The sequence below is a fragment of the Pseudomonas halotolerans genome, from assembly GCF_039581215.1.
Taxonomy (GTDB): Bacteria; Pseudomonadota; Gammaproteobacteria; order Pseudomonadales; family Pseudomonadaceae; genus Aquipseudomonas; species Aquipseudomonas tehranensis.
Genome location: NZ_JBCNTJ010000001.1, coordinates 340,954 through 398,624 on the forward strand (window position 1 = coordinate 340,954; position 57,671 = coordinate 398,624).

Sequence of the window (57,671 nt, forward strand, 5' to 3'; positions counted from 1 at the left end):
TATCCCGGGGATGAATTTGCTGAACCTGGGTTCTCGCGCCCAGGAAGCCGAGGACATCAAGATGGGACTGACCCCCGTCAAAATCAACAAGATCGACACCCTGCTGGCGGAGTGGAAAAGCGCGGTAGAGAGTCGCTGGAGCGCCACGGAAGCGGCCTTCAAAAGCCTGGGGAAATCTGTCGTATACCCTGGCGACGTGCTGCCGAACGTCAACCCTCTGACGACACCGGAAACGTTGGCCCCCATCCACTATTCAGTCCTGCAGCGCAAAACCCTGGTCACGCTGGACTACATTGATCGGGCGCAAAAAGGCATGGCCTGGTACAGAGAAATGAGCACCACGGACAATCAATTCTTGCTCAAGCAAGCCAAGGGCAGGATGGCAAAAAAGTAATGCGGCGGTCGCAATCGCCCGCCCGCGTCGGCACCTTCGCTGTCAGGCCTGACAGGTTTCCCGCGGTTTCTTCATTGCTATATTGCGTTGCAAGCGCTCCCCTCAGGCCAGGCTCGAAACGACGAATTCCCTGGAGGCCGTCGACCGATGAGTACCGTCCATCACCGTACTCCCAACGTCATCGCCGTCGATGGCCGTGGTCTGCCCACGCGGCAAGTGGCGTACTTGCGCAGCCAGGCCTCGACACCCGTCGTCGCCCTGATCGCTCGCCAACGCCATAACGCTAACGGACACCTCGTCGAGCAATGGGACCCTCGTCTTTTCGGCCATGCCCCCAAACCCAATCAGGCCACCCTCTACACCCTCGCAGGTCATGCGCTGCGTAGCGACAGCGTCGATGCCGGATGGCGTCTGGTATTGCCGGGCCTGACAGGGGAAGTCCGGCAGCGCTGGGATCAACGCGGCAATCATTGGCGCATTGCCTATGACCCTCAACTGCGCCCGATAGCCCTGGAGGAAAACGGCCAAGCCGAGGTCGACACCTTCACCTACGCCGACGCCACAGCCGATGCCGATTACAATCTGCGCGGGCAGTTGCTTGAGCAGAATGATCCCTCGGGCACTGTGCATCTGGACAGTTACGGGCTGTCGGGCGAACCGTTGCGCCAGGTGCGCCGTTTTACCGACGCTGTCCCCCACATTTATGAGCAAACCCTCGACGCCCACGGCACACCCGTGAGCCAGACTGACGCTGCTGGCCACCGCCGTTACCTGCGGCAGGACCTCGGCGGGCAGCTCAAACAGGTGGACTTGCAACTCAAGGACCAGGATACGCCACAACCGATTCTCCTGGACGCCCGCTACAACGCCGCCGGCCAGATCGAGCGGCAAGAGACGGCCAACGGCGTGATCAGTCGCTGGACCTATGACCCGACCAACGATCAACTGAGCACCCTCAAGGCTGGAAAATCCGGGCAAGCCCTGCTCCAGAACCTGGTGTACTTCCATGACCCCATGGGCAATGTGCTGCGTATCGAAGACCTGACCATCGCCACCCTGTACTTTGCCAACCAGCGCATGGACGGTCATCGCGACTTCACCTACGACTCGCTCTACCGTTTGATCAGCGCCACCGGTCTGGAGAGCGAAACACCGCACCTGCATCCGGGGTTACCCGAGCCGGTCGTACCCATCGACACCGGGCACCGCTTCAATTACACCCAGCTGTATGACTACGACACCGGCAACAACCTGACCCGCCTGCGGCATGTTCGCGAAGGCAACAACCACACGCAGGCACTGCGCATCGACCCTCACAGCAACCGCGGCGTGCGCTGGGCCGAAGGCGACCCTGAACCGGATTTCGACGCGCTGTTCGATGCCCATGGCAACCAGCTGTACCTGCAACGCGGTGCGCAGTCGCTGGTGTGGGACGCCCGGGACCAGCTCGGTAAGGTCACGTTGCTCAAACGCGACAACGGTGTGTCGGACGATGACGAAACCTATCTGTACAGCCAGGGCGAGCGGGTCAGCAAGACCCACACCACCACCAGCACGCGACGCCAGACACGATATTTGCCGGGCCTTGAGATCCGCACAAGCAACCACGGCGAGCAACTGCATGTGGTCACCTGTGCCCTGGCCCATGGCAGTGTCCGCTGCCTGCATTGGGAAGCTGGCCAACCGAGCGGCATCGAAGCTGATCAACTGCGCTACAGCCTCGACGATCACTTGGGCTCCAGCACCTTGGAGCTGGACCGCCACGGTACCTTGCTCAGCCTTGAGCACTACTACCCCTTCGGCGGCACCGCCTGGCACGCCGCCCGCTCCAGCCTTGAAGTCGACTACAAGACCCTCCGCTATTCAGGCAAGGAAATGGACGCCAGCGGGGTGTATTACTACGGCGCGCGTTACTACGCACCGTGGTTGCAGCGCTGGGTCAGCGCAGACCCGGCGGGGGATGTGGACGGGTTGAATCTGTATGGGTTTGTCGCTAATAACCCGATGACGTTTACCGACGACCAAGGGTTGATCGTCGAGACAGCGGCCCAGAGAGAGGCCAGGAAGGCCCAGACCGCTGCCTACTGGGAGCAGTGGAAAAACCGCAACCGACTGAACAAGGAAATCAGGAAGTTCACCGACATCATGACGCTGACTTCGCGCCGGGCCAGCGAGGCGCAAACGCAACTGGCCAGCCATCGCTCGGCATCGGCGCACACCCAGGCCGCCGCCGTGCGTGTCGCCGCTCATGTGGGTGCACAGGCGATCAGTTACGGAACGGGGGTTGCGGTTGGCATCGCAACCGCTGCAATAGGCAGCGTCGCAGGCCCCCCCGGCATGGCGCTGGGAGCCGCGTTGGGATTCGCGACCAGCAAAGCCGTGAGCATTGGTCTGGATTATGCGCTGGAGCGGTTGAGTCTCAGCGCAGCGGTCAACTTCAAGAGCCGCAAACTGGACCCTGAAAAAATCGTCAGGAAAGGCGAATACAAAAATCTTGACCTCTTCCACTATGCCAAGGCAAAAGCCCGGGACCTGACCCACGCCGTGAGCGCGCCGACACAGAAAAACGTCTTGAAAGCGGGAAAGGAGGTGACCAGCACGGGCAGCAAAATAGCGCTCAAAGCCACAGGCACCCTTGGCGCCAGCGAAATAGGCGCCGTGATCGCCACGGTGTTGGGAACCATTGAGATCATTCATGAAATGGGTGCTGCAAGCCATGAACTGACCGAGGAAAAAATCGCCCAGGCGGATGCGCACATCACCGGCATGATCAACGTGTTGAACGCCCAGATGGACTACATTGATACGCTGTTTACCGAGGCACAACTTGGCGCCGTCAATACCTACCGACCGCTCAGCAAAATAGTCGGCCTGTCCGAGGGTGACACACCTCAAAACCTGAGAAGAGAAATGGAGGCAACAATCGGTCGGTTGAGGAAGACGCAGGGCATGCTCAGATAAGCCCGGCGCCGGGGCCCATCACCGCATACGGCGTGCTATCGTGCCCCTCTCTCTCCAGCCCTTGAAACAGTCACATGCCGGCAATATCCCGTCCCTTGCGTCTGTCGTTGTACACCTTACTGATTCTCGCCGGCGCCATCATTGCCGCCACCCTGGCCGTGCGTCACGCCGAACGCCAGGCCCTGGAGGAGGATGCCAGCCGTGCGAATCAGCAATTGGCGTTGTACGCCAATTCCCTGCACACCTTGATCGAACGCTACCGCGCCCTGCCCGCCGTGCTGGCACTGGACCCCGAGTTACGCTCGGCCCTCAAGGGGCCGGTCAGCCCCCCGCAGCAGGACGCGCTGAATCGCAAACTGGAACAGATCAACGGCGCCGCGAAATCTTCCACATTGGAGTTGCTCGACCATACCGGCCTGGCCGTCGCGGCCAGCAACTGGCGCTTGCCCAGCAGTTATGTCGGGCACAACTATGGCTTTCGGCCGTACTTCCTCCAGACCCGAACCCAGGGCACCGGCCGGTTTTATGCGGTGGGCGTGACCAGTGGCATTCCGGGCTACTTCCTGTCCAGCGCAGTGACCGGCGACAACGGTGAGTTCCTCGGTGCGATGGTCGTTAAGCTGGAGTTTCCTGAGCTGGAACGCGAATGGCATCAGGGCAGCGACACCCTGCTGGTCAGCGATGCACGGGGCATCATTTTCATCGCCAACCGCGAGGGCTGGCGTTATCGCCATTTGCAGCCGTTGACCGACAGCGATCACGCCGAGCTCAAGGCCACTCGCCAATACGACAAGCAACCGCTGCAACCCTTGGCCGTTGAGCCGCTGCGGCGCTTTGACGACAACAGTCATCTGGCCCGGGTCGAGGCCCCCGATGGTGCCGTGGATTACCTGTGGGAGTCCCTGCCATTGACCACCGAAGGCTGGACCTTGCACTTGCTACGCCGGCCGCAGATCGCCTTCGAAGACCGTCGCAACGCCGGGCTCGCCGCCGCCGGGTTGTGGTTGGCCCTGGTGTTTCTGCTGCTGTTTCTCAACCAGCGCTGGCGCCTGGCGAAGCTGCGCCAGCGCAGCCGTGAAGAACTCGAACGGCTGGTGGAAGAACGCACCCGGGATTTGCGCACCGCTCAGGACGGGCTGGTGCAATCGGCCAAACTCGCGGCCCTGGGGCAAATGTCGGCGGCCCTGGCCCATGAAATTAACCAGCCGCTGACGGCCCAGCGCATGCAACTGGCAACCCTGCGCCTGCTGTTGGATCACGGCCGGGTCGATGATGCCTACAAAGCCATCAAACCCCTGGACGACATGCTGACCCGCATGGCCGCCCTCACCGGCCACCTGAAGACCTTCGCCCGCAAAAGCCCCAGCGGTCTGCGCGAGCGCCTCGACCTGGCGGTGGTGGTGGATCAGGCCCTGCAACTGCTGGACACACGCCTGCGCGACGAACAGGTCAGTACGGTGCTGCACCTGACCCGCCCGGCGTGGGTGCGCGGCGATGCAATCCGTCTCGAACAGGTACTGATCAACCTGTTGCGCAACGCCCTCGACGCCATGGCCGGCCAGCCGCTCAAACGCCTGGAAGTACGCCTTGAAGCCGATGAACAACTGTGGCGTCTGACCGTCAGTGACAGTGGCGCCGGGATCGCCGAGGAACACCTGAGCCAGGTGTTCGACCCGTTCTTCACCACCAAGGCGGTGGGCGATGGCCTGGGCTTGGGCCTGGCGGTTTCGTTTGCAATCATTCATGAATCGGGTGGACGACTGACAGCCGACAACCATGAAAGCGGCGCGCAGTTCTGCGTAACCTTGCCGATCGATCAGGAGGCCCAGTTGCATGCTTAACCCTTGCACCCTGAAAAAGGTCATTGTCGTCGACGACGAGGCCAGCATCCGCAGCGCCGTGGAGCAATGGCTGAGCCTGTCGGGTTTCGACGTGCAGCTGTTCAGTCACGCCGAAGAGTGCCTGGCGCAATTGCCGGGGCATTTCCCGGGGGTGATCGTCAGCGATGTGCGCATGCCTGGGCTCAGCGGCCTGGAGCTGCTGGCCGAAGTGCGGCGACGCGACCCGGATCTGCCGGTGATCCTGTTGACCGGCCACGGCGACGTGCCGATGGCCGTGGAAGCCATGCGCGACGGCGCCTACGACTTCCTGGAAAAACCTTTCAGCCCCGAAACGCTGCTCGGCAGCCTGCGCCGCGCGTTGGACAAGCGCACGCTGGTGCTGGAGAACCGTCGCCTGCACGAGCGGGCCGACGTCAAGGACAAGCTCGACGGGACACTGCTTGGGGTGTCACGGGCGCTGCAAAACCTGCGTCGCCAGGTGTTGGACCTGGCGACACTGCCGGTCAACGTGTTGATCCGCGGCGAAACTGGCAGCGGCAAGGAGTTGGTCGCCCGTTGCCTGCACGACTTCGGTCCCCGGGCGGACAAACCCTTCGTGGCATTGAACTGCGCGGCCATTCCCGAACCGCTGTTCGAGGCCGAACTGTTCGGCCATGAAAGCGGCGCCTTCACTGGCGCCCAGGGCAAACGCATCGGCAAGCTCGAATACGCCGACGGCGGCACGCTGTTTCTCGATGAAATCGAGAGCATGCCCCTGGCCCAACAGGTCAAGTTGCTGCGGGTGTTGCAGGAACAGAAACTCGAACGCCTGGGGTCCAACCAGAGCATCCATGTGGACCTACGCATCATCGCCGCCACCAAGCCCGACCTGCTCGACGAGGCCCGCGCCGGACGTTTTCGCGAGGACCTGGCCTATCGCCTGAACATCGCCGAGCTGCGCTTGCCACCTCTGCGTGAACGGCGCGAGGACATTCCCTTGTTGTTCGAACACTTCACCCACCACGCCGCCGAGCGCCTGGGCCGCCCCGCCGTGCCCTTGAGCGGTCCGCAGTTGAGCTATTTACTCGGCCACGACTGGCCGGGCAATGTACGTGAGCTGGCCAACGTCGCCGAGCGTCAATTGCTGGGGTTGGATCAACCCCGCGTCCTGGATACGGAGCCTGGCCAATCCCTGGCCGCCCGGCAGGAAGCCTTCGAAGCCCAATGCCTGCGCGCCGCCCTGACGCGGCACAAGGGCGATGTGAAAGCGGTACTCGAAGAATTGCAGCTGCCGCGTCGTACCTTCAATGAAAAGATGCAGCGGCATGGGTTGAGTCGGGAGATGTTTTTGCAGGACCGCTGAATGGTTCGCGGCTGTTCCGGCCTCATCGCGAGCAAGCTCGGCTCCCACGGGGGGTTATGTGTACGCAGGTCAACATGTGGGAGCCGAGCTTGCTCGCGATGAGGCCAGTACCAACAGCACATATCCCCCTGAATAAGCGGATTCCCGCTCACCCCCATTCCAAAGCAAGCGAATTTCCGCTCATCCAGCGCAGTCAACCCCTCTAGTCCGGCCCTCTCCCATCTGGCACAGCTCCTGCTATAGCCCTGTCAGGCTGCGTTCACACGCGCTCCACAAAAACAATTAAACGAAGGATCCTTCAATGGATAACTCCAATACCCTTCCTCTCGGGTCGGCTGCCGCGCCCGCCCGTGAAAGAACCACCGCCAGCCGGATCAAGTCGATTTTCAGCGGTTCGATCGGCAACATGGTTGAGTGGTATGACTGGTACGTCTACGCCGCTTTCTCGCTGTACTTCGCCAAAGCCTTTTTCCCCAAGGGCGACACCACTGCCCAATTGCTCAACACCGCCGCGATTTTCGCCGTGGGCTTTCTGATGCGCCCCATCGGTGGCTGGCTGATGGGCCTGTACGCTGACCGCGCCGGGCGCAAGGCGGCGCTGATGGCCTCGGTGTACCTGATGTGCTTCGGCTCGTTGATCATCGCCCTGAGCCCCGGCTATGAAACCATCGGCGTCGGTGCGCCGATCCTGCTGGTCGTGGCCCGTTTGCTTCAGGGTCTGTCGGTGGGCGGTGAATACGGCACCTCGGCCACCTATCTGAGCGAGATGGCCACCAAGGAACGTCGCGGCTTCTTCTCCAGCTTCCAGTACGTGACCCTGATCTCCGGCCAGCTCATCGCCCTGGGCGTGCTGATCGTATTGCAACGCTTCCTGACCACCGAAGAGCTGTATGCCTGGGGCTGGCGCATTCCGTTCGCCATCGGCGCGCTGTGCGCGATCGTGGCGTTGTACCTGCGTCGCGGCATGGAAGAAACCGAGTCGTTCACCAAAAAGGAAAAAGCCAAGGAAAGCGCCATGCGCACCTTGATGCGCCATCCAAAAGAATTGCTGACGGTGGTCGGCCTGACCATGGGCGGCACCCTGGCGTTCTACACCTACACCACCTACATGCAGAAATACCTGGTGAACACCGTCGGCATGAGCATCTCCGACTCCACCACCATTTCCGCCGCGACACTGTTCCTGTTCATGTGCCTGCAACCGGTGATCGGCGGCTTGTCGGACAAAGTCGGGCGGCGGCCGATCCTGATTGCCTTCGGCATCCTGGGGACGCTGTTCACCGTACCGATCCTGACCACCCTGCACACCGTCCAGACCTGGTGGGGCGCGTTCTTCCTGATCATGGCCGCGCTGATCATCGTCAGTGGCTACACCTCGATCAACGCCGTGGTGAAAGCCGAGCTGTTCCCCACCGAAATCCGTGCCCTGGGCGTCGGCCTGCCATACGCCTTGACCGTATCGATCTTCGGCGGCACCGCTGAATACATCGCTTTGTGGTTCAAGAGCATCGGCATGGAAACCGGCTACTACTGGTACGTGACGGCGTGTATCGCGGTGTCGCTGCTGGTCTACATCACCATGAAAGACACTCGCAAGCATTCGCGGATCCTGACCGACTGACCGACGGACACGCACACATGAAAGGGGCGAACCTGAACGGGTTCGCCCCTTTTTTCGTGCAACGTGTCTGAAGATTTATCCGGCATTAATCTCTGGTTAATGCCTGCCCTGCATGCTCATCCTCAACAAGACGCTGTTGCCGTACGCCAGTGATGAGGTTTATCGCCGGTCAATAACACCTTTAGATAGATCGATAAATACGATTGGTTTAAGCGTTTTTTTGCGCTTTTTAATCAGATTAACGAGCGTAATATGAATTCCACACCCAAGGCGATCAACGCCAACCACTTTGGAGAACGACCATGAAAACCAAACTGATCCTCGCCCTGACCCTGTCTGTACTGGCCGCCAACACCTTTGCCGCCGATGGCTTCGACCGCACCCAGTCAGCCATTGCCGCTGATGGCTACGACCGTACCGGCGCCGCCACTGTTGCTGCTGACGGCTTTGACCGTACCGGCTCGAACACTGTCGCTGAAGACGGCTTTGACCGCACCGGCTCGAACACTGTCGCTGAAGACGGCTTTGACCGCACCGGCTCGAACACTGTCGCTGAAGACGGCTTCGACCGCACCGGCTCGAACACTGTCGCTGAAGACGGCTTTGACCGCACCGGCTCGAACGCTATCGCTGAAGACGGCTTTGACCGCACTAACACCGCCTCCCTCAGCTAATCCCAACGAGGCTCTCTCACAGCCCGGCTTAGGCCGGGCTTAGTTGTTTTTGGGGTACAGGAAAACGGTCAGCCTCAAGCCCAACACCAAAGTGGTCTCACTGAAAAAAAAATGTGGGAGCGGGCTTGCTCGCGAATGCGGTGTGCCAGCCAACATTTATATCAACTGACATACCGCCTTCGCGAGCAAGCCCGCTCCCACAAAGTTCTGCGGTGCTGACAAAAACAGTTGGCCCCGGCACTATCCTCGAAATCTCAAAATCCATCCCAGGACCTCAACCGCCATGCCCGACGACATCCACTACTACGAACCCGCCCAGGGCCACGGCCTGCCCCACGACCCGTTCAACGCCATCGTCGGTCCCCGCCCCATCGGCTGGATTTCCTCCCAGGACGCCGAAGGGCACCTGAACCTGGCGCCCTACAGTTTTTTCAACGCCTTTAACTACATCCCGCCGATCATCGGGTTCTGCAGCGTCGGGCGCAAAGACAGCCTGAACAATATCGAGCAGACCGGCGAATTCGCCTGGAACCTGGCGACACGCCCGTTGGCCGAACAGATGAACCAGAGCTGCGCCATGGTCGCGCCAAAGGTCAATGAATTCGAACTGGCCGGTTTGACGCCAGCGCCATCACGGGTGATTCAGGTGCCACGCGTCGCGCAAAGCCCGGTGTCCTTCGAATGCAAGGTCACCCAGATCATCCAGTTGCAGCGTGCGGACCAGGCGTTGGTGCCCAGTTGGCTGATCCTCGGCGAAGTGGTCGCCGTGCATATCGCCAAATGGTTGTTGAAGGATGGGGTATACGACACCGCCGCCGCCGAGCCGATTTTGCGCGGCGGCGGGCCGGCGGACTATTTCCAGCTGGGTCCCGAGGCGCTATTCAAGATGCATCGTCCTCAATAGAAGATGCACACCGAACCCTGTGACACAGCGTTTTTCTGTGGGAGCAAGGCTTGCCCGCAATGAAGACAACGCGGTCTGTCTTTAGAGCCAAGGTGAGAGCATCGCGGGCAAGCCTTGCTCCCACAACGTTAATCTCGCAGGTTCCAAATCAGCTCGCCCTCATCGCCCACACCCTTGAGATGGGTCAACTCAATGGCCGCAGCCGAGTCGGCATCAGTGGCCGTCTTGAAGCTCTGCTCTTCAAGCACCTTGTTGAAACGCGGCGCACCGGAACCGCCAATGGCTTTGGTGGCAATCGCGGCGTAGTAGCCGCCGCCCTCTTTGGGGACGACCGCGGAAACAGCTTCGAAGGTTTCAAAGGCTTTACGTGCCATGTTGCGCATCCTGGCGATGGAAATGACGCTCATTAAACCTTCAACCCGCCAGTTTGTGTACCTTCGCCAGGCACCCTTCGGTCGCCTGGGCGGCGGACACTTCACGGAAGGTGTGAAAATCCAGGCTGCTCACCACCAGGTCCTGTACCAGCTCGGCGAAGATCGCCATGGCCGGGGAGTTGAAATACGCATCCATCGCCTGTTGATTGACCCAGAGCCCGGACACCAGCCACAGATCGGCGTCGCATTGCGATTGCTGCAAGGCAAAATGCAGGCATCCGGGGGCTTGGCGCGAGGGTGCGATCAGCGTACTCAGGCGGGCACCCAATGGCTTGGAGCAACCGGAACGGGCCCGCACAAAGGCCATGTGACTGACGGGGATCTGTGTAGACATGTTCAACCCTCCCAGGTAATCCGTTGTGCAGCCCGGGACAGGCTGCGACAGGATCAAAGGTTAAGCGCCACGACGCCAGCTGGGTTAGTCGATTTCTGCCGACCCATTGCACAATCCTGCGCGGGAGCCGGCCCCAATGGCCGCACCCTCTGCGAGGTTTCGGGAAAGTTGAAACAAAAGGTTTCAAGCAAGTTTCGGTCACATTATGCCGCTGCGATTCGATACGCTGTGCAGGATCAGGCAAGCTTTCGACAGGATGTGGCTACCACGGCGACTTGCACAAACATAAGCTCTGTTCATCGCTCCCCCTTTCCTGAGGATTCCGGCATGTCGCCGCTTGACCACGCCCACGTCCCGCTGGACACGTATCTGGAACAACAGCGCGCCGAACTGGCGTCGATCATCGGCCGCAATACCTGTGAAGATGGCAGCTACGCCACGGCCATCGACTCGCTGCATCTGTCGCGCCACAGCCAACCCCATCAATTCGCACCGGTGCTGGCGCGACCAGCGCTGTGCATCATGGCCCAAGGCAGCAAACAGGTGCGCCTGGCGGACGAATTGTTCAACTACGACCCGCTCCATTATCTGGTGGTCTCGGTCTCGATGCCCTTGAGTGGTTGCGTCGCCAGCGTTTCGCCCGATCAGCCGATCCTGGCCCTGCGCCTGGACATCGATCCGGCGGAAATCACCGCGCTGATCGCCGACGCGGGCCCGCTGGGCGTACCGACGCGCCCCACCGGTCGCGGCCTGTATGTAGAACGGCTGGACACGCCGATGCTCGACGCTGTGTTGCGCCTGACGCGGTTGCTGGACAGCCCGAAAGACATCGCCATGCTTGCGCCCTTGGTGCGCCGGGAAATTCTGTACCGTCTGCTGCGCAGCCCCCAGGGCTATCGACTCTACGAAATCGCCATCACCAACAGTCAGAGCCATCGCATCAGCCAGGCGATCAAATGGCTCAACGGCCATTTCGAAAAACCGTTGCGCATCGATGACCTGGCCCGGGAAGTGAACCTCAGCGTCTCGACCCTGCATCACCGTTTCAAGGCCATGACGGCCATGAGCCCGCTGCAATACCAGAAGCAACTGCGCCTTCAGGAGGCCCGGCGACTGATGCTGGCCGAAGGGCTGGAGGCCTCGGCGGCGGGGTATCGGGTGGGGTATGAAAGCCCTTCGCAGTTCAGCCGCGAGTACAGCCGCCTGTTCGGCGCGCCGCCGCTGCGGGATCTGGCGCGGTTGCGGATGACGGTTTGACCGGCGCCTGGTATTGGCTGGGCCGGCCCCTTCGCGAGCAAGCCCGCTCCCACATTTTGAGCTGCGTATGCAGGACCCTGTGGGAGCGAGCTTGCTCGCGATGGGGCCAGTACAGACACCCACCTCTAGTGTTCAAACCGCCCGCACCACATGCTTGATCTCCTGAAACGCCGCCAGCCCCCAAGGCCCCAACTCGCGGCCCATGCTGCTCTGCTTGTAACCACCCCACGCCGCCTGGGGAAAGATCACTTGAGGGGCGTTGATCCACACCAGCCCTGCCTGCAAAGCATTGGCCACCTGTTCGGCAACTTCGGTATCGCGACTGACGACACTGGCCACCAGGCCGAAACGACTGTCGTTGGCCAGGGCGATCGCTTGCTCCAGGGTGCTGAAACGACGCACACACAGCACCGGTCCGAAGATTTCTTCGCACCACAACTCGCTGTCCACAGGCACGTCGGTGAAAACGGTCGGCTGTAGAAAATAGCCGCGCGGCAAATGCGCGGGTCGCTGCCCGCCGCACACCAGCGTCGCCCCGGCGCTCAGGCCCCGGTCGATGTGCCCGAGCACCCGCTGATATTGCGCCTGGTTGACCAGCGCGCCCATCTCCACGTCAGGGTCAAACGGGTCAGCCACGCGAATCGCTTCGGCGCGAGTCTTGAGTCGTTGCAGGAATTCATCGGCCAGCTCATCGGCGACCAGCACGCGACTGGTGGCCGAGCACATTTGCCCGGCGTTGAAGAAACCGCCACCACAGGCCAGTTCCACCGCCAGCTCCAGGTCGGCGTCGACCAACACCAACAACGACGACTTGCCTCCCAGTTCCAGGCTCACGCCCTTCACCGTTTCCGCCGCCCGTTGCATCACCTGCACGCCCACCGCATTGCTGCCGGTAAAGGAAATCTTCGCCACGCGCGAATCGCTCGCCAGTGGCGCCCCCACGGCCAGGCCCGTACCACAGATCAGGTTAAACACACCCGGCGGCAAGCCACAGCCGCCGATGATCGACGCCAGTTCCAGCTCCGGCAACGGTGTGACCTCCGAAGGCTTGAGCACCACACAACAACCGGCGGCCAAGGCCGGGGCGAGCTTCCAGGCGGTGGTGACCATCGGGAAATTCCACGGCACGATCAATCCCACCACACCGCAGGGTTCGCGGCGCAGGCGGGCACTGAAGTCTTCGCTGGGCAATGGCAGCGGGCTGTCCTGCCGGGCGTCCAGCCCTTCGGCCAGTTCGGCGTAATACTTGAAGGTGGCGACCACGTCGTCGACATCGATGGCCGCTTCGAACAGGGGCTTGCCGTTATTGCTCGATTGCAAGTGCATCAACCGCTCACGCGCGGCCTGCACACCCGCGGCGATACGGCGCAGAATCGCCGCGCGCTCGGTGCCGGTGGTGTTCGACCATTGGGCCAACGCCTGGGTCGCCGCGTTCAGGGCCTGATCGACCGCACGCTCATCGCCGCCATTGACCGTGGTCAGCAGCGCCTCGGTGACCGGGTTGATCACCCGCAAATGCTGATCACCCGAGGACCATTGGCCATTGATGTACAGGCCGTCCTGTGTAGTGGGGAAATTCATTGGGCCACCGCCATCATCCAGCGCGCCTGATCGATTTCGATCAGGGTCGGGCCCTGGCGGTCGTGGGCCGCCAGCAACGCGGCGCGCAATGACTCCACACCGTCGATGGCGTGTGCAAAGCAACCCAGGGCCTTGGCGACGCCAATGAAATCCGGGGTGTAGATGTCCACGCCCACCGGTTCAATGGCGCGGTTGACCATGTATTTCTTGATCTCTTCGTAACCCTGGTTATTCCACAACAGCACGATCACTGGCACGCCTGCTTCCACGGCGCTGGCCAGCTCCGGCAAGGTGAACTGCAAGCCGCCATCACCGATCAGGCACACCACCGGCGGACGACCGTGACCGGCGTCGACGCCACCGAGCCAGGCGCCGATGGCCGCCGGCAAGGCATAGCCGAGGGTGCCGTAGCCGGTGGACGCATTGAACCAGCGACGTGGATGTTCCGGGTTGAAGGTCAGGTTGCCGGTGTACACCGGTTGCGTGGAGTCACCGACGAATACCGCGTCGGGCAAGGCCTGCAAAACCGTGTCGATGAACAAGGTCTGCGCGCGGGTCGCGACGTCCCAGTCCCGGTCCAGATCCGCCCGTAACCGCGCGGCACGCACCTGGCCCCAATCGCTGTCGCGCCGGGTCAGGGATTGTTGCTTCAACCCATCGAGCAAGGCCTGGCTGGCGCTGCGGGCATCGGCCACCAGCGCCAGGTGCGGCGGGTAGTTGCGCACGGTCTGGTCCGGGTCGATGTCGATGCGCAGCAATGCACCGGGGATCTCGAAGCCGCCGGCGAAGGTGATGTCGTAGTCGGTCTCGGCCAGCTCCGTGCCGATGGCCAGCACCACGTCGGCCTCGGCCACCAGCGCGCGGGTGGCCACCAGGCTTTGCGTGGAGCCGATCAACAGGGGATGACGGGATGGCAACAAGCCCTTGGCGTTGATGGTCAGTGCCACGGGCGCGCCGAGGCACTCAGCCAGTTCGGTCAGTTCGCGGCCTGCGTCGATGGCACCGCCACCGGCCAAAATCAAGGGCCGCTGCGCCTTCGCCAGCATGGCCGACATCTGCGCCACCGCACTCGGCGCGGCCCCGGCACGGCAGATATTCACTGGCGTGGTGGCGAGCAACGCATCGGCGTCTTCCACCAGAACGTCCAACGGAATTTCGATGTGTACCGGCCGCGGGCGACCGGCCTGGAACAAGGCAAAGGCCCGAGCCAGTACCCCCGGCAACTCGGCGGCGGACATCAGCGTATGGGAAAACGCCGCCACGCCAGCCACCAATGCACTCTGATTCGGCAGCTCATGGAGTTTGCCGCGCCCGCCGCCCAACTGGCTGCGCGACTGCACGCTGGAAATCACCAGCATCGGGATCGAATCGGCGTAGGCCTGGCCCATGGCGGTGGTGATGTTGGTCATGCCGGGGCCGGTGATGATGAAGCACACACCGGGCTTGCCGCTGACCCGGGCATAACCGTCGGCCATGAACCCTGCGCCCTGTTCGTGACGCGGCGTCACATGGCGGATGCTGGAACGAGCCAACCCACGATACAACTCGACGGTGTGCACGCCGGGAATCCCGAACACCTGCTCCACGCCATAACCTTCGAGTAACTTGACCAATACTTCGCCGCACGTCGCCATTGCCACTGCCCTTCTTGTTTTCGGGGGAATGGCGTTATTGGAACGGCCAGGCCATAGCCGCAACAATGGATAAAAAGTCATACTCGCCATGTCCCCACGTCATGGCTCGATTCCAAATGAAACGCCTTCCTCCGCTCCCGGCGCTGCACACGTTTCTGATCACCGCCCAGTGCTGCAACTTCACCCGGGCGGCGGAACAGTTGCACATCACCCAAGGCGCGGTGAGTCGACAGATCGCCGGGCTGGAGGAACATTTGGGTTATGCGCTGTTCCAGCGTCAGGCACGGGGCCTGAGCCTCACGCCGCAGGGGCAGGCGTGGCTGCCACAGGTGCAGCAAGTGTTCGCCCTGATCGCTGAAGCCGTGGAGCAGATCGGCGAAAAACACCAGGGCGTGCAACTCAAGGCGCCAACCTGTGTGCTGCGCTGGCTGATGCCGCGTTTGCTGCAATGGCAAAAGGAACGACCGGACATACCGGTGCAGTTGACGACCACCGTCCGCCACGGCGTGGACTTCCAGCGCGAAACCTTCGACGCGGCGGTGGTCTATGGGCCGCCGCCGGATGCATCGCTGGCGGGCCTGCACCTGTTCGATGAGCAACTGACCCCGGTGTGTTCACGTCCACTGCTTGAAGGTCCCGTGCCGCTGCGCACGCCCGCCGACCTGCAACACCATCTGCTGCTGCATCCCACCGCGGACGAGCGCGACTGGAACGCGTGGCTGGAGGCAGCGGATGTGCAACTGAGCAACGTCAGCAAAGGCCAACATTTCGAAACCCTGGACCTGGCGATGTCCATGGCCTCACAAGGCACCGGCGTGGCGATTGGCGACTGGTCGCTGATCGGCGACGACCTGAGCGCCGGACGACTGGTGATGCCGTTCGAACTGAAGGTCAAGACCGGGTTGGCCTATCACTTGGTGTACCCGCGCAAATCCCAGGTTTCGGAGCAATTGCAGGCACTGATGGGCTGGTTGGTGGAACAGGCGCAGACACGCTAGCTGTTTCACCGCAAGCCCCCTGTGGCGAGGGGATTTATCCCCGCTGGACTGCGCAGCAGGCCCCAAGCAATCGAACATGATCAGCCTGACATACCGAGGCGCCAGTTTTGGGGTCGCTTCGCAACCCAGCGGGGATAAATCCCCTCGCCACAGATCAGTCCCCTTATCACGGGAAAAGCTACAGCAGATTGGGCACCTGTACCGGCTCGATCTGCGCCCAATGCGTAGTGTCTTCGCGATGCTGCTGCAAGTAGGGCAACACCGCCCCCAGCAACGGTTCCTTGAACGCTTCTTGAAACCGGTGGGCCAGGCCCGGTATCAGCTTCAGGCGGCTGCCGCGGATGTGCGCCGCGAGGTGCACACCATGCATCACCGGCAACAACGGGTCGGCGGTGCCATGGACCACCAGGGTCGGCACGCGCAGTTGATTGAGCAGCGCCACCCGGCTCGGCTCGGCCATGATCGCCATGATCTGGCGCTGCACGCCTTCGGGGTTGAAGGCCCGGTCATAGGCCTGGGCGGCCTGATGCAACAGTGCCTGACGATCATCCACCACCATCGGGCTGCCCAGGGCGGCCAACAGATCGGCCTGTTGTTCCAGGGCCACTTCACGATTCGGCGCACTGCGCCGGGACAACAGCTTCACCAGCGTTTCACTGGGTGCCGGCAGGCCTTCGGCGCCGGAGCTGGTCATGATCAGGGTCAGGCTCTCTACCCGCTGCGGCGCCATGGCCGCCATGTGCTGGGCGATCATGCCACCCATGCTCACCCCCAGTACGTGAAAGCGCTGCACCTGCAACGCGTCCATCAACCCCAGCCCGTCGTCGGCCATGTCGGTCAAGGTGTAGGGAGCGGCCACGGGCAAACCCAGCTTGTAACGCAAGGCCTCAAAGGCCAGGTTGGCGCTGCCGGGCGCCTGGCGCCAGGCGGACAGACCCACGTCGCGGTTGTCGTAGCGGATCACCCGAAAGCCCTGCTCGCACAGGGCCGCCACCACTTCGTCCGGCCAGTGGATCAACTGCCCGCCCAAGCCCATCACCAGCAACAACGCCGGGTCGGAGGCACGGCCGATGCTCTGGTACGCCAGGCTGACCTGATCCAGATCGACCCGTTGGGTCGCAACATTGACATCACAGCGAGAAGCCGCCATCGACGGCAGGCCGAATAACAACGCGGCCAGGAAGATAAATACACGCATGAAGAAACACCAAAACGCAGAACCCCAGTAGAGCGCGAGTCTGATGAAGTTTGTTCAAGCGCGCTGCCACAGTTGCGTGACAGTTTGATGAAGATTGCCAAATGGTCGCTCCACCCGGTCAAATGAAGCAAAGCAGAGCACTTCCCCTGTGGCGAGGGGATTTATCCCCGCTGGACTGCGCAGCAGGCCCAACCCAGCAACTCAATAAACCTGATAGATCTGGGGGGCTGCTTCGCAGCCCAGCGGGGATAAATCCCCTCGCCACAGGTCAGGTGCATGCCTGTAAGAGTATTCGGGCTTCAGGCCAACTGACTCCGCAACTGCCGCGCCGCCGCCACCATGTTCACCAACGCGGCTTCGGTCTCCGGCCACGCCCGGGTCTTCAAGCCGCAATCGGGGTTGACCCACAGTCGGTCCGCCGCAATCCGCTTCACCGCCTTGCTCATCAACGCGACCATCTCCGCCGTGTCCGGCACCCGTGGCGAGTGGATGTCATACACACCTGGGCCGATGTCGTTGGGGTACTCGAACGCTTCGAACGCGTCCAGCAACTCCATGTCCGAACGCGAGGTTTCAATAGTGATAACGTCGGCGTCCATGGCGGCGATGGCCTTGATCACGTCATTGAACTCGCTGTAGCACATGTGGGTGTGGATCTGGGTTTCGTCGCCCACGCCCGAGGCGCTCAAGCGGAACGCTTGCACCGCCCAATCCAGATACGCCTGCCATTGCCCACGGCGCAGGGGCAAACCTTCGCGGAACGCGGCCTCGTCGATCTGCACGATTTTGATCCCGGCTTTTTCCAGGTCCAGCACTTCGTCACGCAGGGCCAGGGCCAGTTGTTGCGCCTGGACCTGACGCGACACGTCCTCGCGCGGGAACGACCACATCAGCATGGTCACGGGGCCGGTGAGCATGCCCTTCATCACCTTGTTGGTCAGGCTTTGTGCGTAGCGGATCCAGTCGACGGTCATGGCTTTCGGCCGGCTGATGTCGCCATAGATGACCGCCGGTTTCACACAACGCGAACCGTAGCTCTGGACCCAGCCGAAACGGGTGAAAGCATAGCCGTCCAGTTGCTCGGCGAAATATTCCACCATGTCGTTGCGCTCGGCTTCGCCATGTACCAGCACGTCCAAGCCCAGGCGTTCCTGGATCTGCACGGCGTGGCGGATCTCGGTGTGCATGGCGTCCTGATAATCGTTGGCCGACAGCTTGCCTTGCTTGTAGGCCTGGCGCGCCAGACGAATCGCTGGCGTCTGCGGGAAGGAGCCGATGGTAGTGGTAGGAAAAGCGGGCAGTTTCAGCTGAACGCGCTGCTGTTCGATGCGCTGGGCAAACGGCGAGCGCCGCTGACTGTCCTGGGGTCCTATCGCGGCGAGGCGCGCCTGGACCTCGGCTTTGTGAATGCGTGTCGAGTCGGCCCGACGAGCCTGCACGTCACGGCTGTCGGCCAGGGCCTGCCGCACACCGGGAGCTTGTGGATCGTTGAGTGCATCGCGCAATACCGCCACTTCCCCGCACTTTTGCACAGCAAAAGCCAGCCAGCTCTTGAGTTCGGGATCGAGCCGGTCTTCACGTTCCAGGTCCACGGGGCTGTGCAACAGTGAGCAAGAGGTGCTGACCCAGAGGTTGTCGCCAAAACGCTCCTGCGCCGGCTGCAATTGCGCCAGCGCCTGTTCCAGCTCACAGCGCCAGACATTGCGGCCATTGACCAGCCCCACCGACAGGATCTTGTAGGTGGGCAGGCGGTCGAGTACCTGGCCCAGTTGGTCCGGCGCCCGCACCGCGTCGATGTGCAAACCGTCCACCGGCAGGCTCACCGCCAGACCGAGGTTGTCTTCCAGGCCACTGAAATAGGTCGCCACCAGTTTTTTCAGCGGCGAATACTGAAGGATGTGATAGGCCCGCTCGAACGCACTTTTCCAGGCCAGGGGCAGGTCGAGGGTGAGGATCGGCTCGTCGATCTGCACCCACTCAACGCCCTGGGCCTTGAGGCGATTGAGGATTTCACCGTAGACCGGCAGCAGGCGCTCCAGCAGGTCGAGTTTGTCGAAGTCCTCGCCCTTGGCCTTGCCCAGCCACAGATAGGTCAAAGGACCGATGATCACCGGTTTGACCCGATGGCCCAAGGCATGGGCCTCATCCACTTCGTCGAACAGTTGCTCCCAACTCAGGGCGAAGCGCTGGTCGGCGGTAAACTCCGGGACCAGATAGTGGTAGTTGGTGTCGAACCACTTGGTCAGTTCCTGAGCGTATTGCGCTTGCCCGTGATCGGCAGCGCAGCAAGCCGCGCTGGCGCCTCGGGCCATGGCGAACAGCGTGTCGAGGGTCGGCTTGGCCTGGGCATCGAGGGTGTTGTGGAATCGCGGCGGGACGGCACCCAGGGTCAACGTGTGGCTGAGCACCTGGTCGTACCAGGCGAAATCACCGACCGGCAGCAGGTCGATGCCGGCATCTTTCTGCAGTTGCCAGTGCCGAGCCCGCAGTTCACGGCCCACCGCTTGCAGTGCGGCCGCTGTCAGGTCGCCCTTCCAGTAGGCTTCGAGGGCTTTTTTCAGTTCGCGGTCGGCGCCGATGCGGGGAAAACCTAAGGTGTGGGCCAGGGCCATGGTGTGTGTCCTCCTGTAAAAGATGGCGCCATTGTCGACAGCCAGCCCCACATGAGACAAACTCAACCTTTTCGTGTTGATCACGAGTTTTACTCATGGAGCCCACGGTGCTTGAAATCCGCCACCTCAAGACCCTGCATGCCCTGCGCGAAGCCGACAGTCTGGTCGAAGCCGCCGAACGCCTGCATTTGACCCAGTCCGCGCTCTCCCACCAATTCAAGGAACTGGAAGAACGCTTGGGCATGCAGTTGTTCGTGCGCAAGACCAAACCGGTGCGCTTCACCAGCGCCGGCCTGCGCTTACTGCAACTGGCCGACGCGACCTTGCCGTTGTTGCGCAGCGCCGAGCGGGACATCGGCCGGCTGGCCGGTGGCACCGCCGGACGTTTGCACATGGCCATTGAGTGCCACAGTTGCTTTCAGTGGCTGATGCCCACCATCGACCAGTTCCGCGACGCCTGGCCGGAAGTCGAACTGGACCTGGCCTCGGGCTTCGCCTTCGCGCCGCTGCCGGCCCTGGCCCGGGGCGACCTGGACCTGGTGGTGACCTCCGACCCGCTGGAACTGGCGGGCATCACCTACGTGCCGCTGTTCACCTACGAAGCGATGCTCGCCGTGGCCAACCAGCACCGGCTGGCGGGCAAACCCTACATCGTGCCCGAAGACCTGGTCAGCGAAACCCTGATCACCTACCCGGTAGAGCGCGATCGCCTGGACATCTTCACCCGTTTCCTGGAACCGGCCGACATCGAGCCGGCCCAGGTGCGCACGTCTGAACTGACGGTGATGATGATGCAACTGGTGGCCAGCGGTCGTGGCGTCTGCGGCATGCCCCACTGGGCCCTGCATGAATACAGTTCACGCGGTTATGTGAAAGCCAAGCGGCTGGGGGAAAAAGGCTTGTTCGCCACGCTGTATGCGGCGGTGCGCACCGACATGCTCGATGCGCCGTACATGCGCGACTTTCTACTGACGGCCAAGGACACCTCGTTTTCGACCCTCGACGGTGTCAGCGCCGTGCGCTGACGGGCATTCTTCATGTGGCGAGGGGATTTATCCCCGTTGGGCTGCGAAGCGGCCCCCAAACCAGGCAACTCGGTGTGTCAGGAAAATTGAGCTCGCTGTTTTAGGGCCGCTTCGCAGCCCAACGGGGATAAATCCCCTCGCCACAAAAGCTCAATCGTCATGCTAGGTTTTACAGTTCGCGCCACATATGGATCTTGTCGAGGTAGTCCTCGCCCACTCGTATCGCCTGCGGCTCGAGGCCATATTGCACAAAGCCGCAACGCTGATAGAGCTTCAGGGCCGGGGCGTTGCCGGCGGTGACGGTCAGTTGCACCAGGCGCAAAAAGCTGTGGCGGCGGGCTTCGTCGAGGGCCGCTTGCAGCAATTGGTAGCCGAGCCCCCGATGGCAATAGGCGGCGGTGACATACATGCCGAACAGCGTGGCCTTGTGCCGGGCTTTTTCCCGCGGCTCCAGGGACAGCCCGACAATGCCAACCAGTTCATGCTCGACAAACGCCCCCAACAACACATCGAGTCGACTGCTCAGACGTGATTCCCACCACCTCATCGGCATCGCCGCCCGCTCGCTGACGCTGGAGGTGAAGGCCTGGGGATGAAGCGCGTAGGCCTGGAGCATCAGGTCGCGATACGCCTGGGCATCACCCGCGGCGAGCCGTCGAATGTTCACGCCGAACGCCGTTGCTCAAGCATCAGGCGCAACGCCAGCGCGCCGAGCACAAAGCCCATGAAGTAGCGCTGCGCCGCCAGCCAGGTGGGGTTATGGACAAACCAGGCGGCAATGCCGGCGGCGAACAGGGCGATCAGCAGGTTGACGCTGAAACTGACGCTGATCTGGGTCAGGCCCAGGATGATGCTCTGGGTGAACAACGAACCGTGTTCCGGGCTGATGAACTGCGGGAATACCGACAGGTAAAACACTGCAATCTTTGGATTCAGGACGCTGGTGAGAAACCCCATGGTGATCAGCTTGCGCGTCGAATCCGCGGGCAATTGCTGGGCCTGGAACGGTGAGCGTGCGCCGGGCCTGACCGCCTGCCAGGCCAGCCATAACAGGTACAGCGCACCGGCCCACTTCAATATTTCATACGCCATGGGCACCGCCAGGAACACCGCCGTCAGCCCCGCCGCCGCGGCAAACATGTGCACGAAGAAGCCCGCCACCACACCCAGCAGGGAGGTGACGCCAGCCTTGCGGCCCTGGCAGATCGAACGGGAAATCAGGTAGATCATGTTCGGGCCGGGTGTGAGCACCATCAGCAACGCGGCGGCGGCGAAAATCAGCAGGTCCGGCAATGGAATCATGGGCGTCAGTCCTTGAATCTGGGTTCAGCACGTCTCGAGAAGGCTGGCTCGATAAAACGGCAGGATCACTTCGCCTGTCAACGGCGCCAGCAGCAGATCGCTGCCGCTGGCCGGGTCGATCCAGCACACCTCTTCAATCTCGGCGGCGGGAGAAACCGGCGCATCGATGCTCAGCAAAAACACTTCAGCCTGCACGACAAAACCCGGTTCGTTGGCCGCCGGAGCACTGAACACGCCCAGGTAACGGGCCTGTGCCGGATCAATCGTCAGCCCAAGCTCTTCGGCCAGCTCACGGACCAGGGCCTGGACCGGCTGCTCATGGGCCTCGATCTTGCCGCCCGGCTGCATGAAGGCCTGGGTGCCGCGCTTGCGCACCAGCAAGGTCCGGCCGTCCAGCCCGATCAACAGGGCGGCGGCGATGCGGATGATGGGAGTGGTCATGATGAATAAAAGCCCCGGGCAGAAAAATGCCCGCAAGAGTACAGAGCGCAGCGACAGGAGCAAAGCCTGGCACCGCCTTCAGCCTCCACACAAAACCACTGTGGGAGCGGGCTTGCTCGCGAAGGCGGTGGCACATTCAGCATCAATGCAAGCTGAACCACCGCCTTCGCGAGCAAGCCCGCTCCCACAGTTGATTTCGTCGTCTGTCCGAGTTGCATCACCCCAACATCGGCTTCGGCACCGAAGGATCTTCTTCTTCGGGAATTTTGACGAACACGCTGTACCGCGCGCCCTCCATCGATTCGAAAGCGATGAGCTTTTCCACCAGCGGCGCGCTCAGCACCTTGCCGGCGTTGAGCAACAGCATGCCGTTGTCGGCGTTGAGGTTGCGGGCCAGGATCATGCCGGCCGTCAGGTCGCGGGTGGTCATGACCTGCACCGTCGGATCCGACAAGGTCACGTCGTCCAGGTATTCACCACACGCCTTGATGAAGTCCTCCACCATGCCCGGGTCGTACAGTTTGCCGGCGTATTTACGGATATAGACCAGCGCCTCGTCGCTGTTCATCTGCCGCTCCAGGATCAACCCGCGCTGCAGTTCGATGAAGTCCACCGCCAGTTTCAACAGCCGCGAACCGAACGGAATGGCCTCGCCCCGCAGATGGTCGGGAAAGCCGCTGCCGTCCCAACGTTCCTGGTGATGGAGGATGATGCGCGCGGCGTCTTTCATCGGGTCCAGGGTCATCAGCAGCGACTCGCTCTGCTTCGGATAGGCCCGGTAGAGATCAAGCTCGGTGTGGTGCAGCAGGTCGGCGGGCGTGACCATCATGTTGTCGGTCCAGCTCAGTTTGCCGATGTTGTAGAGCGCCGCGGCCATGGTCAGGTCGCGGTCGGTGGACTCATCCAGAAAGTGGAGCCTGCTGTAGACCCGGATCAGCTCGATGATCTGCCGGTTGGTCTGCTTGGCCTTGGGCAGGCGCAGGTTGGCGATCAGCGAAAACACTTCGGTGCCCGTCACATAGCTGCGCTTGAGCTCGTCATAGGCCAGGTCGAGCATGTCGGCGGTCTGCTGCAGCTCGGAGGTGCGCGATGCCACACGTTTTTCCAGAGTGGTGTTGAGTATCCGCAGTTGTTCGTTCTGTTCGCGGTTCAGCGCTTCGAGGCGCTGGCGCTCACTTTCGGAGTGCTGGTGCGCCAAGGCCTGACGCAGGGCCTGCACCAGTTCCTCATCGTTCCAGGGTTTGCTGAGGTAGCGATAGAGCTGACCCTCGTTGATGGCCTTGGTCATCATCTCCACATCGGCATAACCGGTGAGCAGGATGCGCAAGGTCGACGGATAAAGCTTGCGAATCTGCGCCAGCAGCGTGGCACCGTCCATGTTGGGCATGCGGGCATCGGTCATGACCAGGTCGACCGGCCGCTCCTTGAGGATTTCCAGGGCCTTGGCGCCGCTGTCGGCCAGCAGGATCTCATATGGCTGGCTGCGCAATAACCGGCGCAGGCTATTGAGAATCGACTCTTCGTCATCGACCAACAGCACCGTCGGCTTCCTGACCGGTACATCCTGCGATTGATCTTCCATTGCACCCCCCTCCTGTTAACGACCTGTTCTACGCTACCCCCGAAATAGAGGCTAGTAGATTGCGTGAATTTAGACACGATTTTGCCTTGACCGGCCGAGCGCATCCCAATCAGACAGCTATGCTGTAGACCATGAAGGGCCAAGTACAGGCCAGAATACTCATGCCAACGGAAGGGATATCAGATGTATCCACGGTTCAACAGTCAGCATCGCGACGGTGCACGGCCATGAGCCTGCCGATGGAAAGGGCCAACCGGCGGATCCTGATCGTCGATGACACTCCGACGATCCACGAGGATTTTCGTAAGATCCTCAGCCCCCATGCTACCCCTGAGGACAGCCTGAGCAGCGCTGAAGCAGCCCTGTTCGGCGCGCCTGTGGCGGTTGCCAGCCAGAGTTTCGTGCTCGATTCGGCCTTCCAGGGCATGGAAGCCCTGAACAAGGTCGAATCTGCCTTGGCCGAGGGCAAACCCTACGCCATGGCGTTCATCGACATGCGCATGCCCCCTGGCTGGGACGGCCTTGAAACCATCGAACGGCTGTGGCGCGTCGACCCCAAGCTGCAAGTGGCGCTGTGCACCGCCTATTCGGATTATTCCTGGGAAGACATTGCCGAGCGCCTCGAACTGGGCGACCGCCTGCTCATCCTGAAAAAGCCCTTCGATGCCATCGAGATCCGCCAGATGGCCAGCACCCTGACCGTCAAATGGCAGATGACCGAAGACGCGGCGCTGAAAATGGACATGCTCGAACGCGCAGTGCAGGAGCGCACCCGGGAGCTGGCCGACGCCAACATCATCGTGCAGAACAGCCCGACCATCCTCTATCGCCTGCGTGGCGAACCGCCGTTTGCGCTGATGTACATTTCCCACAACATCACCAAGTTCGGCCACGCGGCGGCGCAACTGGTCAACTCGCCGGACTGGGCGCAAACCCTGATCCATCCCGACGACCAGGGCAAGATCGACGACGCCATGGTCCGCGTTTTGAACCGCGACACGGCGGGGGCCTCCATCGAGTTCCGCATGCGCACCGGCGACGGCGCGTTCCGCTGGGTGGAGAACCGCTACATTCCGGTGCGCAACGAACAGGGCCTGCTGCTGGAAGTGGAAGGCATCATTCTCGACATCACCGAACGCAAACTGGCCGAAGAGAAGATCGCCCTGCTGGCCCGCACCGACGGCCTGACCGGGCTGGCCAACCGCGCCACCATGATCGAGCGCTTGCATCAAGCCTTTGCCGCAGCTCGCCGGGGGGCGGCACCGTTTGCGATGTTTTACCTGGACCTGGACCATTTCAAGCGGATCAACGACACCCTGGGCCACCCGATCGGCGACCTGCTGCTGCAGGAGGTGGCCGCGCGCATCAAGGGCTGTACCCGGGAGAACGATGTGGTGGCGCGCCTGGGTGGCGACGAGTTCGCCATCCTGCAACTGGATGTCCACGAAGCGACCCATTGCGCCGCCCTGGCCGCCAAGATCCGCGATGCGTTGGTGGCGCCCTACTCCCTGGACGGCAACGACGTGCGGATCTCCGTGAGCATCGGCATCAGCCTGTATTCCTCCCAGAGCCAAAGTGCCGACAGCCTGATGGCTCAATCCGACATGGCCTTGTACCGGTCCAAGGAAAAGGGCCGCAATCAATACCATTTCCATAACGAGGAAATTAACCAGGAAGTCACTGACCGCGTCGCCCTGGCCAATGACCTGCGCCAGGCCATCGATAACAAGGAACTGCATTTGCACTACTTGCCGGAGGTCGATCTGGGCAGCGGAAAAATCCTGGGCATGGGTGTGCAAGTGCGCTGGAACCACCCTCAGCGCGGCTGGCTGGAGCCGGCGTCGTTCATGCCGGCCGCCGAGAAATCCGGGATGATCATTGGCCTGGGCCATTGGGTGCTGGACCAGGCCTGTCAACAGATGCGCCAGTGGCGGGACCAGGGCATGGCGCCCCCGGTGATCGCCATCGACCTGAGCCTGACGCAACTAAAGACCGGTCCCGAGCTGATCTATGACGTGCTGCGCACCACTGCCCGCTGGGAACTGGCCCCCTGGGATCTGCGCTTTGACGTCACCGAGGCCACCCTGGCGCAAACCAAGTGGACCCACAACGACGTGCTGCCCCGTCTGTGCGAACTGGGCGTGCAAATTGCCATCGACGATTTTGGCACCGAGTACTCCTCGTTCGATTATCTCAAGACCTACCGGGTCAACCACCTCAAGCTCGCCCAGCGCTTTCTCGACAGTGCCAACGCCGATCCCGAGAATGCGATGACGCTGCGAGCAATCATCAATTTCGCCCGGGATGTGGGCATCGGGATCATTGCCGAAGGCGTCGAGACCCAGGAGCAACGCACCACGCTGATGTCCAACGGCGGGGCGATGCAGGCCCAGGGACATTACTTCAGCACTGCGGTCGACAGTGGGCAAGCCGCCGAATTGCTCAAGGCCGGCACCATCGTTCCCGTGACGGACCATTGGACCCGGCCTGCCAGCCAGCTATAGGAGAGCGATCGATGAATCCCATGTCGGTGCCTGCGAACAGGCGAATCCTGGTGGTCGACGACACGCCGGCGATCCACTCGGACTTTCGCAAGATCCTCAGCCCGGGCGCTGGCAGCGACAACTCGCTGGATGACACCGAAAGCCTGCTGTTTGGCACACCTCAGGTCAGCCGCCTGCAATTTCAGATCGACTCGGCCTATCAGGGCGAAGAGGCACTGGAGCTGGTCAAGCGCGCCCAGGCCGAAGGCCAGCCTTATGCACTGGTGTTCGCTGACATGCGCATGCCACCGGGCTGGGACGGCCTGCAAACCATTGAGCGCTTGTGGGAGGCCGACCCCCGGCTGCAAATCGCGTTGTGCACGGCGTTTTCGGATTACTCCTGGGAAACCATGTCCGAACGCATCGAGTTCGACGATCAGTTGCTGATCCTGAAGAAACCCTTCGACACGCTGGAAATCCGTCAGATGGCCAGCGCCATGACCTGGAAATGGCAACTGGCCCAGGATGCGGCAAGAAAAATGCGCAGCCTGGAACGCACGATCGAGGAGCGGGTCCAGGAGTTGCTGAAAGTCTCCCACTTGCTGCAATACGACGTGCTCACCGAGTTGCCCAACAGCATGTTGCTCGGTGATCGCCTGACCCAGGCCATGGCACAGTGCCGCCGGCACGACCGGCAACTGGCGGTGATGTTCATCGGCCTGGACCGTTTCAAGCGTATCAACAACGCACTGGGGCATCCGGTGGGCGACGAAATGCTCAAGCGGGTGGCCCGTGCACTGGCCACAGTGGTGCGTGAATCCGACTCGGTGTTTCGCTACGGCTCCGATGAGTTCGTGGTGATCCTGGGAGACATCACCGACCCGCAACAGACCAAAGGCGTGGCCGACAAACTGCTGACAGCCATCAGCACGCCCCACCCCATCGACGGCCATGACCTGACCGTCACCGCAAGCCTGGGCATCAGCACGTATCCGAGCGACGGTTTCGATGCCGTGGCGCTGATCAAAAAAGCCGAGACGGCGATGCGCAACGTCAAGGAAAGCGGCCCCAACGACTACCGTTTTTTCACTGAGGACATGAACCGTCGGGCGCGACAGCAGCAAACCATCGAATCGGGCCTGCGCCTGGCCCTGCAGCGCAAGGAGTTCGTGCTGCACTACCAGCCCAAGATCGATCTGAGGAGCGGTAAAGTGGTCGGCGTCGAAGCACTGGTGCGCTGGAACCGGCCTGACCACGGCCTGGTTTATCCGTCGGATTTCATCCCCGTGGCCGAGGACAGCGGCCTGATCGTCCCGCTGAGCCAATGGGTGCTCCAGGAAGCCTGCCAACAGGCCTGTCGCTGGCAAGCCGATGGCATGCGCCCGCTCTACCTGTCGGTCAACGTCTCCACCATCGATTTTCGCCAGCGCGGTTTCGTCGAAGGCATCGCCCGGACCCTCAAGGAAACCGGACTCGACCCGACACAGTTAGAACTGGAGATCACCGAAAGCGTGCTGATGCAGAACGTCGACACCACCGTCGCCATCCTCAAGGCCATCAAGCGCCTGGGGATACGGCTGGCCATCGATGATTTCGGCACCGGCTATTCGAGCCTGAGCTACCTGCAGAAATTTCCGGTGGATGTGTTGAAGATCGATAAGTCGTTCGTCGGCGACCTGAGCATCGACAGCAATGACGCAAAGCTGGTGAGCACCATCATCAGCCTGGGCAAGAGCCTGAACCTGCACATCATTGCCGAAGGTGTGGAAACCCTTGAGCAACTGGAGTTCCTCAAGATTCATCAGTGCGAGGAAGCCCAAGGATATTACTTCAGCAAGGCAGTGGAGCCGCAAGCCTTTGCCCTGTGGATGACCGAGTGGGAAAAACGTCAGAACCCGTTCTCGTGAAGACCTGAGTCCATAAACCAGAAGTATCAAGGAAAGTACCCCATGGCATCACGTGGACTGATCCTGGCTCTCGGCCTGCTCATGGGATTGAGCGCGACCGCGCACGCCGAACCGTTGGACGAACCGCTCAAACCGCTGCCCCCCATCCCGACCCTGGACCCCAAGCGCGTCCAGTTGGGCCTGCGGCTTTTCAACGACCCGCGGCTGTCGGTCAACAACACCCTGTCCTGCGCCAGTTGCCATCGCCTGGACAAGGGTGGCGCCGACGACAAACGGTTTTCCCTGGGCTTCGACGGTAAACCGGTGGAGTTCAATACCCCCACGGTGTTCAACGCCAGCCTGAACTTCCATCAATTCTGGGACGGGCGCGTCGATACTCTGGAAGAACAGGTGCACATCGTCGTGACCAGCCCGGCGGAAATGGGCAGCACCTGGGAAACGGTGCTCAAGCGCATCGGCCAGGACCCGGACTACGCCCGGAATTTTGACGATGCCTACCCCGACGGCGTGACGCAGGCCAACATCCAGGGCGCCCTGGCCGACTATGAACGCACCCTGCTGACCCCGAATTCACGTTTCGACCAGTACCTGCTGGGCGATACCGACATCCTGACGCCCCGGGAAAAGTTCGGTTACCAGCGTTTCAAGGAATATGGCTGCATCGCCTGTCACCAGGGTGTGAACATCGGCGGCAACATGTTTCAGAAATTCGGCGTGATGGGCGACTACATCCAGGATCGGGGCAATCCCAGCTCCGCCGACGAGGGGCGCTTCAATGTCACGGGCGACGAAAGCGACCGTCAGGTTTTCAAGGTGCCCAGCCTGCGCAACGTCGCCGTCACCGCGCCCTACTTCCATGACGGCTCTGCTCCGACCCTGGAGCGTGCCGTGGAGGTGATGTTCAAGTACCAGTTGGGCCGTGAGCCCTTGAAGAACGACACGGAACTGATCGTCGAATTCCTCAAGACCCTCACCGGGGAATGGGAGGGCAAGCCGCTATGACCGTCCTGCGTCGCCTCACTCTGGCATTCGTCGGCCTCTTGCTGGTGTCGGTCCTGCTGTTCATGTACATCCAGTCGGCTGCACAGCAGGCCGCCTCGTACATTGAATCCAGGGACTTGATCCGCCTGCTCAAACAGCAGGACGCCATCTGGGACAACGAGGTCCTTAAATCCCGGATCGCCTTGAGCCACAACTATGATCCCCTGGTCTCGCCCCTCAATGAGATGGCGCGTCTGTGGCAACGCCTCGACGCCATCGAATCGGAGCCGGGGCGCCACGCACCTTCAAGCTGGGAACAGGAGCGCGACGAATACCTCAAGGCGGTAAAGGAAAAAACCCGCCTGGTGGAAAAATTCAAATCCCACAATGCGGTACTGCGCAACTCTCTCGCCTTCCTGCCCACCGCCGAAGATGACATCCAGGCCCAGTTCGCCCAGCTTTCGGACACCGATAAACTAGAACTGCAAAATGTCGCCATCGACACCTACGACCTGTTGCTCAGCGCCATGGAGTTCGCTCACCTGACCACCCGTGAGCAAGCCGCCGAAGTGCTGCTGGGCCTGAACCGGCTCGACGTCAACAAGGAGCGCCTGCCGGAGGGCCTTCAAAAATCCGTCGATATCCTGAGCAGGCACATCGCGCTGATCTTGCGCGAACAACCCAGGGTCAATGCCTTGTTGCAGGGAATCGAAGCAGTCCCCGTGGCCAGCCGGCTTGATACCATCACCAATCTGCTGGAAGAAGACCAGGAAAAAGCGGCCGCCAAGCATCAGCGCAATCACAATCTTCTGCTGGTTTTCGCCACGTTCCTGGTGTTGATCCTGATCTGGCTGGCGATCCGGTTGATACGCAGCTTCGCTGAAATCAAACAGGTCAACAACGCCCTGCAAACCGCCAACGACGAACTGGAACTGCGGGTCGAAGAGCGCACCCGCCAGCTCAAGGACACCCAGAGCGAACTGATGGACACCGCCCGTCAGGCTGGCATGGCGGAAATCGCCACCAACGTGCTGCACAACGTCGGCAACGTACTCAACAGCGTGAACATCTCCGCCGACCTGATCAGCCGTAAACTGCGCAGCAGCAAGGCCCTCGGGCTGGGCAAGGCGATGCAACTGATCAACGAACACCCCCACGACCTGGGGCACTTCCTCACCGAAGACGAAAAAGGCAAGCTGTTGCCCGGCTATCTGAATCAGTTGGTGGAAGCCATCGCGGTCGAACAGCAAGGCCTTACCGACGAGCTGGCGCAGTTGAGCAAGAGCGTGGATCACATCAAGGATATCGTCTCCACCCAGCAGTCCTATGCCGGTGCCAACAGCCTGGTGGAGCCCCTGGTGGTCAGCGAACTGCTCGAAGACGCCCTGCGCATGAACTCCGGCGCCCTCACCCGCCACCACGTGACGGTGCTCAAGGAATACGGTGACGTGCCCCGAATCATGGGCGACAAGCATCGCTTGTTGCTGATTCTGATCAACCTGATCAGCAACGCCAAATACGCCATGGCAGGGGTTTCCAACCACGCCCGGAACATGACCCTAAAAGCCACGGTGATCAATGATGAAACCCTGCAGATCAGCGTCAAGGATGAAGGCGAAGGCATCCCGGCTGAAAACATGACGCGGATCTTCGCTCATGGTTTTACCACCCGTAAGGAGGGCCACGGGTTCGGCTTGCACAGCTGCGCTCTGGCAGCCATTGAAATGAACGGCCACCTCACCGCTCACAGTGAGGGGCCAGGCACAGGAGCAACGTTCGTGTTGCAACTGCCCTTGAAACTCGCGGAAGGTGAGCATGAATAATCTGAGCAACCGCCGCATCCTGTTGATCGACGATACACCTGCCATCCATGACGACTTTCGCAAGATTCTCGCTCCGCAGGATCAGGTCAACACCGACCTGCTGGACATGGAAAATGCCTTGTTCGGCGACGCACCGAAACCCGCCGGCACCGTGTTCGAACTCGACTCGGCCTACGGCGGCCAGGAAGGTCTGGGCAAACTGCAACAAGCGCTCACCAAGGAGCGCCCTTATGCATTGGCCTTTGTCGACATGCGTATGCCTGAGGGCTGGGATGGCGCCAAAACCATCGAGGAACTCTGGAAGCACGACCCGTTGCTGCAAGTGGTGGTCTGCACCGCCTACTCAGACTATTCCTGGGACGAACTGCTGGACCGTCTGAACGGCCATGACCGACTGCTGATCCTGAAGAAACCCTTCGACAACATCGAAGTCCAGCAAATGGCCAACACCCTGACCACCAAATGGGAAATGACTTCCCGCGCGCAACTGCAGATGAGCAAACTCGAAGAACTGGTAGAGCAGCGGACCCAGGCGTTCAAACAGGCCAGCTCTCTGCTGCAAATGGAAATCGACGAACGCAAGCTGCTGGAAACCCAACTGGTCCAATCGGAAAAACTCGCCTCGCTGGGTCAACTGGCCGCCGGGGTCGCTCACGAAATCAATAACCCGATCGGTTTCATTTCATCCAACCTCGGCGCCCTCGATGGTTACTTCGGCAAACTTCAGGAAATGCTCCAGGCTTATGACAGTGCCGAACAGGCCATCGCCTCGCCGGAACTGGTGGTGAATCTGAGGAAACTGCGCGAGCAGGTGGAACTGGATTTCCTCGTCGAGGACATTCCCTTACTGATCAAAGAGTCCAAGGACGGCATCAGCCGGGTCGGGCAGATCGTCAAGGACCTCAAGGACTTCTCTCGCGTGGACTCCAACCAGGAATGGCAGATGGCCAATTTGCAACAAGGCCTGGATTCGACGCTGAACATCGTCGCCAACGAAATCAAGTACAAGGCCGACGTGGTCAAGCAATACAGCCCGTTGCCGGAAGTCGAATGCCTGCCGTCGCAGATCAACCAGGTGATCATGAACCTGATCGTCAACGCCGCCCAAGCCATCGGCCCGGAACGCGGCACCATTACCTTGAGCAACGGCGTGCAGGACGAAACCGTGTGGATCGAAGTCGCCGATACCGGTTCGGGCATGCCGCCTGAAACCCTGCAGAAAATCTTCGACCCGTTCTTCACCACCAAGCCCGTTGGCCAGGGTACGGGGCTGGGACTTTCACTGTCCTACGGCATCGTGAAAAAACACCACGGTGAGATCACAGTGCGCAGCGAGGTTGGCGTGGGGACCACCTTCCGCGTGGAGTTGCCGGTGCGGCAGATGAAACAGGCGGTCTGACATACCCGATACACATTTTTTCTGTGGAAAGGCATTTACCTGTGGCGAGGGGATTATCTGTGGCGAGGAGATTTATCCCCGTTGGGCCGCGAAGCGGCCCCAAAGAGTTGCAGGTAATCAGCCTGACAAAACTGGCGGGCGGGTTTTAGGGCTGCTACACAGCCCAACGGGGATAAATCCCCTCGCCACAGGTTGCCCGGCGTTTCGCTGCCAGCGCAGAATGATCCGCTGCCCATCCAAAGCTCAAACCCAAGGAAACCGCATGAGCCTGTCTCTGTTGAGCCGTTACGCTTTTTTTGCTGGCTGTGTGATCTTCACCCTCGCCAGCCTGCCGTTTCTGCAACACGACTGGCTCTGGCCATTCACACTGGTGACCGGGCTGTTGAGTCTGCTGGGACTTTTCGACCTGCTGCAGAACCGCCATGCCGTGCGTCGCAACTACCCGATCCTGGGCAATATCCGCTATCTGGTCGAAGGCATCCGTCCGGAAATTCGTCAGTACCTGCTCGAATCCGACAGCGACGCCCTGCCCTTCTCGCGCGCACAGCGTTCCCTGGTGTACTCCCGGGCCAAGAACGAAAGCGCCGACAAACCCTTCGGCACCCTGATCGACGTTTATCAAGCCGGTTTCGAATTCATCGGTCATTCCATGCGCCCGGCTCCGTTGAGCGACCCCAGCGGTTTTCGCGTGATAGTCGGCGGACCGCAATGCACCCAACCGTATTCAGCGTCGGTGTTCAACATCTCCGCCATGAGCTTCGGCTCCCTGAGCGCCAACGCCATTCGGGCGTTGAACCAGGGCGCCAAGCTCGGCAATTTCGCCCACGACACGGGCGAAGGCAGCATCAGCCCCTACCACCGCGAACACGGCGGCGACCTGACCTGGGAATTGGGCAGCGGCTATTTCGGCTGTCGCACCCCTGAAGGTCGCTTCGACCCGGAGCGCTTTGCCACCCAAGCGCAGAACCCGCAGGTGCGGATGATTGAAATCAAGATGAGCCAGGGCGCCAAACCTGGCCATGGCGGAATTCTGCCCAAGCACAAGGTCACCCGGGAAATCGCCGAAACCCGTGGCATCCTCATGGGCGAGGACTGCGTTTCACCGTCACGCCACAGTGCTTTCTCCACACCGATCGAACTGATGCAGTTCGTCCAGCAACTGCGCGAACTGTCCGGTGGCAAACCGGTGGGCTTCAAGTTCTGCCTGGGCCACCCCTGGGAGTTCATGGGCATCGCCAAGGCCATGCTGGAAACAGGAATTTTGCCCGACTTCATCGTGGTGGACGGCAAGGAAGGTGGTACGGGTGCAGCACCAGTGGAGTTCACCGACCACATTGGCGTGCCGTTGCGCGAGGGCCTGTTGTTTGTCCACAACACCTTGGTGGGCCTGAACCTGCGGGACAAGATCAAACTCGGTGCCAGCGGTAAAATCGTCAGCGCCTTCGACATCGCCAGCGTACTGGCCATCGGTGCCGACTGGGCCAACGCCGCGCGGGGCTTCATGTTCGCCATCGGCTGCATCCAGTCCCAAAGCTGTCATACCAACAAATGCCCTACCGGCGTCGCCACCCAGGACACCCTGCGCCAGCGCGCCCTGGTCGTGCCGGACAAGGCCCAGCGGGTCTACAACTTCCACCGCAACACCCTCAAGGCCCTGGCCGAAATGCTCGCCGCCGCCGGCCTCGACCATCCTTCACAACTGCAACCCAAACATCTGGTACGGCGCATGTCCGCCACTGAAATCAAGCTGTTTTCCCAGTTGCATGTGTTCTTGAAACCGGGGGAACTACTGACCGGTGAGGTGAATGGGGAGTTTTACTCGAGGATGTGGCAGATGGCGCGGGCGGACAGTTTTGAGCCGCGGGATGTGGCGGCGGCATAGCGGTAAATGCCAAAAAAAAGCCCCGATCTTCTGATCGGGGCTTTTCGCTTGACCGTCGACGACTTAAGAAGCAGTCCCTATGGAGCCCTGGGCATCACCGCTCGGCTGCAACTTGAAGGTGTAGAACAACACCGTCAGCAACACCAGGAACACCGGCCCCACGTACAGCGCCACCCGCGTATCCGGGAAGTAAGCCATCAGGCCCACCACCAGCACCAGAAATGCCAGCGCCAAATACGAACTGACCGGGTACAGCCACATGCGGTATTTCAGGGCCGCACGTTCCGAAGCGCTCAGGCTTTTACGGAATTTCAGCTGGGCCAACAGGATCATTACCCAGGTCCAGATGGCGCCGAAGGTGGCGATGGAGGTCACCCAGACGAAGACTTTTTCCGGCACCAGGTAGTTGAGCAGCACGCCCAGCAGCAGCGCGGCGATGGACAGCAGCAATGCCCGGCGCGGCACGCCGTTGGCCGAGGTGGTGGCGAAACCAGCCGGTGCCTGGCCATTCTGCGCCAGGCTGTAGAGCATCCGCCCGGTGCTGAAGATGCCGCCGTTGCAGGACGACAGCGCCGCGGTGATCACCACGAAGTTGATGATGCCGGCGGCGGTCTTGATCCCCAGACGCTCGAAGGTCATCACGAACGGGCTGCCCTGGGTGCCGATCTCGTTCCAGGGGTAGATCGACAGGATCACGAACAGCGCACCGACGTAGAACAACAGGATCCGCCAGAACACCGAACCAATGGCGTTGGGGATGGTTTTCTGCGGGTTCTTCGCCTCGCCAGCGGTCAAGCCGATCATCTCCACGCCCAGGTAAGCGAACATCACCATTTGCAGGGACATCAACACACCCTGCATGCCGTTGGGCATGAAACCGCCGTGCGTCCAGAGATTGGAAATACCCAGGGCCACGCCGTCGTTGCCGAACCCGAAGGCGATAATCCCCACGCCGCCGATGACCATGGCGATGATGGTGACGATCTTGATCAGGGCGAACCAGAACTCGAACTCACCGAAGGCCTTGACCGCGATCAGATTGATCGAGCCCATGCTGATCAGTGCCGCCAGGGCCCAGATCCAGCGGGGCACGTCGGGGAACCAGATACCCATGTACACCGCCACCGCGGTGATTTCCGCCACGCAGGTGACCAGCCACAGGAACCAGTAATTCCAGCCGGTCAGGAAGCCCGCCAGCGGCCCGAGGTAGTCCTGGGCATAACGACTGAACGAACCGGCCACCGGATTGTGCACGGCCATCTCACCGAGCGCGCGCATGATCACCAGGATCGCCAGGCCGCCGATGATGTAGGCCAGCATGATCGCCGGGCCGGCCATTTCGATGGCCTTGGCCGAGCCGAGGAACAACCCGACACCGATGCAAGCGCCGAGCGCCATCAGGCGGATATGCCGCTCGCCGAGTTCACGTTTGAGCGGACCACCCTGAGCGGTCTCGCCATGGGGCAGATGATTGCCGACAGGCATAGGGATACAACCTCGTTTTGTTATTGGATTGACCACCGAGTCTCCAAAGCCACAAGCCGATAGGCCTGCCACCTTGCCGAAACCGGGTCTGTTTTGTGGACAGACCGTCCTGTAGAACGAAAGTCGCAGGATCAGCGGGCCGTGCAGTATAAAAAGCCGGAGGTAGAGAGTTTCACTGTAAAACCAGGAAAAATCAGGGATAAACCTTATCCATAGGCCTGCATATGGAGACGTATTGCCTGGGATTACAGCCAATTCGCAGAACGGCGCCGAGTATTGCACAGCTATGGTGCAGCGTCATACCTGGGCACATGCCGAGGGCTCTAGCGCAAGGCTCTTTGGCTGCATCGCCACAGGAGCTACAGAAGTTTCGGAATATTCGTTCGACCGTTTCAGCTTCGAAACGACAGCGCCATGGCTAAGCTGCACTCACCCCTCTCTATCAAAGGAAGCAAGGAATGCATCCACACCCCAATTCCCATCGCTTGCGTCGAGGACGTTACTCGGAGCATGGACGAGCCTATCTGGTGACCGCCGTTATTCATCGACGGCGCCCGGTGTTTGCGGACTGGAAAGTTGGAAGACTGTTGGTCGCGGAACTAAAACGCGCTCATGATTCCGGCCAGGTGAAGTCCTTGGCCTGGGTGGTCATGCCGGATCATTTCCATTGGCTGCTGCAACTCCTCGATAACCAACTAAGCAGGGTCATCGGCGCTACAAAAGCCCGATGTACCCATAGCGTCAACAGCGCGACCAGTGCTTCTGGTCCTCTCTGGCAAAGCGGCTTCCATGACCGTGCGATCCGCGACAACGAAGATCTGCTGCCCTTCGCCCGCTACATCATTGCCAATCCACTTCGTGCAGGGCTGGTGGATCGAATAGGCGATTACCCACTCTGGGACGCTGAATGGCTTTGAAGCCCCCAATACCCCTGTGGCGAGGGGATTTATCCCCGTGGGGCTGCGCAGCTGCCCTTCTGACCTCATGATCTTGCGCCTGCTGCGCCGTCGAGCGGGGATAAATCCCCTCGCCACAGAGGAATGTTGCCGCGGCCCTGGACATTGGCTTACCCACAATTTCCCGCCGCCCACGCCACCACCGTCTAAGCTTCAAGCAAGTCCCGATCAATGCGTGAATGGATCAGTCGACTATGGGCGCGTTATGGCAAACCGATTCGAGTAAACCTGTGGGCCCGACTGAACGTATGGAAGAAGCACCTTTACCTCAAAAAAAACGCCGGACAGGGCATGGCTGGCGAGCGTTCTGGTTATTGCTGTTGATTATCGTGGTGGTGGTCGGCCTGGCGGTGGCCAAGGAAATGCGCACGTCCAGGTTTCAGGCCAGGGAGATCAGCCGGTACGCCGCGTCTCTGACCTATTCGGTGCAACCGGGCCCAAGCGATGCCATCGTCTACCCTGGGGCAGGTCCGTTCGACCGGCGGTTGGGCTACAGCTCGTTGGGAGAGTTCCTGCCGCGGCTGCTCAAGCGCGATTACGTGATCCAGGCCCAGGCACGGTTTTCCCCGGCCTTGATGGCCTACGTCGACAAGGGCCTGTTTGCCCCCTACACGGAAAAGATCCAGGCCGGCCTGACGATCACCGATTGCCGCGTCGCGCCGCTGTACCAGTTCAAGTACCCGCAGCAACTGTACGCCAGCTTCGAAGCCATCCCCCCCGTGGTGGTGCAAAGCCTGTTGTTCATCGAGAACCGCTTTTTACTCGATCCCAAGCACCCCCAGGCCAACCCGGCGGTGGACTGGCCGCGCTTCGGCATGGCGGCGTGGTCCCAGGTGGCCAAGCTCCTGAGTTTGCCGGGGCAGTCCGCCGGGGGCAGTACCCTGGCGACGCAGTTGGAAAAATATCGTCACTCTGCCGATGGCCTCACCGGGTCGGGGGCAGAAAAAATCCGTCAGATGATTTCCGCCAGTGTGCGGGCCTATCAGGCGGGCCCACAGACCCTTGAGGCTCGACAGAAAGTCATCCGCGACTACCTCAACAGCGTGCCGCTCTCCGCCGTACCGGGGCATGGCGAAGTCCACGGCATGGCCGAAGGTTTGCGGGTCTGGTACGGCGCCGATTTCAACCGAGCCAACGAACGCTTGTCCAGCAACGCGACAGATCCCGACAGCCTTGCGGAAAAAGGCCTGGCCCTGCGGGAAATGCTATCGCTGATGATCGCCCAGCGCCGCCCGTCCTATTACCTGTCCAAAGGCCGTGACGAACTGGCGCGCCTGACCGACAGCCACGTCCGGCTGCTGGCCCAGAACGGCGTGATCGACGCCTCCCTGGCCGAAGCAACCCTGGCAAGCAAGGTCAGCTATCGCGACTGGGTGCAGCAACCCACCCTCCAACCTAACGAAATCAACAAAGGCATCAGCGCCGCCCGCAGTCGTCTTGCCACGCTGCTCAACCGCTCATTTTATGACCTCGATCGCCTGGACCTCTCCGCCACCAGCACCTTGCAAAACGACTTGCAGACCCAGGCCACCGATTACCTCAAGCGCTTGGCGGACCCGGCGTTCGCTGCCGAAATCGGCCTGATGGGCGAACGTCTTCTGACGCCTACCAGCACCGCCCAGGTGCGCTACAGCTTCACCCTGCTGGAGCTGACTCCGGACGGCTCGCGCGTGCGCGTGCAGACCGACAGCACCGACCAACCCTTCGATATCAACGAAGGCAGCAAACTGGAACTGGGCTCCACCGCCAAGTTAAGGGTGCTCACCACCTACCTGCAGATCATCGCCGAACTGCACGAACGTTACGCCCACGAGCCCCCGGCTGCGTTGAAAAAAGCCGAGATCGCCGATCAGGACCGTCTCTCCCGTTGGGCCGTCGATTACCTGATCCAGCACAGCGATCGCAACCTGCCGACGATGCTTGAGGCGGCGCTGGATCGCACGTATTCAGCCAGCCCCGGCGAGGCGTTTTTCACCGGCGGTGGGCTGCACACCTTCAATAATTTCCGTAGAGAAGATAACGGCCGTAATCCCACCTTGCGCGATGCCCTGCGCGAGTCGATCAACCTGCCATTCATTCGCCTGATGCGTGACCTGGTGCGCTACGCCACGTATGCGGGTCCCAATAGCAGCTCGGAGCTGCTCAAGGACGACAAGAATCCACGCCGCCAAGAGTACCTGGCGCAGTTTGCTGACCGCGAAGGCACTACGTTCCTGCTCAAGTTCTGGAAGAAATACCAGAAAAAAGACACGGGCCAGCGTCTCGAAACCTTCCTCGACGGCATGCGCCCCACGGCGATCCGCCTGGCCGCCGTACACCGCTACTTCTTTCCCGGCGACAGCCAGGAAAGCTTCAACCACTTTGTGCGTTCCCACCTCAAGTCGGCCAAGAGTGCCGAAAAGCTCACCGACGAACGCCTGGAACGGCTCTACCGCAGCTACGGCCCGGGTAACTATGACCTGCCCGACCAGGGCTTTATCGCCAAAGTCCATCCGCTGGATTTGTGGTTGGTGGGTTATCTGCTGAACAACCCCGAGGCCACGTTCAGCCAGATCGTCAAAGCCAGCCGGTTCGAGCGCCAGGAGGTCTACAGCTGGCTGTTCAAGAGCCGGCACAAAAGCGCCCGGGACAGTCGCATCCGGACCATGCTGGAGGTCGAAGCCTTCCTTGATATCCACCAACGCTGGCAGAAAGTCGGCTATCCGTTCGACCATCTGGTGCCGTCGCTGGCCACCGCCATCGGCAGCTCCGGCGACCGCCCCGCCGCCCTGGCGGAACTGGTGGGCACCATCCTCAACGACGGTATCCGGCTCCCGGCGCTGCGCGTCGACAGCCTCGACTTCGCCGTCAATACCCCTTATGAGACGCGGCTGATCAGCGACCCGGACAACGGTAAACGGGTGATGCCGGTGGAGGTGGCCCAGGCCTTGCGCAGTGCGTTGTCCCAGGTGGTCGATGCCGGCACCGCGAAACGTGTGGCCGGCAGTTTCACCCTGGCCGACGGCACACCGTTATCGATGGGTGGCAAGACCGGCACCGGCGACAACCGCATCGAAGCCGTTGGCGCCGGTGGGCGCGTGATCAGCTCCAAGTCGATCAACCGCACCGCCACCTTTGTGTTCTACATCGGTGACAGCCATTTTGGCACCCTCACCGCCTATGTACCGGGCGCCTCGGCGCAGAACTTCAAGTTCACCTCGGCCTTGCCGGTACAAGTACTCAAGGGCATGGCGCCGTTTCTCTCGCCCTACCTGCAACCGGGCAGTCATACCCAGTGCATGCCGTTGGTGGCGGGGCAATCAATCACGTCAATGTAGGCAGATGAGCTGTGGCGAGGGGATTCATCCCCGTTGGGCTGCGCAGCAGCCCCAAGAAAGCATGCCATCTCCACCGTGGTGTCGGCTTTTAGGGCTGCTGCGCAGCCCAGCGGGGATGAATCCCCTCGCCACAAAATCAGGGTTGACCCCAGATCAGGGATTGACCCGAGGCACAGCATCGAAGATCACGGTGAAGTCAGCGTTGTACATGCCAGGAGAGAGCGGGCGAGTCGGTGAGTTCGCAACAACGATACGCATCTCGGCCTGGGTACCCGGCGTGGACGTGGCATCGTCAACGACTTCCTTGGGCCGGTCGTCCAGAAGTACACCGTTGAATAAAGCGCTCAGGGAGACAATATCGACACCGTTGGTCAAGTGGATGGCCCCTGTACTCGCCCCGTTCTCGATGTAGGCGTGGATCGAACCATCGGTGTTCTTTACGTCAAAGGTGTGGCGTATAGAGGTGAATTTGTAGGTAAGGGGGTTGTAGTACATATATTCGTCCTTACCAAAATCCGGATTCCGGGGCTGCACGTGAAACTGCTGGGTTGGAATGTTCGCCTCGATATGGATGGATGAACGTGCATCATCGGCGCCCAGTGCCAGCGGCGAACTCAGGGCGGCAGCCCCCAAAACAATAACGGATACAACTTTCTTGAACATGCTTGATACCTTTTTGTAGTAATAAAAAGCGCAGGAGCAAACTTGCCCCCACCATCACTGACCCAACCCCCCCCCGTGGCGAGGGAGCTTGCTCCCGCTGGGTGGCGCAGCCGCCCCCGCTCTTCCCTGAAACACTGTCGGCCTCTGGACGGGTTGCGTCTGCTACGCAGCCGAGCGGGAGCAAGCTCCCTCGCCACAGGAGCGTTGGTTCAAATGATCTTTGCCGCAGGGTTCGGGATTGCTACGGCGCGGTAGCGTCAAACACCATGTGCACGGTGCCGTAGTAGTCCCCCGGCTCGTAATCGTCATCGGGCCTGATGGCGGCAATTTCCAGCGGCACCTGGCGTCCGGGCCTGGCTTCGGTGGCCGAGACCACCTGGGCCGAATCCAGGGTCAGTGCGACGCCATTGAAGGTCACCCGCAGATCAATGCGCTCACGTCCATTGGACAGATACGCCTCTTCTCCCAGGCGGGCACCGATGGCGCCGTTGGTGTTCTTCACCTCATAGGTGGCCCGCAACGGGCTGAGGTCACCGGTAATGGTGCTAAAGGGCAAGCGCTGTTCTCGCTGGACCAGTTGCGGGTCGAGGGGCACCACATGAAATTCGGCCGTCGGGATGGTCACGTAGACCTCGAAGGTTTCCCGTTCGACCGCGCCCCAGGCCTGGGCCCAGGGCAACATAAGGGCGCTCAGTGCGAGGGGGCGTACCAGTGTCTTGAACATATTTGATTACCTGTGGCGTCAACGACGGTTCGGCGACGGCAACCGTCAGCCTTTGATCTCGACGTTTTTCTTCTCGTTGCCTTCGATCAGCGTGAAGCGATATTCGCGCCCCGCCTCCTTGTCGAACGAAAACGTCCGGCCGGCCATGATGTGGTGCTTGGTGGTGGGCCGGCACTCGTTCTCCATCTTCGCTTCGCAGTCCTTGAACTCATCGATCACCACCACGCTGTTGCCGTTGTTGCGCATCTGATAGCGAGTGGCGCTGTCATCGATCACGGTCTCGAAGCGGGTGTCCTTGGGCCGTACAAAGAACACCGTGCCGTAACCCGCCAGTACCTTGACCCCTGCCCCCAGGCGCTCCTTCTTGTATTCCTCGCGCTCCTCCTTGCTGATGGCGAACTCGTCTTCGGCCTCCGGCACCACCGGCACGAAGCGCACGCGGAAGTACCGTTCCTTGTCGCGGTTGCCCATGAACAGCAAACGCGTGCCCTGCACCCCGTTGGCCGGCACAATCAGCCGCGCCGGGCTGGCCATCAACCCGTCCTTGGCCTGGGCACTGGCCTGGTTTTGTAGCGGCACTTCCTGGTAGCTGCCGTCCTCGTTATAGATAATCTCGAGGATGTTGACCTTGACGAACGCCGTGGACGTACCGCCATTGAATATCCGCTTCATGTAGGTCGTCTTGTTACCGTCCAGGTAGTCGTAGACCACCCCGACGCCGATCTGCGGAGCGGCCTGGGCCACGCCGCAAAACAGATAGAGTCCAACCCATGCCAATAGATGTTTCATCGCTTTTCCAACCTCATGCATTTAACGCAACTCACTAAAAAATCCTGGCCGACCGGCCGCTTACACTTCCGAATCCCAGACCACGGTGACATTGCCGCTGTAGGCTTTTGCACCAGAATCCAGCATCTCCTCGACGCTGCTCCGGCCGACCTCGAAGTGCAGCGTTCCGGCTTTGCGGTCGAGGTAAAAACCCGGCTGGAACAGCTCGGTACCGCTGCCGTCGCGCAACAATGGGCGACGGTTGACCGGTTGTCCGCCGGCATCCGTCAGCCCCTCGGGCAGGGTGACGCTGACGTTCACCGGGACAGCGTGGTCGGTGCCGGTTTCAGAAATCGCACAAGTGTTGCCGCTGACAGCCTGGCATTCGATTGCCATCTTGAAACGCGAGGACGTCGAGATATGGAACCTCTGGTCACGAAACAGGCGCGACGGTTTGCTCCCGCTGTTCAGCCAGGCCTGCCAGCCTTCCGGGGGCACCAGCTCGACCCGGTTACCGCCGGGGGGTACTTCCACTTTGAGGGCATGCTCCACATCCAGCTTGAAGTTGAGTGTGAGCACCGAGTCATCGGGGATCATGACGTCGCCCATGTCCAGATCCTGCCCCGGGCCAACGCCATAGGACACAGAACCGATGTATTGACCGGACGACATTCTCAATGGATTGGGTGTGCGCAGCTCATAGGCAAAATTCAAGCCGTGGTAAGTCATGCTGGGAATCAGGTAACTGGCCCTTTTGGCACACACTCCTTCGACCGGAGTCCTCCAGAAAAAGATGTATACGAGCGTATTCAGACCCGAGTGACCCGAGGATTGACAGGGCGAAGGGGCATACCTCCAGGGAGAACCGCCCCAAAGCTTCGAATGGGCTGTTCCCATATCCACGCCGCCACCGACCAGGTCGATTACGCTAACAGGGAGCTGGTAGTACGACCCTATGCCAGCTATGCGTACTTGGACGATTTCCGTTTCACCGGTCCCCATATTGATCACCTGCGCCGGACGCCAGGTGGCAGGCACATGGAACATCGCCCCCTGCCGGGAATCGCTGTGTCCCGGCTGGATGGGTGCGCTCGAGTGGGCCTGGAGCAGGAATTGCACACTGTAGATTTTCTCCCTTTCACAGAGCGCTGCATAAAGCTGGCAATACCCCGAAGCGGGCGTCGTGTTGAGGAAGGTGTTGTCATTGGGCTTCGAAGGATCCGGCCTGTAGACTGCGGTGATATCCTTGCTCGCGGCACTGGCCGTCGAGGCGCACGCCAACAACACCACTGAAACCACACTACGCACTGCCATCGGTAAATGTTTCATCGATACCTCACCGTCCTTTCGCCTCAGGCTGGACAATCCATGCCCTTTAAACTTCCGAATCCCAGATCACCGTGACGTCGCCGCTATAGCGCGTGGCGCCGCCGTCCAGTATCTCTTCGACGCTGCTCTGTCCAACCTCGAAGTGCAGCATGGCGGGCCTGCGATCGACATATAAACTGGGCGAGAACAACTCGGTGCCACTGCCATCGCGCAACAGCCGGCGACGGTTGACCGGTTGCCCGCCGGCGTCCGTCAAGCCATCCGGCAGGGTCACGCTGACGTCCACCGGCACGGTGTGGCCGGTGCCGGTCTCGGTAATCGCGCAGGTATTGCCGCTGATGTGCTGGCATTCGAGCCCCATCTTGAAACGGGAAGAGGCGGAGATATGGAAGCGCTGGTCGCGGAACAGCCGTGTCGGTTTGCTTCCATTATTGAGCCAGGATTGCCAGCCTTCCTGGGGGACCAGCTCGACGCGGTTGCCACCGGGGGGTACCTCGACCTTGAGGGTGTGTTCGACGTCGAGCTTGAAATTGAGAGTGAACACGGAATCGTTCGGAATCATGATGTCACCCATGTCGATGTCCTGCCCTGGCCCGACGCTATACGTCAGCGAACCGGTGTATCGCCCGGACGACATTTTCAAGGGATTAGGAGTACGAAGCTCGTAAGCGAAATCCAGGTAGGAAAATCTGAGCTCGGGAATCAAGAAGTAAGCCTTTTTGGCACAAGAGCTTTCTACCGGAGCCTTCCAGAAAAATGTGTAGACCTTCGAACCAGCAGACCCTACCCCGCTGTATTGGCAGGGCGAGGCGGCATATACCCAGCCGGAACTCCATAACATTTCATGAGCCCTCAGGAAGCTCACACCTCCACCTACCAGATCGACCGCATTCTGGGAAAGTTCGTATCGCGAACCGAAACCGGTCCAGCGCACTTCAACGGTTTCCGTCTCTCCCGTATCCGCATGGGTAACCTGTAATGTTCGCCAATTGGCAGGCACTTTAAACATCGCACCTTGTCGATGGTTTGTATGAAGGGCTTGAATGGGACCGGCCGAAGCGGCGGTCAGCGGTAAACGAATGCTGAACATCTTTGTCGTCCGGCATTCCGCCGGAAATTGTGCGCAATAACCACTGACGGGTGTGGTATTGAGAAACGTATTCTCTTGAGGCTTCGAAGGGTCAGGCCTGAACACCGCACTGACGTCCTGGCTCAGCGCATTGGCCACCGGCACGCAAGCAAGCAACAACAACGAAACCACGCTGCGCACGGCTACCGAAAAAGGTTTCATCTATACAACCTCATACATCAATGCGAATCCCTGCAAGTTGGGGGGAAAACTTCACCGTGGGAGCAAGGCTTGCCCGCGATGCAGGCGCCCCGCTCTCCTGGTGAGTTGGCGTTATCGTTCATCGCGGGCAAGCCTTGCTCCCACAGCTCATGAACGCTGCTTCGCCGGTTCAGCCGCGGCCAACGTGCTGTCGGCCAGGCTGTCCGGGGTGCAGCGCAGGTCGCCGATCATCAACACGTCGCCGTCGTCGCTGGCGGTTTCCGGGTCGAGGCGGAAGCGGCAGAACAACTCGTTGCCGTAGCGCACTTCCAAGGTCGGGGACGCGGCATTCATCTCCATGGAGAAGAACCCGTCCGCCTCGCTGACGCCGCGGCTGGCGTGGTTGATCACGTGGTGGCCCTTGAGCGGCTGGCCCTGTTCGTCCAGCAGGCGGCCGAGCACGGTCACGGTTTTCATCACGCTGACCTTGCGGTAGTCCACGCCGCCCTTGTTCAGGTGATAGCGGGTGCGTGCAGGCTCGATGCTCGCCGCCGGTGGATGGACGCCCTCGAAGTCGAAGGTGACCATGCTGTTTTTATAAGCGGTGATCGGCACGAAGTTACGGCCCGGGTGCAACGTGGTGCTGCCGCCAGTCAGGTCGTCGGCGCGCAGGACGATGTTGTCCAGATCCGTCTCCACGTCGACGATCATGCCCGCGCCGCGACCTTGCGGCACACTGGTGAAGGCCGCTTTCCGGCCGCCCACGGCGACCGTGCTGCTCAGGTTCAGGCCGCCGGTGAGGTTGTCGTTATAGGACGAGCGCTGGATGAAGCCATCGCCGTAGAGCGAATCGGTACTGAAGCTGGCGAGGCCGGACAGGCCCACGCCATAGGTATCGGCCAGCGCCGTGGCGGAGACGCTTTGCAACACGTGGTCCTGGAGGTCGCGGCGATAGGTCAGCGAAGCATTGTTGTCCCGGTCACCCTCGCGGGAGGTGCGGGTGCCGATGCTGCCCGACCAATGCTCACCCGGGCCACCCAGGGCCACGCTGAGGCTCAGGTCCACGCCCCGATTACGCCGGTCGTTGGTGCTCGAAGAGCCAGGGCGGTCGAACACCGACAACCGCCAGCTGGCGTCGCTGCCACGCAGCTTGCCGCGCTGGGTCCAGCCCAGGTCCAGCCCCGTGCCCTGGACATTGCCTTCGCTGTAGGCCAGCCGCCCGTTGATGGAGGTCTTGTTGCTCAAGCGATGATTGACCGACAGCGACGAGTTGCTGGTTTGACCGACGTACACGTTGCGCTGGCGAATACGGGTGCCGTCCGGGAGGGTCTCGTAGGTATTGCGGGTGTCCAGCCAACTGCGGTTGTGGCTGGCCACGACGGTGCCATTGCCATAGCTGTACATGCCCTGCAAGTCCATGCCGGTGCCGTACTGTTCGGTCTGGTAGACATTGGCGTACAGGCTGGTACTGCTGGCCAGCGTCCAGTCCACCGAAGTGCCCACCTGCAGTTTGTCCTGCACCTGGCGCATGGAGCCGCCCAGGATCACCCGTGGGTGAAGCAGGTAGTTGACACCGACGCCCGCCGTGGTGAACCCCGAGGGTTGATCGTCCCAGTTACTCCACAACCGGGTTTCGCGCCCGGCGAACAGGTTGTAGCGCCAGCGATCTTCCGTGCTGCTCCAATTGCTGGGTTTGTAGACCAGTTCCTGGCTGGTGGCGGTGGTTTGCCCGTCTTCGATCAGCCGGACTTCCACCTCGTAGATCCCGCCAGGCAGTGGCCGGGTGTCCAGGCTCTGCAAGCCGGCGCTGACGGCCTGGGTGTTGATCAGCAGGCCACTGCGATAAATCTCCACCGACGCCTGGCGGCTGGCGGTGACATAAATGGGGTAGACGCTGGGCTTGGGATTATCGACGACCAGGCTGTCGGAACTGCCGAACATCACCCCCAGCGCAGTGTCAGGATTGGCGCCGAACGAACGGATCTGACGGTTCAGGCCATCGGAGCTGGGCGTGAAATAACCCAGGCGAAAAAATTGTCCTTCCAACTCTCGTTGGGTATAGAGCTCGTGGACGGCGTGGTAAGTCTTGTCGTCCGGGCCGCCAAGACGCGAGAGCTGAAGGTTCAGCGACTGGCTCCAGTTGCCCACGCTGGAACTGGCATTGAGGCCATAGCGCCCGCCCGTGTCCTGCTCTTGGCCGCCATTGAGATTGAGTTGGTTATTGAAGATAAGGCCGAAACTGCCCTCTTGGGGCTGATCGTAAAAACGCCGGGGCTCGGTCGAGCGCTCAACGTCCAGGGTCAGGATCGACACCAATGAATTCTCGAGGCTGTAATGCACGGCAAGCAACCCCGCCAAACAATCGGTTTCACAGGCGCCGAGGGCGATGCCCTGCTTGAGGCGTTGCTCCCATTGCTCGCGTTCGACAGCCTTGATCGAACTCTCCTGAGTGTCGGTGAACTCGAGCAGGGTAATACGATCATCTCGCGTCAAGACCACCATGGCCTCGCCGAGATACTGTTGATTGAGTTCAATACGAACCGCGAGCGGCACATCGAAGAAGTGGGCTTCAAACTCCGCCGGCAAACCCTTGGCCTGGGACAGCAGGCTCGTGGGTGTCGTACCGGGTGCAGTTGGCGCGGCCAATGCATTGGCGCACAACAATAGGGCGAGCGCACCTGCGATGGGTGTCATCGAAAACATCAACGGGACTCTCATATCAGCAAGCTATCAAGGCATTCCAGGTACAGGCCGACCGGCTGGGGAGCGCCGGCAGGCCTGTTGTGCTGCCCGGAGACGAGGCGGAACTCACCGGGCGGCAAAGGGCATTACGGGCGCGGCACCGCGTCGAAGATGACGGTCAAGTCAGCGGTGTATGCGCCGTTCTGGGTAGCCAGAGGCTTGGCCGGGGTGATGGTCATCTCAGCCTGGGTGCCTGGTGTGGAGGTGGCGTCGTCCACCACTTCCTGGGACATGGCGGTGAGGGTGACGCCGTTGAAGGCGGTGGTCAGGGCGATGGCATCGCGGCCGTTGTACAGCGAAGCCGGGCCGCCTTCGAGGTAGGCGTTGACCGAACCCTCGGTGTTCTTCACGTCGTAGGTCTGACGCAGCGACGTCAGGGTCCCGCTGACGGTGTTGTAGGTCATGGTTTCTTCCTTACCCCAGTTCGCGTCACGTGGCTGCACGTGGAACTGCTCGGTCGGAATGTTCGCCGTGATGTGGATGGACGAACGCGCATCATCGAGAGCGAATGCCAGCGAAGAACTCAGGGCCGCGGCGGTCAGGGAAGCGGCGGTTACGATTTTCATGAGCATTGTTAACACCTGTTCATAGCAATAAAGAGAGAAGGGCTGAAGTTGCAGGCCAAATACAGCTTGGCGTGCCCCTTTCAACGCCGGTGCATGATCGTCGCTCGTTAATTAAAAAGAAGCAGGAAAGTTCGCATAGACTTGTAGTAAAGCGAACATACAGAACAGGGAAAAATATGCATTTTCTAACAAAGCGTAACTTTTAATGTAAGAGTATTCCCACACCCTCACTAGTTAGGATTAATACTTCCTGACACCCATCCGGTTTCGCCCCGCAAACTTAAGGGATTCAGGTAAGGTCATGTCTTCACTTCTTGCAAGACCCAACTAGATATATCTTCATTTCAAGATATATCTATATAAGCAAAGATATATCTGAAGTCAAAGATATATCTCGGTTCTATTTATGCGGAACAGAGAGCAAACACATGACAGTCCTTTATTCCCCTTCCACTCATGAACAGGGTCGTCAGGATGGCTTCGAACGACGCCCGCCCGGTCGCGAGCGCGGCAGTCGCGGCCCACGGGTTTTCGCCGCCGGCGACTTGAAATTGCTGTTGCTGGCCCTGATTGCCGAGAAACCTTGTCACGGCTACGAGTTGATTCGGCAGATCGAGTCCATGTTCGACGGTGCCTACAGCCCCAGCCCCGGCGTGATCTACCCGACACTGACCCACCTTGAAATGGGTAAGATGATCCGCGGCGACGCCGAGGGTGGAAAAAAATGTTACAGCGCGACCGATGCCGGACGTCTATTCCTTAAAGACCAGGCCGACGCGCTGGACGGTGTGCGGCTGCGCATCGAAACCAGCAAGCGCACCCTGCGTGGCCAGGATCGGCCTGCCGAGATCCACGAAGCGGTGGGTCACCTGCGTGATGCGCTACAGATGCACCAGGGCCGTTGGAGCCCGGAAGAAATCCTGCGGGTACGCGGCCTGCTCAACGACACCGTCAAAGCCATCGTCGACGGCCCTGCCCGTCCCTCTGTTTCGGAGTCAAGCAATGACTGAACACGATCCAAACACCATTCACCGCGTCAGCCACGAGATCAAGCGTCGCCGCCTGCAAGTGTTGCGGGTAGAAGACCTGACCCCACGCATGCGCCGCATCACTGTTGGCGGGCCGGAGCTGGCGGGGTTCGCCAGCCTGGGCACCGATGACCATGTGAAATTGCTGTTCCCGCAGAACGCCGAGGAACAGGCCGCCCTGGATCACTTCAACCCCACCGCGGGCAAGGCCCAGGGCCCGATGCCCGAGATGCGCGACTACACGCCACGCCGCTATGACCTGGACACCTTGGAACTGGACATCGATTTCGTGCTCCACGGCGACGGCCCGGCCTCGACCTGGGCGGCCCAGGCTGCCCCCGGGCAATACCTCAATATCGCAGGGCCCCGGGGCTCGATGATCGTGCCGGACATCTTCGACAGCTACCTGCTGGTCGGCGATGAAACTGCCCTGCCCGCCATCGCCCGCCGCCTCGAAGGCCTGGCGCCGAACCGGCGAGCCCTGGTGGTGGTGGAAGTGGAAAACGGCGCCGAACAGCAAATCCTCCACAGCCCGGCGCAGGTTCATGTGATCTGGGTGCTGCGCGAAGGCCGCCAGGACAACCTGCTGCGAACCGTGCAACAGTTGGAAATGCCCGACGGCAAGCTGTACGCCTGGATCGCGACCGAGAGCAAGGTGTCGCGGCAGATTCGGAAAGTGTTGCTGGAGGAGAAAGGGTTGGACCAGGATTTCGTCAAGGCTGTGGGGTATTGGAAGGCGGAGGGAAGTGAGGAGGATTGAGGGACTGGCGGCGGCTGAACTACCCTGTCCACTGGACGACACAACCCCCTGTGGCGAGGGGATTTATCCCCGCTGGGCTGCGCAGCAGCCCCAAAACCAGACAACTCGGTGTATCAGATAAATTGAGGGGGCTGCTTTGGGGGCTGCTTCGCAGCCCAGCGGGGATAAATCCCCTCGCCACAGATAAGTACCTCTCCACAGATAAATGGCCCTTACCATAAGGGCTATCGTTGTCCTTGAGCGCTTTACCGACATCCCACCAGAGACTCCGCCCCATGCTCTTCCTCCTCGCCTACATCGCCAGCGTCGTGCTGATCAACTTCGCGTTTTCCGCCGCGCCGCACCTGGACATCATCTGGTCGGCCTGGGGTGGTCTGGTGTTCATCCTGCGGGACATGGTGCAAACCCACTTCGGCCACGGCGCCATCGTGGCGATGCTGGTGGCGCTGGTGTTGTCCTACGTCACCTCCGATCCGACCATCGCCCTGGCCAGTGCCACGGCGTTCGCCGTGTCCGAGTGCATTGACTGGCTGGTGTTCACCGTCACCAAACGCCCGCTGCATGACCGGTTGTGGATCAGTTCGGCCCTGAGCATTCCCCTGGACACCTTCATTTTCTTCGGCATGATCGATGCCCTGACACCCGCCGTGGTGATTACCGCGCTGGTCTCGAAATTCGCCGGGGTCACGGCGGTGTGGCTGATCATGGCCTGGCGTTTGCGCAAGCAAACCGTCGCCACCTGAAGCCAAACCCCGCGGTTCATGTAAAATGCCGCGCTTTCTCCCCATGGGAAGCTCGCCCGGCGCGCGACCCTCGATGCTCCGCTCCTGTTTGAGGACCTTCAGATGACCCGTATCGGAACTCCATTGTCGCCCACCGCGACCCGCGTTTTGTTGTGTGGCAGCGGTGAGCTGGGCAAGGAAGTGGTAATCGAACTGCAGCGCCTGGGCGTTGAAGTGATTGCCGTGGATCGCTACGCCAACGCGCCGGCCATGCAAGTGGCCCATCGCAGCCATGTGATCAACATGCTCGATGGCGCGGCCCTGCGCGCGGTGATCGAGGCCGAGAAGCCGCACTTCATCGTGCCGGAAATCGAAGCCATCGCCACCGCCACGCTGGTGGAACTGGAAGCTGAAGGCTTCACCGTGATCCCTACCGCCCGCGCCGCGCAACTGACCATGAACCGCGAAGGCATCCGGCGCCTGGCCGCCGAAGAGTTGGGTCTGCCGACCTCGCCGTACTTCTTCGCCGACACCGTGGAAGACTACCGCAAGGCCGTCGAGACCCTGGGTTTCCCGTGCGTGGTCAAGCCGGTGATGAGTTCCTCGGGCAAGGGCCAGAGCCTGCTGCGCAGTGCCGATGACGTGCAGAAAGCCTGGGACTACGCCCAGGAAGGCGGCCGTGCCGGCAAGGGTCGGGTGATCATCGAAGGTTTCATCGATTTCGACTACGAAATCACCCTGCTTACCGTGCGCCATGTTGGCGGCACCACCTTCTGCGCACCGGTCGGCCATCGCCAGGAAAAGGGCGACTACCAGGAATCCTGGCAGCCCCAGGCCATGAGCCCGGTGGCCCTGGCCGAATCCGAGCGCGTGGCGAAAGCCGTGACCGAGGCCTTGGGTGGTCGCGGCCTGTTTGGCGTCGAGCTGTTCATCAAGGGTGACCAGGTGTGGTTCAGCGAAGTCTCGCCGCGCCCCCACGACACCGGCCTGGTGACGCTGATTTCCCAGGACCTGTCGCAGTTCGCCTTGCACGCCCGCGCCATCCTCGGCCTGCCGATCCCGCTGATCCGCCAGTTCGGCCCATCGGCCTCGGCGGTGATCCTGGTGGAAGGCCAGTCGACCCAGACCGCTTTCGCCAACCTCGGCGCCGCCCTGGCCGAACCGGACACCGCCCTGCGCCTGTTCGGCAAGCCGGAAGTCAACGGCCAGCGCCGCCTGGGCGTGGCCCTGGCGCGAGACGAGTCCATCGAAACCGCCCGCGCCAAGGCGACCCGGGCTTCCCAGGCGGTGAAGATCGAGTTGTAAAGCCTGGGGCGAAACACAGTCTCCTGTGGTGAGGGAATTTATCTGTGGCGAGGGGATTTATCCCCGCTGGGCTGCGCAGCAGCCCTAAAACCTGACAACTCGGTGGATCAGAAAGATTGAGGTGACTGCTTTGGGGGGCTGCTTCGCAGCCCAGCGGGGATAAATCCCCTCGCCACAAAAGCCGGGGGCAGCCTCAACCTGAGTAAATCGGCACAAAAAAGGCGACACCCGCCAAGGTGTCGCCTTTTTCATGAGCGCCGGTTTTGCTTAATCCGGCAGCTTGTAAGCGATCACATAGTCACCCTGCTGGGTGCCCAGGGAACCATGGCCCCCCGCGACGACCAGCACATATTGCTTGCCGTCCTTGCCGGTGTAGGTCATCGGCGTGGTCTGGGCGCCTGCGGGCAGGCGGCCTTCCCACAGTTGCTTGCCGTTTTTCACGTCATAGGCACGCAGGTACTGGTCGAGGGTGCCGCTCAGGAACGCCAGGCCGCTGGCGGTGGTGAAGGCGCCGCCCAGGCTCGGTACGCCCATGCTCAGCGGGATCGGTACCGGCGAGCTGTCACGCACGGTGCCGTTCTTGTGCATCCACAGGGTTTTGTTGTTGGTCAGGTCGACGGCCGCCACATAACCCCAGGCCGGAGCCTGGCAAGGCAGGCCCATGGGCGAAAGCAGCGCTTCGAGGATCACCCCATACGGCGCGCCCTTGTTCGGCTGCACGCCTTCGGTCTCGCTCTTGCGCCCCGGGCCGCCGGCCACTTCGGCTGCGGGAACCAGTTTCGACTTGAACGCCATGTAGCTCGGGTTGACGAAGGCGATCTGGCGCACCGGATCAACCGAAATACCGCCCCAGTCAAACACGCCGAAGTTGCCCGGGTAGACGATCGAGCCTTGCAGCGACGGCGGCGTGAACATGCCTTCATAGCGCAGCGACTTGAAGTCGATTCGGCAGAGCATCTGGTCGAACGGGGTCACGCCCCACATGTCACGTTCTTCAAGGACCGGCGGCACGAAGTTCAGGTCGGACATCGGCTGGGTCGGTGAGGTGTAGTCGCCCTCTACCGCGCCTTGCGGCACCGGGATCTCCTTGATCGGCACGATCGGCTGACCATTGCTGCGGTCCAGCACGTAGATGCTGCCCTGCTTGGTCGATGCCAGAACAGCCGGCTTCACGCCGTCGGCGGTTTTCAGATCCATCAGGGTCGGTTGGCCGCCCACGTCCATGTCCCACAGGTCATGGTGGGTGAACTGGAAGTACCAGCGCACCTTGCCGGTGGCGATGTCCAGCGCGGTCAGGCCGGCGGCGTATTTCTCCGATTCCGGAGTGCGGAAACCACCGAACTGGTCAGGCGTCTGGTTACCCATCGGCAGGTAGAGCATGCCGAGTTTTTCATCGACGCTGAACATGGACCACATGTTCGGCGAGTTGCGCGTGTAGACCTGGCCTTCGGCAATCGGCGTGGTGTCGTCCGGGTTACCGCTGTCCCAGTTCCACACCAGCTCGCCGGTGTGCACGTCATAGGCGCGGATGACCCCGCTTGGCTCGTCAGTGGAGACGTTATCGGTGACGTGACCACCGATCACCACCAGGTTCTGGGTCACGGCCGGTGGCGACGTGGAGTAGTAACCGCCGGCCGTGAAGCCGCCAATGTTGGCGGTCAGGTCGACCTGGCCTTTGTCACCGAAGTCTTCACACATCTTGCCGGTGTCGGCGTTCAGCGCGATCAGGCGCGTGTCGGCGGTCGGCAGGAAGATCCGGCGTGGGCACACGGTGCTCGCCGGCGTGGTGCTGGCGGCGCCGGTGGGGCTCTGTTCGGCCGAGGCGTACACCGCGTCATCGTGATAGGTCACGCCGCGGCAGGTCATGTGGGCCCAGCCCTTGAAGTTTTCCGCTTTCTGCGTCGAAAGCTTCGGATCGAAGCGCCAGATTTCCTTGCCGGTTTCCGGCTCCAGGGCGATCACCTGGCTGTGAGGTGTGCACACGTAGAGCATGCCGTTGACCTTCAGCGGGGTATTTTCCGCCGTGGTCTCACCCGGATCGTTCGGCCCTGGCAGGTCGCCGGTGCGGTAGGTCCAGGCTTCCTTCAGCTTGCTGACGTTCTCGGGGGTGATCTGCGCCAGCGGCGAATAACGGTCACCATGGGCGCTGCGGCCGTAGGAGTTCCAGTCGCCGTCCGGCATCGCCGGTGCGGTGTTGGTCATGCCTGGCACGCTGTCGCGGTCCAGTTGGCCTTTGATTTCACCCGGGTTGGTAAACTGACTGGCGAGCGCGGTGATACCGGCAATGACTACGGCGGCACCCAAGGCACGGGTGCCCATGGGCGAAGCGTCGGCGGTCAACAGCGGGCGGCGGAACCACGGCAGCAACAGGACGATGCCCAAGGCAAACAACATTGCCAGGCGCGGCACCAGTTGCCACCAGTCCAGGCCCACTTCCCACAGGGCCCACACGGTGCTGGCGAACAGCACCAAAGCGTACAGGCCCAGGGCCGCGCGCCGGGCCATGATTAGCAGCACGCCCGTCAGCGCCAGGCCGATACCGGCCAACAGGTAATACAGCGAGCCGCCAAGCGTGCTCAGCTTGATACCCCCCGCCAACAGGGCCAGGCCCATCAATAGAAGCAGAATGCCGAGCAGGCTCGGTAGCAGACGGCTTCGACTCATAGCACCCTCAGTGCTCATAGTGTGATTCTCCGTGAGGTTTTAAGGAGTCCCGCGCAAGTAGTCACTGTAGATGACGATCTTGAGGGGGCATGGTTCAGTTGAAAAAGGCAATTGGGTGAAGCGGTTGCTGTGGGAGCGGGCTTGCTCGCGAAAGCGGTGTATCAGCCGACGTATGCGCCGGATGTGAAATCGTCTTCGCGAGCAAGCCCGCTCCCACAGGGGTTTTGCGTCGTTATTAGAACGACGACTGGATCTTGATCCCGCCAATCAGCGCGTCATCGACCTTGTCCACACCGCCCGGATGGCGGATGTACTGCAGGTTCGGGCGCACGGTCAGCCAGTTCGTCACATGCACGCCGTAATACAACTCGGCGCTGTACTCGGTGTCCTGGGGTGGCAAAAAGGCCGGATTGTCGTAATCCTGAACGGCGCGGGCCTGGTTGCTGGCCTCGGCGTTCTTGCGGTAAGCCGGGTTGACGTGAACCCGGGCCAGGGCAAAACCGAGGTCATCCCTGGCACGGGCGTCGAACAGCCCTTTGTAGACGAGACCGGCCTGGACGTAGTTGTCGATGGCGTTGGTTTTCTTGTCGTGCAGCGTGGCGTTGGCAAACACACTCAGGCCGCGGGAATGGTCACTGGCAACGCTGGTCAATTGCTGTTGCGCCCCCAGCCACACGCCATGCTTGCTCGACGCGCTGCGATACGCCTCACCGCTCAGGGCGGCCGGCTGGCCGTTGCGATCCTTGTAAGCGTCGGTGGCATTGGCGCTGCTGTAGTAATAACCGGCGCGGTATTCGCCCGGCAGGCCGTTGAGGCGGGGCGACCAGACCAGTTCCACCGGCACCACGGCGCCCTGGGTGCCACTGCCGCTGAGCTTGAAGCCATTGCCGGTTTCCAGGTTCGACGGGTTCTGTTCATAAGCCCCTACCTGGACGTACAGCTCAGGCGTGAGGTGATACTTGACCCGCAGCGCCCATTGGCTGACCGGCCAGTTGTACCAGATGCCACCCACCCAGTTGCCCACTTGCGAGCCGCAGAACGCCAGGTTTTGGAAGTCGCAGGGGAAGCTGTTGAAATCCTCGCCCTCGCCGAAACGGCCGGCCTTGATATCGAGCCGGTCATCGAAAAAAGCCTGCTGATACCACATCTGCGTCAGCCGCCAGGTCTGGCCACGGCCCCAGACTTCCTGGGCGGAAGTGAAACCGCCAACACGCGGATCGTTGATCCGGTCGTTGCTGATGTTGTTGCCGCTGCGCTCGGTCACCGTCAGTTGAAACTCGGCGGCGTGCCAACCGAGGATTTTCTGCAGGTCCAGGTGCGTGCCGAAGGCGAACTGGTCGCTGTAGCGAGCGGTGCGGTCATGGTCGTAGCCGCCGTGCAGGTTGCTGCCCATTTCGCCGGTGTAATCGAACTTGAAGTCGTAGCCTTTTTTCGCGAGTTCGCTTCGCGTGCCGTTCCAGTCACCCAGCATCCAGAGTGAGTCGCTATCGAACGCAGGAGCGGCCTGAGCGCCGATGGCAATGCCCAAGGCGCCGAGACCGGCCATCAGGTGGAGGGTGTTTCTGGCGGCAACACGGTGCCGGACAGCGCTGTCTTGCAGAGTCTGAACATCGAACATAAAGAAGGAATTCTTGATCTTTTTAGGGGATTCACTGAACGCCGAGGGCTTTGGCACGGCAGAAGAAGCGTTTCAGCAGGCGGCGCAAGGATAATGTCCTGTTACAAATAGAGAAAGACCTTTTACTGACATGAATCATTTCGGATTCGGTAACAGTAGGGCCGCGAAACAAACAGGCAGCGTTTGAGTGATACTTCCACCACGCGGGCACCTCGGCTAAGGTGCGCGGCTTTACACCTCTTTGCGCGAAGGCCTCCCATGACCGAATCCAACAACAACCCGCTGCACGGCGTGACGCTGGAGCAGATCCTCAACGCCCTGGTGCAGCACTACGAATGGTCGGGTCTGGCCGAGCGCATCGACATTCGTTGCTTCAAGAGCGACCCGAGCATCAAGTCGAGCCTGACCTTTTTGCGCAAGACGCCGTGGGCGCGGGAGAAAGTCGAGCGGCTGTACATCAAGCTGATGCGCACCAAACGACCGGTCTGAGCCGTGGACATTGAGATCCGTCGGCGCCCCGCGCTGCGACAGTGCTTCGTGTCAGTGGCGGCCCTGTTGGGCTGGGCCGGGTTGAGCATCCAGTTGTACCTGATCCTGCTCGGTCGCTGGGAACTGGGCGCGAGCTTGCTCGGCGGCCTGGTGAACTTTCTCAGTTTCTTCACGGTGCTGACCAACACCTTGGTGGCCGTGGTGCTGACCTGGGAACTGATCCATCGAGAATCGGCGGCCCGGCGCTGGTTCTTGCAACCGGCGGTCAGCAGCGGCATTACCGTGAGCATCGCCCTGGTCGGCCTGGCCTACAACCTGCTGCTGCGACACCTGTGGCAACCCGCAGGCTGGCAGTTCGTGGCCGACGAATTACTGCACGACGTGATGCCGTTGCTGTTCATGACCTACTGGTGGTTCTGCGTGCCCAAGGGCACCTTGCGCATGCGGCACATCGGGCTGTGGATGATTTACCCGGTGGTGTACTTCGCCTGGCTCCTGCTGCGGGGGGAATTACTGGCGGCGTACCCCTACCCTTTCATCGACGTGGCGAACCTGGGTTATCCACAGGTGTTCGTCAATGCCGCAGGGATATTGGCGGGGTTTGTCGGGATTGCGCTGGGGGTGGTGGGGTTGGATCGGTGGGCTGGACAACGCA

Annotated in this window: 44 protein-coding genes (2 of these 44 only partly in view); 24 read left to right on the forward strand and 20 right to left on the reverse strand. The window is 61.1% G+C overall.

All coding sequences use genetic code 11. The annotated features are described in order from the left end of the window. From AAIS01_RS01585 to AAIS01_RS01615, 7 genes are all read left to right on the forward strand, one after another. A protein-coding gene (locus AAIS01_RS01585) for an RHS repeat domain-containing protein (protein ID WP_343467507.1) crosses the window boundary here: on the forward strand, positions 1 to 394 show its end. It extends 2,339 nt beyond the left edge of the window; 394 of the gene's 2,733 nt are visible here — the last part of the coding sequence; its start codon lies beyond the left edge, outside the window; the stop codon is at positions 392 to 394. Positions 395 to 541: 147 nt separating this feature from the next. After that, entirely contained in the window at positions 542 to 3,355 is a 2,814-nt protein-coding gene (locus AAIS01_RS01590; protein ID WP_343467508.1) for an RHS repeat-associated core domain-containing protein, read from the forward strand. A gap of 74 nt (positions 3,356 to 3,429) precedes the next feature. Continuing rightward, positions 3,430 to 5,196: a sensor histidine kinase gene (locus AAIS01_RS01595; RefSeq protein WP_343467509.1), complete on the forward strand. Its 1,767-nt coding sequence runs from the start codon at positions 3,430 to 3,432 to the stop codon at positions 5,194 to 5,196. After that, on the forward strand, positions 5,189 to 6,538 hold the full coding sequence (locus AAIS01_RS01600; protein ID WP_343467510.1) for a sigma-54-dependent transcriptional regulator: 1,350 nt from the start codon (positions 5,189 to 5,191) through the stop codon (positions 6,536 to 6,538). Before AAIS01_RS01595 ends, AAIS01_RS01600 begins: the two co-directional genes overlap by 8 nt. Before the next feature lie 301 nt (positions 6,539 to 6,839). Further along, on the forward strand, positions 6,840 to 8,159 hold the full coding sequence (locus AAIS01_RS01605) for an MFS transporter (protein ID WP_343467511.1): 1,320 nt from the start codon (positions 6,840 to 6,842) through the stop codon (positions 8,157 to 8,159). A 302-nt stretch (positions 8,160 to 8,461) separates the two neighbouring features. Then, positions 8,462 to 8,833, forward strand: coding sequence for a heme utilization protein (locus AAIS01_RS01610; protein WP_343467512.1), 372 nt, complete (start codon positions 8,462 to 8,464; stop codon positions 8,831 to 8,833). Between the two features lie 283 nt (positions 8,834 to 9,116). Further along, on the forward strand, positions 9,117 to 9,737 hold the full coding sequence (locus AAIS01_RS01615; RefSeq protein WP_214917545.1) for a flavin reductase family protein: 621 nt from the start codon (positions 9,117 to 9,119) through the stop codon (positions 9,735 to 9,737). A 128-nt stretch (positions 9,738 to 9,865) separates the two neighbouring features. On the opposite strand, the gene AAIS01_RS01620 is transcribed toward AAIS01_RS01615, so the two are convergent. Next, on the reverse strand, positions 9,866 to 10,111 hold the full coding sequence (locus AAIS01_RS01620; protein ID WP_343467513.1) for a hypothetical protein: 246 nt from the start codon (positions 10,109 to 10,111) through the stop codon (positions 9,866 to 9,868). A 40-nt stretch (positions 10,112 to 10,151) separates the two neighbouring features. After that, positions 10,152 to 10,505 carry a putative quinol monooxygenase gene (locus tag AAIS01_RS01625; RefSeq protein ID WP_107321945.1) on the reverse strand — a complete coding sequence of 118 codons (354 nt, stop codon included), beginning with the start codon at positions 10,503 to 10,505 and terminating at the stop codon, positions 10,152 to 10,154. A gap of 327 nt (positions 10,506 to 10,832) precedes the next feature. Between AAIS01_RS01625 and AAIS01_RS01630 the strand changes: the two genes are divergently transcribed. Further along, on the forward strand, positions 10,833 to 11,762 hold the full coding sequence (locus AAIS01_RS01630) for an AraC family transcriptional regulator (RefSeq protein WP_343467514.1): 930 nt from the start codon (positions 10,833 to 10,835) through the stop codon (positions 11,760 to 11,762). 132 nt (positions 11,763 to 11,894) lie between these two features. Here AAIS01_RS01630 and AAIS01_RS01635 read toward each other — a convergent pair whose 3' ends face one another. Both AAIS01_RS01635 and AAIS01_RS01640 read right to left on the reverse strand, forming a co-directional pair. Then, positions 11,895 to 13,343 (reverse strand): aldehyde dehydrogenase family protein, encoded by a 1,449-nt coding sequence (locus AAIS01_RS01635; RefSeq protein WP_343467515.1) that lies wholly within the window; start codon positions 13,341 to 13,343, stop codon positions 11,895 to 11,897. Next, on the reverse strand, positions 13,340 to 14,977 hold the full coding sequence (locus tag AAIS01_RS01640) for a 5-guanidino-2-oxopentanoate decarboxylase (RefSeq protein WP_343467516.1): 1,638 nt from the start codon (positions 14,975 to 14,977) through the stop codon (positions 13,340 to 13,342). The genes AAIS01_RS01635 and AAIS01_RS01640 overlap by 4 nt, the downstream gene beginning before the upstream one ends. Before the next feature lie 116 nt (positions 14,978 to 15,093). Between AAIS01_RS01640 and AAIS01_RS01645 the strand changes: the two genes are divergently transcribed. Further along, on the forward strand, positions 15,094 to 15,975 hold the full coding sequence (locus AAIS01_RS01645; RefSeq protein WP_343467517.1) for a LysR substrate-binding domain-containing protein: 882 nt from the start codon (positions 15,094 to 15,096) through the stop codon (positions 15,973 to 15,975). Positions 15,976 to 16,153: 178 nt separating this feature from the next. On the opposite strand, the gene AAIS01_RS01650 is transcribed toward AAIS01_RS01645, so the two are convergent. After that, a complete protein-coding gene (locus tag AAIS01_RS01650; RefSeq protein WP_343467518.1) occupies positions 16,154 to 17,173 on the reverse strand; it encodes an alpha/beta fold hydrolase in 1,020 nt (339 codons plus the stop codon). A 299-nt stretch (positions 17,174 to 17,472) separates the two neighbouring features. Then, on the reverse strand, positions 17,473 to 19,785 hold the full coding sequence (gene metE, locus AAIS01_RS01655) for a 5-methyltetrahydropteroyltriglutamate--homocysteine S-methyltransferase (protein ID WP_343467519.1): 2,313 nt from the start codon (positions 19,783 to 19,785) through the stop codon (positions 17,473 to 17,475). A gap of 107 nt (positions 19,786 to 19,892) precedes the next feature. On the opposite strand from metE, the gene metR reads away from it, so the two are divergent. Next, positions 19,893 to 20,810 carry a transcriptional regulator MetR gene (gene metR / locus AAIS01_RS01660; protein WP_092456541.1) on the forward strand — a complete coding sequence of 306 codons (918 nt, stop codon included), beginning with the start codon at positions 19,893 to 19,895 and terminating at the stop codon, positions 20,808 to 20,810. A gap of 169 nt (positions 20,811 to 20,979) precedes the next feature. On the opposite strand, the gene AAIS01_RS01665 is transcribed toward metR, so the two are convergent. The 4 genes from AAIS01_RS01665 to nosR form a co-directional block, all read right to left on the reverse strand. After that, positions 20,980 to 21,477 (reverse strand): GNAT family N-acetyltransferase, encoded by a 498-nt coding sequence (locus AAIS01_RS01665; RefSeq protein ID WP_343467520.1) that lies wholly within the window; start codon positions 21,475 to 21,477, stop codon positions 20,980 to 20,982. After that, positions 21,474 to 22,112 carry a LysE family translocator gene (locus tag AAIS01_RS01670; RefSeq protein WP_343467521.1) on the reverse strand — a complete coding sequence of 213 codons (639 nt, stop codon included), beginning with the start codon at positions 22,110 to 22,112 and terminating at the stop codon, positions 21,474 to 21,476. The genes AAIS01_RS01665 and AAIS01_RS01670 overlap by 4 nt, the downstream gene beginning before the upstream one ends. 24 nt (positions 22,113 to 22,136) lie before the next feature. After that, positions 22,137 to 22,553 carry an NUDIX hydrolase gene (locus tag AAIS01_RS01675; protein WP_343467522.1) on the reverse strand — a complete coding sequence of 139 codons (417 nt, stop codon included), beginning with the start codon at positions 22,551 to 22,553 and terminating at the stop codon, positions 22,137 to 22,139. A gap of 217 nt (positions 22,554 to 22,770) precedes the next feature. Next, on the reverse strand, positions 22,771 to 24,135 hold the full coding sequence (gene nosR / locus AAIS01_RS01680) for a response regulator c-di-GMP phosphodiesterase, NosR family (protein ID WP_343467523.1): 1,365 nt from the start codon (positions 24,133 to 24,135) through the stop codon (positions 22,771 to 22,773). 227 nt (positions 24,136 to 24,362) lie between these two features. On the opposite strand from nosR, the gene AAIS01_RS01685 reads away from it, so the two are divergent. The 6 genes from AAIS01_RS01685 (at position 24,363) to AAIS01_RS01710 (ending at position 34,610) form a co-directional block, all read left to right on the forward strand. After that, the gene (locus tag AAIS01_RS01685; protein ID WP_343467524.1) at positions 24,363 to 26,639 is read left to right on the forward strand and encodes a GGDEF/EAL domain-containing response regulator; all 2,277 of its coding nucleotides are present in this window, start codon (positions 24,363 to 24,365) and stop codon (positions 26,637 to 26,639) included. 11 nt (positions 26,640 to 26,650) lie between these two features. Then, positions 26,651 to 28,525, forward strand: a complete 1,875-nt coding sequence (locus tag AAIS01_RS01690) for a putative bifunctional diguanylate cyclase/phosphodiesterase (protein WP_343467525.1) — start codon at positions 26,651 to 26,653, stop codon at positions 28,523 to 28,525. A gap of 42 nt (positions 28,526 to 28,567) precedes the next feature. Beyond that, positions 28,568 to 29,527 (forward strand): cytochrome-c peroxidase, encoded by a 960-nt coding sequence (locus AAIS01_RS01695; RefSeq protein WP_343467526.1) that lies wholly within the window; start codon positions 28,568 to 28,570, stop codon positions 29,525 to 29,527. Further along, positions 29,524 to 31,329 carry a DAHL domain-containing protein gene (locus AAIS01_RS01700; protein ID WP_343467527.1) on the forward strand — a complete coding sequence of 602 codons (1,806 nt, stop codon included), beginning with the start codon at positions 29,524 to 29,526 and terminating at the stop codon, positions 31,327 to 31,329. Before AAIS01_RS01695 ends, AAIS01_RS01700 begins: the two co-directional genes overlap by 4 nt. Then, the gene (locus AAIS01_RS01705) at positions 31,322 to 32,728 is read left to right on the forward strand and encodes an ATP-binding protein (protein WP_343467528.1); all 1,407 of its coding nucleotides are present in this window, start codon (positions 31,322 to 31,324) and stop codon (positions 32,726 to 32,728) included. The genes AAIS01_RS01700 and AAIS01_RS01705 overlap by 8 nt, the downstream gene beginning before the upstream one ends. A gap of 262 nt (positions 32,729 to 32,990) precedes the next feature. Beyond that, the gene (locus tag AAIS01_RS01710; RefSeq protein WP_343467529.1) at positions 32,991 to 34,610 is read left to right on the forward strand and encodes an FMN-binding glutamate synthase family protein; all 1,620 of its coding nucleotides are present in this window, start codon (positions 32,991 to 32,993) and stop codon (positions 34,608 to 34,610) included. Between the two features lie 63 nt (positions 34,611 to 34,673). Here AAIS01_RS01710 and AAIS01_RS01715 read toward each other — a convergent pair whose 3' ends face one another. Further along, a complete protein-coding gene (locus tag AAIS01_RS01715) occupies positions 34,674 to 36,095 on the reverse strand; it encodes an amino acid permease (protein WP_343467530.1) in 1,422 nt (473 codons plus the stop codon). Positions 36,096 to 36,553: 458 nt separating this feature from the next. On the opposite strand from AAIS01_RS01715, the gene AAIS01_RS01720 reads away from it, so the two are divergent. Further along, positions 36,554 to 37,012: an REP-associated tyrosine transposase gene (locus tag AAIS01_RS01720; RefSeq protein WP_214917504.1), complete on the forward strand. Its 459-nt coding sequence runs from the start codon at positions 36,554 to 36,556 to the stop codon at positions 37,010 to 37,012. Between the two features lie 233 nt (positions 37,013 to 37,245). Continuing rightward, a complete protein-coding gene (locus AAIS01_RS01725) occupies positions 37,246 to 40,368 on the forward strand; it encodes a transglycosylase domain-containing protein (RefSeq protein ID WP_343467618.1) in 3,123 nt (1,040 codons plus the stop codon). 153 nt (positions 40,369 to 40,521) lie between these two features. Here the strand turns inward: AAIS01_RS01725 and AAIS01_RS01730 are convergent, their stop codons facing one another. From AAIS01_RS01730 to AAIS01_RS01760, 7 genes are all read right to left on the reverse strand, one after another. Then, positions 40,522 to 41,031 (reverse strand): CS1 type fimbrial major subunit, encoded by a 510-nt coding sequence (locus tag AAIS01_RS01730; protein WP_343467531.1) that lies wholly within the window; start codon positions 41,029 to 41,031, stop codon positions 40,522 to 40,524. A 241-nt stretch (positions 41,032 to 41,272) separates the two neighbouring features. Beyond that, positions 41,273 to 41,755 (reverse strand): CS1 type fimbrial major subunit, encoded by a 483-nt coding sequence (locus AAIS01_RS01735; protein WP_343467532.1) that lies wholly within the window; start codon positions 41,753 to 41,755, stop codon positions 41,273 to 41,275. A 45-nt stretch (positions 41,756 to 41,800) separates the two neighbouring features. Then, the gene (locus tag AAIS01_RS01740) at positions 41,801 to 42,544 is read right to left on the reverse strand and encodes a molecular chaperone (protein ID WP_343467533.1); all 744 of its coding nucleotides are present in this window, start codon (positions 42,542 to 42,544) and stop codon (positions 41,801 to 41,803) included. A 60-nt stretch (positions 42,545 to 42,604) separates the two neighbouring features. Continuing rightward, the gene (locus AAIS01_RS01745) at positions 42,605 to 43,852 is read right to left on the reverse strand and encodes a hypothetical protein (RefSeq protein WP_431191892.1); all 1,248 of its coding nucleotides are present in this window, start codon (positions 43,850 to 43,852) and stop codon (positions 42,605 to 42,607) included. Between the two features lie 46 nt (positions 43,853 to 43,898). After that, on the reverse strand, positions 43,899 to 45,143 hold the full coding sequence (locus AAIS01_RS01750) for a hypothetical protein (RefSeq protein ID WP_343467534.1): 1,245 nt from the start codon (positions 45,141 to 45,143) through the stop codon (positions 43,899 to 43,901). Between the two features lie 147 nt (positions 45,144 to 45,290). After that, on the reverse strand, positions 45,291 to 47,825 hold the full coding sequence (locus AAIS01_RS01755) for a CS1-pili formation C-terminal domain-containing protein (protein ID WP_343467535.1): 2,535 nt from the start codon (positions 47,823 to 47,825) through the stop codon (positions 45,291 to 45,293). 125 nt (positions 47,826 to 47,950) lie between these two features. Next, positions 47,951 to 48,436 carry a CS1 type fimbrial major subunit gene (locus AAIS01_RS01760; protein WP_343467536.1) on the reverse strand — a complete coding sequence of 162 codons (486 nt, stop codon included), beginning with the start codon at positions 48,434 to 48,436 and terminating at the stop codon, positions 47,951 to 47,953. A 422-nt stretch (positions 48,437 to 48,858) separates the two neighbouring features. On the opposite strand from AAIS01_RS01760, the gene AAIS01_RS01765 reads away from it, so the two are divergent. The 4 genes from AAIS01_RS01765 (at position 48,859) to purT (ending at position 52,245) form a co-directional block, all read left to right on the forward strand. Further along, positions 48,859 to 49,440 (forward strand): PadR family transcriptional regulator, encoded by a 582-nt coding sequence (locus AAIS01_RS01765; RefSeq protein ID WP_343467537.1) that lies wholly within the window; start codon positions 48,859 to 48,861, stop codon positions 49,438 to 49,440. Beyond that, positions 49,433 to 50,218, forward strand: coding sequence for a siderophore-interacting protein (locus AAIS01_RS01770; protein WP_343467538.1), 786 nt, complete (start codon positions 49,433 to 49,435; stop codon positions 50,216 to 50,218). The genes AAIS01_RS01765 and AAIS01_RS01770 overlap by 8 nt, the downstream gene beginning before the upstream one ends. Positions 50,219 to 50,493: 275 nt before the next feature. Then, complete coding sequence (locus AAIS01_RS01775; RefSeq protein WP_343467539.1) at positions 50,494 to 50,961, forward strand: preQ0 transporter; 468 nt, start codon at positions 50,494 to 50,496, stop codon at positions 50,959 to 50,961. A gap of 102 nt (positions 50,962 to 51,063) precedes the next feature. Then, on the forward strand, positions 51,064 to 52,245 hold the full coding sequence (purT, locus tag AAIS01_RS01780) for a formate-dependent phosphoribosylglycinamide formyltransferase (RefSeq protein ID WP_092393570.1): 1,182 nt from the start codon (positions 51,064 to 51,066) through the stop codon (positions 52,243 to 52,245). 267 nt (positions 52,246 to 52,512) lie between these two features. On the opposite strand, the gene AAIS01_RS01785 is transcribed toward purT, so the two are convergent. After that, positions 52,513 to 54,927 carry a glucose/quinate/shikimate family membrane-bound PQQ-dependent dehydrogenase gene (locus tag AAIS01_RS01785; RefSeq protein WP_343467540.1) on the reverse strand — a complete coding sequence of 805 codons (2,415 nt, stop codon included), beginning with the start codon at positions 54,925 to 54,927 and terminating at the stop codon, positions 52,513 to 52,515. Positions 54,928 to 55,144: 217 nt separating this feature from the next. Then, a complete protein-coding gene (locus AAIS01_RS01790; RefSeq protein ID WP_343467541.1) occupies positions 55,145 to 56,527 on the reverse strand; it encodes a carbohydrate porin in 1,383 nt (460 codons plus the stop codon). 258 nt (positions 56,528 to 56,785) lie between these two features. On the opposite strand from AAIS01_RS01790, the gene AAIS01_RS01795 reads away from it, so the two are divergent. Continuing rightward, positions 56,786 to 57,016 carry a VF530 family protein gene (locus AAIS01_RS01795; protein WP_047228895.1) on the forward strand — a complete coding sequence of 77 codons (231 nt, stop codon included), beginning with the start codon at positions 56,786 to 56,788 and terminating at the stop codon, positions 57,014 to 57,016. 48 nt (positions 57,017 to 57,064) lie between these two features. After that, a protein-coding gene (locus AAIS01_RS01800; protein WP_343467620.1) for a Pr6Pr family membrane protein crosses the window boundary here: on the forward strand, positions 57,065 to 57,671 show its 5' portion. Its footprint extends 8 nt past the window's final position; 607 of the gene's 615 nt are visible here — the first part of the coding sequence; the start codon lies at positions 57,065 to 57,067; its stop codon lies beyond the right edge, outside the window.

Coding starts and splice junctions, on each gene's coding strand:
- AAIS01_RS01605 (WP_343467511.1), top strand. CDS start 6,840: ATGGATAACTCCAATACCCTTCCTCTCGGGTCGGCTGCCGCGCCCGCC.
- AAIS01_RS01595 (WP_343467509.1), top strand. CDS start 3,430: ATGCCGGCAATATCCCGTCCCTTGCGTCTGTCGTTGTACACCTTACTG.
- AAIS01_RS01725 (WP_343467618.1), top strand. CDS start 37,246: ATGGGCGCGTTATGGCAAACCGATTCGAGTAAACCTGTGGGCCCGACT.
- AAIS01_RS01625 (WP_107321945.1), bottom strand. CDS start 10,505: ATGTCTACACAGATCCCCGTCAGTCACATGGCCTTTGTGCGGGCCCGT.
- AAIS01_RS01785 (WP_343467540.1), bottom strand. CDS start 54,927: ATGAGCACTGAGGGTGCTATGAGTCGAAGCCGTCTGCTACCGAGCCTG.
- AAIS01_RS01700 (WP_343467527.1), top strand. CDS start 29,524: ATGACCGTCCTGCGTCGCCTCACTCTGGCATTCGTCGGCCTCTTGCTG.
- AAIS01_RS01720 (WP_214917504.1), top strand. CDS start 36,554: ATGCATCCACACCCCAATTCCCATCGCTTGCGTCGAGGACGTTACTCG.
- AAIS01_RS01715 (WP_343467530.1), bottom strand. CDS start 36,095: ATGCCTGTCGGCAATCATCTGCCCCATGGCGAGACCGCTCAGGGTGGT.
- AAIS01_RS01600 (WP_343467510.1), top strand. CDS start 5,189: ATGCTTAACCCTTGCACCCTGAAAAAGGTCATTGTCGTCGACGACGAG.
- AAIS01_RS01610 (WP_343467512.1), top strand. CDS start 8,462: ATGAAAACCAAACTGATCCTCGCCCTGACCCTGTCTGTACTGGCCGCC.
- AAIS01_RS01620 (WP_343467513.1), bottom strand. CDS start 10,111: ATGGCACGTAAAGCCTTTGAAACCTTCGAAGCTGTTTCCGCGGTCGTC.
- nosR (WP_343467523.1), bottom strand. CDS start 24,135: ATGGAAGATCAATCGCAGGATGTACCGGTCAGGAAGCCGACGGTGCTG.
- AAIS01_RS01630 (WP_343467514.1), top strand. CDS start 10,833: ATGTCGCCGCTTGACCACGCCCACGTCCCGCTGGACACGTATCTGGAA.
- AAIS01_RS01670 (WP_343467521.1), bottom strand. CDS start 22,112: ATGATTCCATTGCCGGACCTGCTGATTTTCGCCGCCGCCGCGTTGCTG.
- AAIS01_RS01645 (WP_343467517.1), top strand. CDS start 15,094: ATGAAACGCCTTCCTCCGCTCCCGGCGCTGCACACGTTTCTGATCACC.
- AAIS01_RS01690 (WP_343467525.1), top strand. CDS start 26,651: ATGAATCCCATGTCGGTGCCTGCGAACAGGCGAATCCTGGTGGTCGAC.
- AAIS01_RS01750 (WP_343467534.1), bottom strand. CDS start 45,143: ATGAAACCTTTTTCGGTAGCCGTGCGCAGCGTGGTTTCGTTGTTGTTG.
- AAIS01_RS01675 (WP_343467522.1), bottom strand. CDS start 22,553: ATGACCACTCCCATCATCCGCATCGCCGCCGCCCTGTTGATCGGGCTG.
- AAIS01_RS01705 (WP_343467528.1), top strand. CDS start 31,322: ATGAATAATCTGAGCAACCGCCGCATCCTGTTGATCGACGATACACCT.
- AAIS01_RS01770 (WP_343467538.1), top strand. CDS start 49,433: ATGACTGAACACGATCCAAACACCATTCACCGCGTCAGCCACGAGATC.
- AAIS01_RS01735 (WP_343467532.1), bottom strand. CDS start 41,755: ATGTTCAAGACACTGGTACGCCCCCTCGCACTGAGCGCCCTTATGTTG.
- AAIS01_RS01710 (WP_343467529.1), top strand. CDS start 32,991: ATGAGCCTGTCTCTGTTGAGCCGTTACGCTTTTTTTGCTGGCTGTGTG.
- AAIS01_RS01685 (WP_343467524.1), top strand. CDS start 24,363: ATGAGCCTGCCGATGGAAAGGGCCAACCGGCGGATCCTGATCGTCGAT.
- AAIS01_RS01650 (WP_343467518.1), bottom strand. CDS start 17,173: ATGCGTGTATTTATCTTCCTGGCCGCGTTGTTATTCGGCCTGCCGTCG.
- AAIS01_RS01775 (WP_343467539.1), top strand. CDS start 50,494: ATGCTCTTCCTCCTCGCCTACATCGCCAGCGTCGTGCTGATCAACTTC.
- AAIS01_RS01730 (WP_343467531.1), bottom strand. CDS start 41,031: ATGTTCAAGAAAGTTGTATCCGTTATTGTTTTGGGGGCTGCCGCCCTG.
- AAIS01_RS01640 (WP_343467516.1), bottom strand. CDS start 14,977: ATGGCGACGTGCGGCGAAGTATTGGTCAAGTTACTCGAAGGTTATGGC.
- AAIS01_RS01795 (WP_047228895.1), top strand. CDS start 56,786: ATGACCGAATCCAACAACAACCCGCTGCACGGCGTGACGCTGGAGCAG.
- AAIS01_RS01745 (WP_431191892.1), bottom strand. CDS start 43,852: ATGAAACATTTACCGATGGCAGTGCGTAGTGTGGTTTCAGTGGTGTTG.
- purT (WP_092393570.1), top strand. CDS start 51,064: ATGACCCGTATCGGAACTCCATTGTCGCCCACCGCGACCCGCGTTTTG.
- AAIS01_RS01790 (WP_343467541.1), bottom strand. CDS start 56,527: ATGTTCGATGTTCAGACTCTGCAAGACAGCGCTGTCCGGCACCGTGTT.
- AAIS01_RS01615 (WP_214917545.1), top strand. CDS start 9,117: ATGCCCGACGACATCCACTACTACGAACCCGCCCAGGGCCACGGCCTG.
- AAIS01_RS01590 (WP_343467508.1), top strand. CDS start 542: ATGAGTACCGTCCATCACCGTACTCCCAACGTCATCGCCGTCGATGGC.
- AAIS01_RS01765 (WP_343467537.1), top strand. CDS start 48,859: ATGACAGTCCTTTATTCCCCTTCCACTCATGAACAGGGTCGTCAGGAT.
- metE (WP_343467519.1), bottom strand. CDS start 19,785: ATGGCCCTGGCCCACACCTTAGGTTTTCCCCGCATCGGCGCCGACCGC.
- AAIS01_RS01760 (WP_343467536.1), bottom strand. CDS start 48,436: ATGCTCATGAAAATCGTAACCGCCGCTTCCCTGACCGCCGCGGCCCTG.
- AAIS01_RS01695 (WP_343467526.1), top strand. CDS start 28,568: ATGGCATCACGTGGACTGATCCTGGCTCTCGGCCTGCTCATGGGATTG.
- AAIS01_RS01635 (WP_343467515.1), bottom strand. CDS start 13,343: ATGAATTTCCCCACTACACAGGACGGCCTGTACATCAATGGCCAATGG.
- AAIS01_RS01740 (WP_343467533.1), bottom strand. CDS start 42,544: ATGAAACATCTATTGGCATGGGTTGGACTCTATCTGTTTTGCGGCGTG.
- AAIS01_RS01755 (WP_343467535.1), bottom strand. CDS start 47,825: ATGTTTTCGATGACACCCATCGCAGGTGCGCTCGCCCTATTGTTGTGC.